General features: G+C 75.5%; 41 protein-coding genes. 21 read left to right on the top strand and 20 right to left on the bottom strand.

Annotated elements, in window-relative coordinates; translation table 11 throughout:
* The first annotated feature begins 499 nt into the window (after nt 1-499).
* Together ACF1AK_RS33505 and ptsP are read left to right on the top strand one after the other, a co-directional pair.
* Nucleotides 500-949, top strand: a complete 450-nt coding sequence (locus ACF1AK_RS33505) for a PTS glucose transporter subunit IIA (RefSeq protein WP_391502590.1) — start codon at nt 500-502, stop codon at nt 947-949.
* A 100-nt stretch (nt 950-1,049) separates the two neighbouring features.
* Nucleotides 1,050-2,720 (top strand): phosphoenolpyruvate--protein phosphotransferase, encoded by a 1,671-nt coding sequence (gene ptsP / locus ACF1AK_RS33500; protein WP_391502589.1) that lies wholly within the window; start codon nt 1,050-1,052, stop codon nt 2,718-2,720.
* 87 nt (nt 2,721-2,807) lie between these two features.
* Here the strand turns inward: ptsP and ACF1AK_RS33495 are convergent, their stop codons facing one another.
* From ACF1AK_RS33495 to ACF1AK_RS33485, 3 genes are read right to left on the bottom strand one after another with little or no spacing between them, the layout of a single operon-like run.
* Nucleotides 2,808-4,931 (bottom strand): acetoacetate--CoA ligase, encoded by a 2,124-nt coding sequence (locus tag ACF1AK_RS33495; RefSeq protein WP_391502588.1) that lies wholly within the window; start codon nt 4,929-4,931, stop codon nt 2,808-2,810.
* 58 nt (nt 4,932-4,989) lie between these two features.
* Entirely contained in the window at nt 4,990-5,541 is a 552-nt protein-coding gene (locus ACF1AK_RS33490) for an NUDIX domain-containing protein (protein WP_391502587.1), read from the bottom strand.
* Nucleotides 5,538-6,512, bottom strand: a complete 975-nt coding sequence (locus ACF1AK_RS33485; RefSeq protein WP_391502586.1) for an NUDIX domain-containing protein — start codon at nt 6,510-6,512, stop codon at nt 5,538-5,540. The genes ACF1AK_RS33490 and ACF1AK_RS33485 overlap by 4 nt, the downstream gene beginning before the upstream one ends.
* A gap of 159 nt (nt 6,513-6,671) precedes the next feature.
* On the opposite strand from ACF1AK_RS33485, the gene mmuM reads away from it, so the two are divergent.
* The 5 genes from mmuM to ACF1AK_RS33460 all read left to right on the top strand — a co-directional run bounded on the left by mmuM (nt 6,672) and on the right by ACF1AK_RS33460 (nt 12,992).
* Nucleotides 6,672-7,658, top strand: coding sequence for a homocysteine S-methyltransferase (gene mmuM, locus ACF1AK_RS33480; protein WP_391502585.1), 987 nt, complete (start codon nt 6,672-6,674; stop codon nt 7,656-7,658).
* A 170-nt stretch (nt 7,659-7,828) separates the two neighbouring features.
* Nucleotides 7,829-8,593 (top strand): IclR family transcriptional regulator, encoded by a 765-nt coding sequence (locus tag ACF1AK_RS33475; protein WP_387682364.1) that lies wholly within the window; start codon nt 7,829-7,831, stop codon nt 8,591-8,593.
* 307 nt (nt 8,594-8,900) lie between these two features.
* The gene (locus ACF1AK_RS33470; protein WP_391502584.1) at nt 8,901-9,638 is read left to right on the top strand and encodes an MIP/aquaporin family protein; all 738 of its coding nucleotides are present in this window, start codon (nt 8,901-8,903) and stop codon (nt 9,636-9,638) included.
* A 92-nt stretch (nt 9,639-9,730) separates the two neighbouring features.
* Nucleotides 9,731-11,251 (top strand): glycerol kinase GlpK, encoded by a 1,521-nt coding sequence (gene glpK / locus ACF1AK_RS33465; protein WP_391502583.1) that lies wholly within the window; start codon nt 9,731-9,733, stop codon nt 11,249-11,251.
* Nucleotides 11,252-11,396: 145 nt separating this feature from the next.
* Nucleotides 11,397-12,992 carry a glycerol-3-phosphate dehydrogenase/oxidase gene (locus ACF1AK_RS33460; protein ID WP_355369745.1) on the top strand — a complete coding sequence of 532 codons (1,596 nt, stop codon included), beginning with the start codon at nt 11,397-11,399 and terminating at the stop codon, nt 12,990-12,992.
* A gap of 233 nt (nt 12,993-13,225) precedes the next feature.
* On the opposite strand, the gene ACF1AK_RS33455 is transcribed toward ACF1AK_RS33460, so the two are convergent.
* Nucleotides 13,226-14,626 carry a GntP family permease gene (locus tag ACF1AK_RS33455; RefSeq protein ID WP_391502582.1) on the bottom strand — a complete coding sequence of 467 codons (1,401 nt, stop codon included), beginning with the start codon at nt 14,624-14,626 and terminating at the stop codon, nt 13,226-13,228.
* Nucleotides 14,623-15,177, bottom strand: a complete 555-nt coding sequence (locus tag ACF1AK_RS33450; RefSeq protein WP_391502581.1) for a gluconokinase — start codon at nt 15,175-15,177, stop codon at nt 14,623-14,625. The genes ACF1AK_RS33455 and ACF1AK_RS33450 overlap by 4 nt, the downstream gene beginning before the upstream one ends.
* A gap of 199 nt (nt 15,178-15,376) precedes the next feature.
* On the opposite strand from ACF1AK_RS33450, the gene ACF1AK_RS33445 reads away from it, so the two are divergent.
* Both ACF1AK_RS33445 and ACF1AK_RS33440 read left to right on the top strand, forming a co-directional pair.
* Nucleotides 15,377-16,072, top strand: coding sequence for a FadR/GntR family transcriptional regulator (locus ACF1AK_RS33445; protein WP_380292207.1), 696 nt, complete (start codon nt 15,377-15,379; stop codon nt 16,070-16,072).
* A 245-nt stretch (nt 16,073-16,317) separates the two neighbouring features.
* On the top strand, nt 16,318-16,767 hold the full coding sequence (locus tag ACF1AK_RS33440) for a hypothetical protein (RefSeq protein WP_391502580.1): 450 nt from the start codon (nt 16,318-16,320) through the stop codon (nt 16,765-16,767).
* Here ACF1AK_RS33440 and ACF1AK_RS33435 read toward each other — a convergent pair.
* From ACF1AK_RS33435 to ACF1AK_RS33420, 4 genes are all read right to left on the bottom strand, one after another.
* Complete coding sequence (locus ACF1AK_RS33435) at nt 16,743-17,507, bottom strand: metallophosphoesterase (RefSeq protein WP_391502579.1); 765 nt, start codon at nt 17,505-17,507, stop codon at nt 16,743-16,745. The genes ACF1AK_RS33440 and ACF1AK_RS33435 overlap by 25 nt on opposite strands.
* A 19-nt stretch (nt 17,508-17,526) precedes the next feature.
* Complete coding sequence (locus ACF1AK_RS33430; protein WP_391502578.1) at nt 17,527-22,089, bottom strand: hypothetical protein; 4,563 nt, start codon at nt 22,087-22,089, stop codon at nt 17,527-17,529.
* Nucleotides 22,090-22,176: 87 nt separating this feature from the next.
* The gene (locus ACF1AK_RS33425) at nt 22,177-23,052 is read right to left on the bottom strand and encodes a hypothetical protein (RefSeq protein ID WP_391502577.1); all 876 of its coding nucleotides are present in this window, start codon (nt 23,050-23,052) and stop codon (nt 22,177-22,179) included.
* 67 nt (nt 23,053-23,119) lie between these two features.
* Nucleotides 23,120-24,655 carry a hypothetical protein gene (locus ACF1AK_RS33420; RefSeq protein WP_391502595.1) on the bottom strand — a complete coding sequence of 512 codons (1,536 nt, stop codon included), beginning with the start codon at nt 24,653-24,655 and terminating at the stop codon, nt 23,120-23,122.
* Between the two features lie 360 nt (nt 24,656-25,015).
* Between ACF1AK_RS33420 and ACF1AK_RS33415 the strand changes: the two genes are divergently transcribed.
* From ACF1AK_RS33415 to ACF1AK_RS33405, 3 genes are all read left to right on the top strand, one after another.
* Entirely contained in the window at nt 25,016-25,792 is a 777-nt protein-coding gene (locus ACF1AK_RS33415; RefSeq protein ID WP_391502576.1) for a LamB/YcsF family protein, read from the top strand.
* Nucleotides 25,789-26,430: a 5-oxoprolinase subunit PxpB gene (pxpB, locus tag ACF1AK_RS33410; RefSeq protein WP_391502575.1), complete on the top strand. Its 642-nt coding sequence runs from the start codon at nt 25,789-25,791 to the stop codon at nt 26,428-26,430. Before ACF1AK_RS33415 ends, pxpB begins: the two co-directional genes overlap by 4 nt.
* A gap of 433 nt (nt 26,431-26,863) precedes the next feature.
* On the top strand, nt 26,864-27,757 hold the full coding sequence (locus tag ACF1AK_RS33405) for a biotin-dependent carboxyltransferase family protein (RefSeq protein ID WP_391502574.1): 894 nt from the start codon (nt 26,864-26,866) through the stop codon (nt 27,755-27,757).
* Here the strand turns inward: ACF1AK_RS33405 and ACF1AK_RS33400 are convergent.
* Both ACF1AK_RS33400 and ACF1AK_RS33395 read right to left on the bottom strand, forming a co-directional pair.
* The gene (locus ACF1AK_RS33400) at nt 27,754-28,686 is read right to left on the bottom strand and encodes an aminoglycoside phosphotransferase family protein (RefSeq protein ID WP_391502573.1); all 933 of its coding nucleotides are present in this window, start codon (nt 28,684-28,686) and stop codon (nt 27,754-27,756) included. The genes ACF1AK_RS33405 and ACF1AK_RS33400 overlap by 4 nt on opposite strands.
* Before the next feature lie 9 nt (nt 28,687-28,695).
* Nucleotides 28,696-29,457: an alpha/beta fold hydrolase gene (locus ACF1AK_RS33395; RefSeq protein WP_391502572.1), complete on the bottom strand. Its 762-nt coding sequence runs from the start codon at nt 29,455-29,457 to the stop codon at nt 28,696-28,698.
* A 128-nt stretch (nt 29,458-29,585) separates the two neighbouring features.
* Here ACF1AK_RS33395 and ACF1AK_RS33390 point away from each other — a divergent pair, with 128 nt between their 5' ends.
* Nucleotides 29,586-30,119: a PadR family transcriptional regulator gene (locus ACF1AK_RS33390; protein WP_391502571.1), complete on the top strand. Its 534-nt coding sequence runs from the start codon at nt 29,586-29,588 to the stop codon at nt 30,117-30,119.
* A gap of 124 nt (nt 30,120-30,243) precedes the next feature.
* On the opposite strand, the gene ACF1AK_RS33385 is transcribed toward ACF1AK_RS33390, so the two are convergent.
* Nucleotides 30,244-30,879 (bottom strand): DUF4396 domain-containing protein, encoded by a 636-nt coding sequence (locus ACF1AK_RS33385; RefSeq protein WP_391502570.1) that lies wholly within the window; start codon nt 30,877-30,879, stop codon nt 30,244-30,246.
* Nucleotides 30,880-31,015: 136 nt separating this feature from the next.
* Here ACF1AK_RS33385 and ACF1AK_RS33380 point away from each other — a divergent pair, with 136 nt between their 5' ends.
* Entirely contained in the window at nt 31,016-31,723 is a 708-nt protein-coding gene (locus ACF1AK_RS33380) for a class I SAM-dependent methyltransferase (protein ID WP_391502569.1), read from the top strand.
* Between the two features lie 264 nt (nt 31,724-31,987).
* Nucleotides 31,988-32,833, top strand: a complete 846-nt coding sequence (locus ACF1AK_RS33375; RefSeq protein WP_391502594.1) for an undecaprenyl-diphosphate phosphatase — start codon at nt 31,988-31,990, stop codon at nt 32,831-32,833.
* A gap of 112 nt (nt 32,834-32,945) precedes the next feature.
* Here the strand turns inward: ACF1AK_RS33375 and ACF1AK_RS33370 are convergent, their stop codons facing one another.
* Entirely contained in the window at nt 32,946-34,460 is a 1,515-nt protein-coding gene (locus ACF1AK_RS33370; RefSeq protein WP_391502568.1) for a HEAT repeat domain-containing protein, read from the bottom strand.
* Between the two features lie 279 nt (nt 34,461-34,739).
* On the opposite strand from ACF1AK_RS33370, the gene ACF1AK_RS33365 reads away from it, so the two are divergent.
* Nucleotides 34,740-35,093, top strand: coding sequence for a PAS domain-containing protein (locus ACF1AK_RS33365; RefSeq protein ID WP_380292182.1), 354 nt, complete (start codon nt 34,740-34,742; stop codon nt 35,091-35,093).
* 90 nt (nt 35,094-35,183) lie between these two features.
* Here the strand turns inward: ACF1AK_RS33365 and ACF1AK_RS33360 are convergent, their stop codons facing one another.
* Entirely contained in the window at nt 35,184-36,668 is a 1,485-nt protein-coding gene (locus ACF1AK_RS33360; RefSeq protein ID WP_391502567.1) for a hypothetical protein, read from the bottom strand.
* Nucleotides 36,669-37,141: 473 nt separating this feature from the next.
* Between ACF1AK_RS33360 and ACF1AK_RS33355 the strand changes: the two genes are divergently transcribed.
* Nucleotides 37,142-38,374 (top strand): phosphotransferase, encoded by a 1,233-nt coding sequence (locus ACF1AK_RS33355; protein ID WP_391502566.1) that lies wholly within the window; start codon nt 37,142-37,144, stop codon nt 38,372-38,374.
* Between the two features lie 24 nt (nt 38,375-38,398).
* On the opposite strand, the gene ACF1AK_RS33350 is transcribed toward ACF1AK_RS33355, so the two are convergent.
* The 3 genes from ACF1AK_RS33350 to ACF1AK_RS33340 form a co-directional block, all read right to left on the bottom strand.
* On the bottom strand, nt 38,399-39,649 hold the full coding sequence (locus ACF1AK_RS33350) for an acyl-CoA dehydrogenase family protein (protein WP_391502565.1): 1,251 nt from the start codon (nt 39,647-39,649) through the stop codon (nt 38,399-38,401).
* Nucleotides 39,650-40,062: 413 nt separating this feature from the next.
* Nucleotides 40,063-40,557, bottom strand: a complete 495-nt coding sequence (locus ACF1AK_RS33345) for a hypothetical protein (RefSeq protein WP_391502564.1) — start codon at nt 40,555-40,557, stop codon at nt 40,063-40,065.
* A 701-nt stretch (nt 40,558-41,258) separates the two neighbouring features.
* Entirely contained in the window at nt 41,259-41,501 is a 243-nt protein-coding gene (locus ACF1AK_RS33340) for a DUF397 domain-containing protein (RefSeq protein WP_391502593.1), read from the bottom strand.
* 298 nt (nt 41,502-41,799) lie between these two features.
* On the opposite strand from ACF1AK_RS33340, the gene ACF1AK_RS33335 reads away from it, so the two are divergent.
* Entirely contained in the window at nt 41,800-42,339 is a 540-nt protein-coding gene (locus ACF1AK_RS33335) for a PTS-dependent dihydroxyacetone kinase phosphotransferase subunit DhaM (protein WP_391502563.1), read from the top strand.
* Nucleotides 42,340-42,791: 452 nt separating this feature from the next.
* Here the strand turns inward: ACF1AK_RS33335 and ACF1AK_RS33330 are convergent, their stop codons facing one another.
* The 3 genes from ACF1AK_RS33330 to ACF1AK_RS33320 all read right to left on the bottom strand — a co-directional run bounded on the left by ACF1AK_RS33330 (nt 42,792) and on the right by ACF1AK_RS33320 (nt 45,251).
* On the bottom strand, nt 42,792-43,280 hold the full coding sequence (locus tag ACF1AK_RS33330) for an NUDIX domain-containing protein (RefSeq protein WP_391502562.1): 489 nt from the start codon (nt 43,278-43,280) through the stop codon (nt 42,792-42,794).
* An 89-nt stretch (nt 43,281-43,369) separates the two neighbouring features.
* Nucleotides 43,370-44,572 carry a serine hydrolase domain-containing protein gene (locus tag ACF1AK_RS33325; protein WP_391502561.1) on the bottom strand — a complete coding sequence of 401 codons (1,203 nt, stop codon included), beginning with the start codon at nt 44,570-44,572 and terminating at the stop codon, nt 43,370-43,372.
* A gap of 409 nt (nt 44,573-44,981) precedes the next feature.
* Nucleotides 44,982-45,251, bottom strand: coding sequence for a hypothetical protein (locus tag ACF1AK_RS33320; protein WP_391502560.1), 270 nt, complete (start codon nt 45,249-45,251; stop codon nt 44,982-44,984).
* Between the two features lie 525 nt (nt 45,252-45,776).
* Between ACF1AK_RS33320 and ACF1AK_RS33315 the strand changes: the two genes are divergently transcribed.
* From ACF1AK_RS33315 to ACF1AK_RS33305, 3 genes are all read left to right on the top strand, one after another.
* Nucleotides 45,777-46,877, top strand: coding sequence for a polysaccharide deacetylase family protein (locus ACF1AK_RS33315; RefSeq protein ID WP_391502559.1), 1,101 nt, complete (start codon nt 45,777-45,779; stop codon nt 46,875-46,877).
* 281 nt (nt 46,878-47,158) lie between these two features.
* Complete coding sequence (locus tag ACF1AK_RS33310; RefSeq protein WP_391502558.1) at nt 47,159-49,048, top strand: CocE/NonD family hydrolase; 1,890 nt, start codon at nt 47,159-47,161, stop codon at nt 49,046-49,048.
* A 162-nt stretch (nt 49,049-49,210) separates the two neighbouring features.
* Nucleotides 49,211-49,465 (top strand): hypothetical protein, encoded by a 255-nt coding sequence (locus ACF1AK_RS33305; RefSeq protein ID WP_391502557.1) that lies wholly within the window; start codon nt 49,211-49,213, stop codon nt 49,463-49,465.
* The last annotated feature ends 497 nt before the right edge of the window (nt 49,466-49,962 follow it).

Raw genomic sequence — 49,962 nt, 5'->3', positions numbered from 1 at the left:
TGACTTTTGGCACGCTGTTGAGTTCTCAAGGAACGGACGCTTCCATCGGGCGGCTTTCACACCGGCCCTCCGGGCGCTTCGTTCTTTCGTGTTTCGAGCTTACCAGATCCGTTTCCCGGGCTTAACCGGTGCTTTTCGCATCCGAAATCTGGTGTTAACCGCCGACTCGCGGCGACCCGACCAACCATAGCGGGTCCCCGGCCGGAGCGCGAATCGAGCCACGCCGGGGGTCACCCGCCCGGACGCGTGATTTGTTGCTCTCGCGAGCATATACAGCAATGGTCCCGATTCGCCAAGATGCCTGTAGAGTGCGGCGCATCGGCCAAGAGGACTAGACCACCAGCAGTCGGCGAGATGACCGGCCGGTGAGGCCGGACGGTGCGGCCGATTGCCCGGGAATGTCAGCGGATGTCCGAAGTTGACATGATTTAGGCTTCAGTCGATCGCCCTGCCGCGTTCGCGGCCGCTCGCCTGTACTGCGCACTTGGGAGGCTCAACCATGACCACTGTGACGTCGCCGCTGACCGGCAAGGTCGTCGGGCTCGCCGGCGTGCCGGACCCCGTGTTCTCGGGTGCGATGGTCGGCCCGGGCACCGCGATCGACCCGGTGCGCGAGCAGACCGAGGCCGTTGCCCCGGTGGACGGCGTGGTCGTGTCCATGCACCCGCACGCGTTCGTCGTCGTCGACGCGGACGGGCACGGTGTTCTGACCCACCTGGGCATCGACACCGTCCAGCTGAACGGCGAGGGCTTCGAACTGCTCGTCAGCAAGGGTGACACCGTCACCCGCGGCCAGGCCGTCATCAAGTGGGACCCGGCCGCCGTCGAGGCCGCCGGCAAGTCGCCGATCTCGCCGATCGTCGCGCTGGAGGCCTCGGCCGAAGCGCTGGGCTCGGTTCTGGAGACCGGGGAGGTCGCCGTCGGCGACGCCCTGTTCAACTGGAGCTGACCGCTCCCCTCTCACCCGACACATCCGGCCCACCGCTCCGGTCGGGGCGGCCCGGCACACAGCGGTACCCGGCGGGGCCGCCTCTCTCACGGAGACAGACATGGAGAAGACGCTGCGCGGCGTGGGTGTCAGCCACGGGGTCGCGATCGGCCAGGTGCGGCACATGGGGACGGCGGTGCTGGAGCCCCCGGCCACCCAGATCCCGGCCGAGGACGCTCCGCGCGAGCAGGCCCGCGCCCAGGCGGCCGTCGAGGCGGTGGCCGCGGACCTGATCGCCCGGGGCAACCTGGCCGGCGGTGAGGCCCAGGCCGTGCTGGAGGCCCAGGCGCTGATGGCGCAGGACCCCGAGCTGATGGCCGACGTCTCCCGCCGGATCGCGGTCGGCAGCACCGCCGAGCGCGGTGTCTACGACGCCTTCGCCGCCTACCGGGCGCTGCTGGCCTCCGCCGGGGAGTACCTGGCGGGCCGGGTGGCCGACCTCGACGACGTCCGGAACCGCATCGTGGCGCGGCTGCTGGGTGTGCCGATGCCGGGCGTGCCGGACAGCGACGAGCCGTACGTGCTGTTCGCCCGGGACCTCGCGCCGGCCGACACCGCGCTGCTGGACCCGACGCTGGTGCTCGGCTTCGTGACCGAGGAGGGCGGGCCGACCAGCCACAGCGCCATCCTGGCGCGGGCCATGGGCGTGCCGGCCGTGGTCGCCCTGCCGGCGGCGACCGAGGTCGCTGAGGGCACGGTCGTCGCCGTGGACGGCAGCTCGGGTGAGGTGCTGGTCGAGCCGGGCGAGGAGAAGCAGGAGGAGCTGCGCCGGATCGCCGCCGATCGCAGGGCGGCGCTCGCCGCCTCCTCCGGCCCCGGCGCGACCTCGGACGGGCACCGGGTGCCGCTGCTGGCCAACATCGGCGGCCCGGGCGACCTGCCGGCCGCGCTGGAGGCGGGCGCCGAGGGCGTCGGGCTGTTCCGCACCGAGTTCCTCTTCCTGGACGACTCCGCGAAGGCGCCCAGCGAGGAGAAGCAGGTCGAGGCGTACCGCAAGGTGCTGGAGGCGTTCCCGGAGAACCGGGTCGTCGTGCGGGTGCTCGACGCGGGCGCGGACAAGCCGCTGGACTTCCTGACCCCGGCCGACGAGCCGAACCCGGCGCTGGGCGTGCGCGGTCTGCGCACCCTGCTGGAGCACCCGGAGGTGCTGCGCACCCAGCTGCGGGCGCTGGCGCGGGCTGCCGAGGGTCTGCCGGTGCACCTTGAGGTGATGGCCCCGATGGTGGCCGACCGCAAGGACGCCCGGGAGTTCGCCGAGGCGTGTCGCCAGGCCGGGCTGAGCGCCAAGTTCGGTGCGATGGTGGAGATCCCGTCGGCCGCGCTGCGGGCGCGCTCGATCCTCCAGGAGGTCGAGTTCCTGTCGCTGGGCACCAATGACCTCGCCCAGTACGCCTTCGCGGCCGACCGTCAGGTCGGTGCGCTGGCCCGGCTGCAGGACCCGTGGCAGCCGGCGCTGCTCGACCTGATCTCCGCCGCCGCCGAGGCCGCGCAGACCGAGGGCAAGAGCTGCGGCGTCTGCGGCGAGGCCGCTTCGGACCCGCTGCTGGCCGTGGTGCTGACCGGTCTCGGTGTCACCAGCCTGTCGATGGGCGCGGCGTCGATCCCCTATGTGCGGACGGCGCTGGCCACGTACACGCTGGCGCAGTGCCGCCGGGCCGCCGAGGCGGCGCGGGCGGCGGACAGCGCCGAGGAGGCGCGGGCCGCCGCGCAGCAGGTGCTGTCGGGCGAGTAGCCGCCGGACGACCGTCGGAGTACGCCGGAGGGGCCCTTCCACTGTGGCTGTGGAAGGGCCCCTCCGGCGTTCCTCCGGGCAGGCGGCCTACGCCTGCCGGCCGGCCTCGCGGTCGCGGCGCAGCTGCTCGAACCAGCGGAGGTGGTCGAGGTTGTCGACGGAGCCGGGGTTGACGGCCTGGTCGAGCGGGGTGCCGGAGAGCAGGCGCTTGACCGGGACCTCGATGCGCTTGCCGGTCAGGGTGTGCGGCAGTCCGCGCACGGCGATGACCTCGTCGGGGACGTGCCGCGGGGAGAGTTCGGTGCGCAGCGAGGTGCGGATGCGGCCGATCAGGTCGTCGTCGAGTTCGGCGCCGGGGGTGAGGACGACGAACAGCGGCATCCAGTAGCCGCCGTCGGGCTCCTCCAGGCCGATGACCAGGGACTCGGCGATCTCGGGGAGGCGTTCGACGACCTCGTAGATGTCCGAGGAGCCCATCCGGACGCCCTGGCGGTTGAGGGTGGAGTCGGAGCGGCCGTGGATGACGACGGTGCCCCGGGAGGTGACGGTGATCCAGTCGCCGTGGCGCCAGGTGCCGGGGTAGGTGTCGAAGTAGCTGTCGTGGTAGCGGGTGCCCTCGGGGTCGTTCCAGAAACCGGTGGGCATCGAGGGGATCGGCTTGGTGACGACGAGTTCGCCGACCCGGTCGGTGTGCGGTCGGCCGTCGACGTCCCAGGACTCGACGGCGGCGCCCAGGCAGGGGGCCTGGATCTCGCCGAGGTGGACGGGGAGGGTGGGGACGCCGCCGACGAAGCAGGAGCAGACGTCGGTGCCGCCGCTGACGGAGGCGAGCCAGACGTCCTCCTTCACCTCCTCGTAGATCCAGCGGAAGCCGTCGGGCGGCAGCGGGGAGCCGGTGGTGCCGATGCAGCGGACGGCGGAGAGGTCGAGGTCGCGGCCGGGGTGGAGTTCGGCCTTGCGGCTGGCGATCACGTAGGCGGCGGAGGTGCCGAGGACGGTGGCGCCGGTGCGGGCGGCCGCGGACCACAGGGCGCCGGTGTCGGGGTGGCCGGGGCTGCCGTCGTAGGTGACGACCGTGGACCCGGTGAGGAGGCCGGCGAGGAGGAAGTTCCACATCATCCAGCCGGTGGAGGTGTACCAGAGGAAGCGGTCGCCGGGGCCGAGGTCGAGGTGGAGGCCGGCCTGCTTGAGGTGCTCGACGAGGATGCCGCCCTGGCTCTGCACGATGGCCTTGGGCAGGCCGGTGGTGCCGGAGGAGTAGAGGACCCAGAGCGGGTGGTCGAAGGGGACCGGCTCGAAGACCGGCGCGGTGTCGGCGGCGACCAGGTCGTCCCAGGCCAGCGCGCCCTCGGGGGCGGGGGCGCCGAGCAGGGGGACGTGCACGACGGTGTGCAGCGAGGGGAGTTCGCGGCGGAGCTCGGCGACGACCTCGGTGCGGTCGTGGTCCTTGCCGCCGTAGTGGTAGCCGTCGACGGCGAAGAGGACGACGGGCTCGATCTGCTGGAGGCGGTCGAGCACGCTGCGGGCGCCGAAGTCGGGAGCGCAGCTGGTCCAGACGGCGCCGACGGCGGCGGCGGCGAGGAGGGCGACGGCGGCCTGCGGGATGTTGGGCAGGTAGGCGCTGACCCGGTCGCCGGGGCGCACGCCCCGGGCCCGGAGGGCGGCGGCGAGGGAGCCGACCTGGCGGCGGAGCTCGGCCCAGGTGAGGACGGCGGGCTCGTCGGTGGTCTCGTCGAGGTGGAGGATCGCGGGGCGGCCGGCGTTCGCCTCGTCCTCGGCGGCGCGAAGGGCGTGCTCGGCGTAGTTGAGGCGGGCGCCGGGGAACCAGCGGGCGCCGGGCATCGCGGGGTCGGCGAGGACGGCGTCGGGGGCCTCGGTGAAGCGGACGTCGAACCACTGGGTGACGGCGGTCCAGAAGCGGTCGAGGTCCTCGACCGACCAGGCGTGCAGGGCGGCGTAGCGGGCGGCGGCCTGGTCGTCGTCGGCGGCGGGGGCGAGCGGGGCGGCCGGGGCGCCGTGGTGCTCGGCGGCCCAGGCCTGGAAGGCCACGATCCCGGTGCCGGCGGCACGAGCGGGATCGGGGCGCCAGAGTGGCTGGTCCTGGGATGGGGTGCTCACGGTGGTGGTCTCCCGGCCGGTGATGAGGGCGGACGGGGATGCTTGTGGCAGGGCCCGCGTCCGGTTGGGGGCTGTCGGTGCAGACCCTGCCATGGGATCGGCCGGGGCGCCAGGGTCTGCCCGGCCGTCGGGCCGTGACCGGGTTGCCTGGTCAGAGGCGGGAGAACTCGCCGTTGAACCAGGAGCGGGAGACCCGGGTGTGGAAGGGGAAGGCGAGCGGGGTCTCGGGGGTGGCGACCTGCCAGCCGTCGGTCTCGTCGGTGGGGACGGAGGGCGGGAGGGTGGCGAGCGGACGGGCGGGGAGCAGGCCGAAGAGGCAGAGGAAGCCGCCGTGGGTGTCGGAGTCGGTGGCGACCAGGGTGATGTCCGCGGCGTCGGCGAGGATGCCGGTCTCCTCGCGCAGTTCGCGCACGCAGGCCTGCTGCCAGCTCTCGCCGTAGTCGATGTAGCCGCCGGGGAGGGCGAGTTCGCCGTAGCCGGGTTCGATGGTGCGGCGGATCACCACCAGGCCGGAGGCGTGGCCGGCGCCGGTGGTGACCGGGAGGAGGGTGACGACGACGGGCAGGGGGTTGCGGTAGCTGATCTCGGTGCAGCCGGGGCAGGTGCGGGGCCAGGCGGAGGTGCCGGCCGGGTAGGGGGTGCCGCAGAAGTGGCAGTGGGAGTTGGCGTGGTGGCGCACCGTGCCGGCCTCGTGAGTCGTCATGGCCGGATGGTAGTGCGGTCGGGCGCGGCCGGGGCGGGGGTCGCCGGATCCGGCGGCGGTTCGCTGCGGGTGGGGCGGAGCAGCGCGGGGTGGAGGAGCGTGGCGTCGCCGGCGTGGTAGGTGCGGGCCCGGGGGCCGCCGCGGGCGCCGCCGCGGTCGGTGGTGGTGCCGGTGCCCTCGACGAAGCCGGGGACGGAGAGCACCTTGCGGTGGAAGTTGCCGGGGTGGAGCTTCTCGTCCCAGACGGCCTCGTAGACGGCGCGCAGTTCGGGGATGGTGAAGTCGTGGTGGAGGAAGGCGGTGGCCAGCGGGCTGTACTCGATCTTGGCCCGGGCGCGGTCGAGGCCGTCGGCGAGGATCCGGGCGTGGTCGAAGGCGAGCTCGATGGGGGTGGGGTCGCCGGGATCGGCGGGTCCGGTGGTCCCGGTCGGTCCGGTGGTCCCGGTCGGCCCGGTGGAGCCGGTGCGCCCGTCGACGCCACCCCCGTGGGTGTCGGCGGGCGCACCGGCGGTCTCGGACCGGCCGGCGGGCCGGAGGTCGAGGGCGGTGACGGGGTGCCAGGCGGCGTGCGCCGCGTCGGTGCCGGCCCGCGGGTCGGGCAGGTCCGGGGCGAAGGCGAGGTAGGCGACGGAGACCACGTGCATCCGCGGGTCGCGCTCGGGGGTGCCGTAGCTGCCGAGCTGTTCGAGGTGGATGCGGCTGAGCGCGGCCTCGGCCCCGACGGTGCCGTGCAGGCCGGTCTCCTCGGCGAACTCGCGGGCGGCTGCCTCGTCGAGGCTCTCCTCCCCGGCCCGCAGGAAGCCGCCGGGCAGCGCCCAGCGGCCCTGGTAGGGCGGGAGGGCGCGCTCGACGAGCAGCACGTGCAGGCGGCCCTGGCGCAGGGTGAGGGCGACGACGTCGACCGTGACGGCGACCGGGGTGTAGGCGCGCGGGTCGTAGGAGGCGAGCCACTCCTGCTCGGTGGTGTCCACGGTGCGCGCTCCTCTCCTCCCGGTGGCGCCGGGCTGTCGTCCTTCTCGGACTGAGCACAACGTAGCGACCCGTTGACTCTGCGGCAAATGATTTTCCCGCCGCTCCCCCGCCCACCGGATCCTAGGCTGTGACCAGGACGTTCACCCGAGGAGGCGGTCATGGGCGCACCCGGCGCGCCGGACTTCGCCGCCGCGCTGGCGGCCGGTCCGCTGGTGCTGGACGGCGGGCTGTCGAACCAGCTGGCGGCGGGCGGCCACGACCTGGCGGACGCGCTGTGGTCGGCGCGGCTGCTGCAGGACGCGCCGGAGGCGGTGCTGGCGGCGCACCGGGCGTACTTCGCGGCGGGCGCGCAGGTCGCGATCACCGCGAGCTACCAGGCGAGCTTCGCCGGCTTCGCGCGGCGCGGGACCGGCCGGGACGCGGCGGCGCGGCTGCTGGCCCGCAGTGTGGAGCTGGCGCGGGAGGCGGCGCGCGGGATGCCGGGGCCGCGCCGCTGGGTGGCGGCGTCGGTCGGGCCGTACGGGGCGGTGCTGGCGGACGGTTCGGAGTACCGGGGCCGCTACGGGCTGTCGGCGGCCGAGCTGGAGGCCTTCCACCGGCCGCGGCTGGAGGTGCTGGCGGCGGCGGGGCCGGACGTGCTGGCGCTGGAGACGGTGCCGGACGCCGACGAGGCGCGGGTGCTGCTGCGGGCGGTGCGCGGGCTGGGGGTGCCGGCCTGGCTGTCGTTCGGTGCCGCGGGCGGGCTGACCCGGGCCGGCCAGCCGCTGGCGGAGGCGTTCGCGGCGGCCGGGGAGGCGGACGAGGTGGTGGCGGTGGGGGTGAACTGTTGCACGCCCGGGGAGGCGGACCGGGCGGTGGGCCTGGCGGCCCGGGTGTCGGGCAAGCCGGTGGTGGTGTACCCGAACAGCGGCGAGGGCTGGGACGCGGCGGCCGGGGCGTGGTGCGGCGATCCGACCTTCTCGGCGGGCCGGGTGGCCGGGTGGCTGGCGGACGGGGCGCGGCTGGTGGGCGGCTGCTGCCGGGTCGGGCCGGACGCGATCCGGGCGGTGGCCGCGGAGGTGGGCGCGTGGGCGGCGGCGAGGACGGCGGATCCCGCGGGCGCGGCGGACGCGCCGTCGAGCAGGGCCGCCGGGCGCCCGGACTGACCGCCCGGCCGGGCGCGCGGGCGGCACGGAGGCGGTGCGGGGGCGCACGACCGCCCGGCTGGAGCGGGGTTACCCAGGGGGAAGGTGCACGGACCGGCGACGGCCTGGCAGACTCGTGCCGTCACCACTGCGGTCGACATTGTCGACCGCCTGTCAGCGCGGAGGTTCCCATGCCCGGCCCGATCCAGTCGCTCTCCCGGGCCGCCGCGATCATGCGCCTGCTGGCCGGCGGCGAGCGCCGCCTCGGCCTTTCGGAGGTCGCGACGGCGCTGGACCTGGCCAAGGGCACCGCGCACGGCATCCTGCGCACCCTCCAGCAGGAGGGGTTCGTGGAACAGGACCCGGAGAGCGGGAAGTACCAGCTGGGCGCCGAACTGCTGCGGCTCGGCCAGAGCTACCTGGACGTGCACGAGCTGCGGGCGCGTGCCCTGGTGTGGGCCGACGACCTGGCCAGGGCGGCCGGGGAGACCGTCTACCTGGGCGTGCTGCACCAGCGCGGGGTGCTGATCGTGCACCACGTGTTCCGCCCGGACGACACCCGCCAGGTGCTGGAGGTCGGCTCGATGCAGCCGCTGCACTCGACCGCGCTCGGAAAGGTGCTGCTGGCCTACGACCCGGTGGCGCGCGGCGAGCTGGGCGAGGGCCCGTTCGAGTCGTACACCGCGCGGACGCTGACCGAGGCGGCGGACGTGGACGCGGAGGCGGCGCTGACCCGCGAGCGCGGCTGGGCGGACTCGGTGGAGGAGACCTGGGAGGGCGTGGCCTCGATCGGCGCGCTGATCCAGGACCGCCGGCGCAACCCGGTGGGCGCGGTCTGCATCAGCGGTGCGGTCGAGCGGGTCTGCGAGGACGGCTTCGTGAAGCCCTCGCTGGTCGCGTCGGTGCGCAGCGCGGCGCGCGCGATCTCCCGGGACCTGGGCGCCGGGCGGTTCTGAGCGGCGGGCCGCGGGCCCGCCGGGAGCCCGGCGAAACGTTCACGCACAGGCGCGGACGGGCGAAAAGCCTGTCCGCGCCTTACCGTTTTGTCCGAAATTCCGATGATCCACCCGATGACATCGAGTAGCGCGACGAGCCGAGGGTCACAGCTGCGTAACCCGGCCTTGACGAGAGGGCGACCCGGGGAGGAAGCTTCCGCATGACGGTCGACATTGTCGAACGATGGCCGTGCGAATCACACCCACAGAGCGCTCACCCGCCCGACGGTCCGCCCGGCCCCTGCCCCCACCCTCATCTCCGGGCCATATGGACAAGGGAGTCTTTGTGTCCGCGTTCTCCAACGGCGACGTTTTCGTCGGCGAAACCCTCGGCACCGCCGCGCTGATACTCCTCGGCGGCGGCGTCTGCGCCGCCGTGACGCTCAAGAAGTCGAAGGCCCTCAACGCCGGCTGGCTGGCGATCACCTTCGGCTGGGGCTTCGCGGTCCTGATCGCCGCCTACATGTCGGCTCCGAAGTCCGGCGCCCACCTCAACCCCGCCGTCACCGTCGCGCTCGCCGTGAAGAGCGGCGAGTGGGGCCAGGTGCCGCTCTACCTCGGCTCCCAGATGCTCGGCGCGATCATCGGCGCCGTGCTCGTCTGGGCCACCTACCTCGGCCAGTTCCAGGCCAACCAGGAGCCGACCCTCGGCATCTTCTCGACCGGGCCCGAGGTCCGGAACCCGGCCCAGAACGTCCTCACCGAGGTCATCGGCACCTTCGTGCTCTGCTTCGCGATCCTCACCATCGGCACCAACAACGGGCTCTCGCAGTCCGGCACGGGCACGCTGATGGTCGCCTTCACCGTGGTCGGCATCGGCCTCTCGCTGGGCGGCCCGACCGGCTACGCGATCAACCCGGCCCGCGACCTCGGCCCGCGCATCGCGCACGCGCTGCTGCCGATCCCGAACAAGGGCGGCTCCGACTGGTCCTACGCCTGGGTCCCGGTCGCCGGCCCGATCATCGGCGGCCTGCTGGCCGGCGGCCTCTACAACGCCATCTTCTGAGGCCGGGTTCGAACCCGCCGCGCACGGGGACTGACCACGGAGTCAGGCCCACCCACCCCGCCAACCCCCAGAGACCCGAGCCGAGGACCCTCATGACCTCCACTGGCAGCTACATCGCCGCGATCGACCAGGGCACCACCTCCAGCCGCTGCATCATCTTCGGCGCCGACGGCCGCATCGTCGCCGTCGACCAGCAGGAGCATCGGCAGATCTTCCCCCAGCCCGGCTACGTCGAGCACGACGCCACCGAGATCTGGACCCGGGTGCAGTCGGTCGTCCGCGGTGCGCTGGAGAAGGCCGGCCTGACCAGGGACGACATCCGCGCCATCGGCATCACCAACCAGCGCGAGACCACCGTCCTGTGGGACCGGCACACCGGTGAGCCGGTGCACAACGCGCTGGTGTGGCAGGACACCCGCACCGAGGGCCTCTGCCGCGAGCTGGGCCGCAACGTCGGCCAGGACCGCTTCCGCCGCGAGACCGGCCTCCCGCTGGCCAGCTACTTCGCCGGCCCGAAGATCCGCTGGCTGCTGGACAACGTCGAGGGCCTGCGCGAGCGCGCCGAGGCCGGGGACATCCTCTTCGGCACCATGGACACCTGGGTCATCTGGAACCTCACCGGCGGTGTCGACGGCGGCAAGCACGTCACGGACGTGACCAACGCCAGCCGCACCATGCTGATGAACCTGCACACCCTGCAGTGGGACGAGAAGATCGCCGAGTCGATGGGCGTGCCGATGGCCGTCCTGCCGGAGATCCGCTCCTCCGCCGAGGTGTACGGCGAGGCCGTCGGCGACCTCGCGGGCGTGCCGGTCGCCTCCGCGCTCGGCGACCAGCAGGCCGCGCTGTTCGGCCAGACCTGCTTCGACGAGGGCGAGGCCAAGTCCACCTACGGGACCGGCACCTTCCTGCTGCTCAACACCGGCGAGAAGGTCGTCAACTCCTACCACGGGCTGCTGACCACGGTCGGCTACCGGATCGGCGAGCAGAAGCCGGTCTACGCCCTGGAGGGCTCGATCGCCGTCACCGGCTCGCTCGTCCAGTGGCTGCGCGACCAGCTCGGCATCATCTCCACCGCCGCCGAGATCGAGACCCTGGCCAACACGGTCGAGGACAACGGCGGCGCCTACTTCGTCCCGGCCTTCTCCGGCCTGTTCGCCCCGTACTGGCGCTCCGACGCCCGCGGCGTGATCGCCGGCCTCACCCGGTACGTCACCAAGGGCCACCTCGCCCGGGCCGTCCTGGAGGCCACCGCCTGGCAGACCCGCGAGGTCGTCGACGCCATGCAGAAGGACTCCGGGGTCGAGCTCACCGCCCTCAAGGTCGACGGCGGCATGACCAGCAACAACCTGCTCATGCAGAACATCGCCGACGTCCTGGACGCCCCGGTCGAACGCCCGTACGTGGCCGAGACCACCGCGCTCGGCGCCGCCTACGCGGCCGGTCTGGCGGTCGGCTTCTGGCCCGACCTGGACACCCTGCGGGCCAACTGGCACCGCGCCGCCGAGTGGACGCCGCGGATGGACGAGGCCACCCGGGAGCGCGAGTACAAGAAGTGGCTCAAGGCCGTCGAGCGCACCATGGGCTGGGTGGAGGAGGAAGAGACCGACTGACCGCGACGCCGGCCGGGGCCCCGCCCCGGCCGGCCCGTCCCGTTCCACCGGCCCGCCGCACCGGGCCGACCGGCCACGTTGCAGGGGCCGTACGCACACCGAGAGGAGTAACGGCGCCGCCCGACCCGCGCGCCGTACACACACCATGGCAACCATCCCGACCCTGGGCGCCGAGCTGACCGCCGGCCGCACCGCCTCCCGCGCCGAGACCCGCGAACTGCTCGGCAAGGCCACCTACGACCTGCTGGTGATCGGGGGCGGCATCCTCGGCACCGCCGTCGCCTGGACCGCGTCCCAGGCCGGCCTGAAGGTCGCCATGGTCGACGCCGGCGACTTCGCCGGCGCCACCTCCAGCGCCTCCTCGAAGCTGGTCCACGGCGGTCTGCGCTACCTGCAGACCGGCGCGGTCAAGCTGGTCGCCGAGAACCACAAGGAGCGCCGCGCGCTCTCCACCGACGTCGCCCCGCACCTGGTCAACCCGCTGACCTTCTTCGTGCCGGTCTACAAGGGCGGCCCGCACAGCGCGCCCAAGCTCGGCGCCGGCGTGTTCCTCTACTCGGCGCTCTCCGCCTTCCGCGACGGCATGGGCCGGGTCTCCACCGCCGCGCACGCCGCCCAGCAGGTGCCCGCGCTGCGCACCGAGGGCCTGCGCTCGGTGGCCGTCTACGGCGACCACCAGATGAACGACTCGCGCGTCGCCGTGATGACGGTGCGCGCCGCCGTCGAGGCCGGCGCGGTCGTGCTCAACCACGCCGAGGTCACCGGCCTGCGCTTCACCGGCGGCCGGGTCACCGGCGCCGAGCTGAAGGACCGCATGGACGGCACCGAGTTCGGCGTCGACGCCCGTCTGGTGCTGAACGCCACCGGCCCGTGGGTGGACCACCTGCGCCGGATGGAGGACGCCGGCGCCGCGCCGTCGATCCGGCTGTCCAAGGGCGCCCACGTGGTGGTCAAGCGCCGCTCGCCGTGGCGCGCCGCGCTGACCATCCCGATCGACAAGTACCGCGTCTCCTTCGCCATCCCGTGGGAGGACCACGTCCTGCTCGGCACCACCGACGAGGAGTACACCGGCGACCCGAAGGACGTCCGCGCCACCGAGGCGGACGTCGACCAGATCCTCGGCGAGGCCGGGCACGCGATCCGCGACGAGCACCTCGACCGCGACCTGATCACCTACACCTTCGCCGGCCTGCGGGTGCTGCCCGGCGGCCCGGGCGACACCGCCGCCGCCAAGCGCGAGACGGTCGTCACCGAGGGCAAGGGCGGCATGCTGTCGGTCGCCGGCGGCAAGTGGACCACCTACCGCCACATCGGGCGCACCGTGCTGGAGAAGCTGGCCCACGTGCCCGGCACCTCGCTCGGCGAGGACATCTCCCCGATCGCCCCGACCGTCCCGCTGCCGGGCGTCGGCGCGCCCAACGCGGTGGCGCACCGCCTGCTGATCGACCGCGAGCCGGGCTCGCGGATGGAGCCGCTGGTCGCCAAGCACCTGGCCGGCCACTACGGCACGCTGTCCTTCGACATCGCCCGGATGATCGACGAGAACCCGGAGCTCGGCCGGCCGATCCACGAGGACGGCCCGGACGTCTGGGCGCAGGTCGCCTACGCGGCCGACCACGAGTGGGCGTACACCGCGGACGACGTGCTGCGCCGCCGCACCACGATGACCGTGCGCGGCCTGGACACCCCGGAGGTCCGCGCCGAGGTCGAGGCCTTCCTCGCGAAGCGCGGAGCCAAGTAGGCGGGCACACCGGTACGCGACGGGCGGGCACCCCGGGGCCGGGGTGCCCGCCCGTCGGCCTGCCCGCCCGGGGCGCGTCCGGTGGATCGGCGCGGGGCCGCGAGGGCCCCCGGACGGTCCGCCCCGGGAGCGTCCGGTGGCGCGGGTCCCGCTCCCCCGGTGCCGCCCCGGGAACGGCGGACGGGCGGGCGCTCCCCGAGGGAGCGCCCGCCCGCCTGCGCGTGCCGCGGAGGCTAGATCACCAGGCTGAGCGGCATGATCAGGGCGATCGCGACCACCGAGATCACCGTCTCCATCACCGACCAGGACTTGAGCGTCTGGCCGACGCTCATCCCGAAGTACTCCTTCACCAGCCAGAAGCCGGCGTCGTTGACGTGCGACAGGAACAGCGAGCCGGCGCCGATGGCCAGCACCAGCAGGGCCGCGTGGGTGGAGGACATGTCCGCCGCCAGCGGGCCGACGATGCCGGCCGCGGTGATGGTGGCGACCGTCGCCGAGCCGGTGGCGAGCCGGATCAGCACCGCGATCAGCCAGCCGAGCAGCAGCGCCGAGATGTGCCACTTGGACGACCACTCGCTGACCGCGGTGCCGACGCCCACGTCGATCAGGGTCTGCTTGAAGCCGCCGCCGGCGCCGACGATGAAGACGATGCCGGCGATCGGGCCGAGCGACTTGCCGACGGTGTCGGAGATCCGGGCCTTGTCGAACCCGGCGGCCCGGCCCAGGGTGACCATGCCGAGCAGGGTCGCGGCGAGCAGGGCGATCAGCGGCGAGCCGACGAAGTCGAGGACCCGCTGCGGCATCGCCTTCGGGTCGTCGATCACGACGTCCGCCAGCGCCTTGCCGAGCATCAGGATGACCGGCAGCAGGATGGTCACCAGGACGGCGCCGAAGGACGGGGTGTGCTTGCGCTCGGCGGTCTCCACCGGGGCGGCCGGCTTCGGGACCTCCAGCGGGCCGACCCAGCGCTCGGCGAAGCGGGCGAACACCGGACCGGCGACGATCAGCGTGGGGACGGCGATCAGCAGGCCGAGCGCCAGGGTGATGCCGAGGTCCGCCTTGAGCGCGTCGACGGCGACCAGCGGACCGGGGTGCGGGGGCACCAGGCCGTGCAGCACGGACAGGCCGGCCAGCGCCGGAATGCCGATGCGCATCAGCGGGACGTTGCCGCGGCGGGCGACCAGCAGCACGATCGGGATCAGCAGCACCACGCCGACCTCGAAGAACAGCGGCAGGCCGAGCACGGCGGCGATCAGCGCCATCGCCCAGGGCAGCGCCCTCGGGCCGGTGCGGGACAGCACGGTGTCCGCGATGATGTTGGCGCCGCCCGAGTCGGCGAGCAGCTTGCCGAGCATCGCGCCGAGGCCGATCAGCAGGCCGACGCCCGCGACGGTGGAGCCGAAGCCGGTGGAGAAGCTGGTGAGCAGCTTGTCGAACGGCGCGCCCGCGACGGCGGCCAGCAGGCCCGAGCCGAGGGTCAGGGCCAGGAACGGGTGCAGCTTGAGCTTGGTGATCAGCAGCACGATGGCGCCGATGCTGAGCAGCACCGCGATCAGCAGCTGGGTGTCGCTGCCGGTGTGCGGGAGGGCCGGTGGGGCGGCCGCGAGCACGGTGAGGGTGGGGGACGGGGTCACGCGAGGTCTCCATTGACGGGCCGCAGCAGGGCGACGGCCTTCTCGACGAGTTCTTCGGGGGTCGGCCCGACATCCAGGACGGCGCCGCGCTCGTCCGGACCGAGGGGTTCCAGGGCGGCGTACTGGGAGCCGAGCAACGACGGCGGCATGAAGTGGCCGGTGCGGTGGGCGAGCCGGTCCTCGACCAGCTCGGTCCGGCCGCTGAGGTGCAGGAACCAGGCGTCCGGGCAGGACTCGCGCAGCAGGTCGCGGTAGCCGTGCTTGAGCGCCGAGCAGGTGACCACGCCTCCGGTGCCGGCCTCGCCGTGCTCCTTCAGCCAGGCGCCGATGGCGCGCAGCCAGGGCTCGCGGTCGCGGTCGTCCAGCGGGACGCCGGCCGACATCTTGGCGATGTTGGCCGGCGGATGGAAGTCGTCCGCCTCCGCGAAGGGGAGTCCGAGGCGGTCGGCCAGCAGACGGGCCAGGGTGGTCTTGCCGACACCCGAGACGCCCATCACCACGATGGTGAGGGGCGCGTGGGGGGTGTCGTGGTTCTCGACGCTGAGAGCCATGGGTGGTGCTCCTTCGTTGCCTGGCGCCACTATCGCCTCAAAGATATGACGTATTCAAGTGGCGGAAACCAAATCGTCATACTTTTATTCCGATCGCCCGGGGTCGGGACGGACCCCCGGATACCCGGCGGATCCGGGCGCAAGCGGGGGCCGCCGGGGCGGCGGCACCGGGCGGACCGGCGAGGTCTAGGCTGGCGGGATGGAGATCCAGGGGCTGCCCGGCCGACTGCTCGCGGAACTGGGGCCGGCCATCGCGTCCGGGGAGGTCCCCGAGGGCACGGTGCTGCGCGCCGAGGAGCTGGAGGAGCGGTTCGGGGTCTCCCGGACGGTGGTCCGCGAGGCGGTCCGGATCCTGGAGGGGATGCGCCTGGTGGCCTCCCGCCGCCGGGTCGGCATCACCGTGCAGCCCCGGGCCGACTGGGACGTCTTCGACCCGATGGTGATCCGCTGGCGGCTGGCCGGCGCCGACCGGCCCGCCCAGCTGCGCTCGCTCGGCTCGCTGCGGGTCGCCGTGGAACCGGCCGCCGCCGCGCTCGCGGCCCGGCACGCCACCGACGACGAGCGGCGCCGGCTCAGCGCGCTGGCGGTCGAGTTGACGATGACCGCGCGCGCCGCCGACCTGGACACCTTCCTCCGGCACGACATCGAGTTCCACGCCACCGTGCTGCGGGCCTCGCGCAACGAGATGTTCGCCCACCTCAGGGAGACCGTCGGCGCGGTGCTGACCGGCCGGACCGAGTACCATCTGATGCCCCATCAGCCGGAGCCGTACGCGATCCGGCTGCACCGCGAGGTCGCCGAGGCGGTCTGCGCGGGGGACCCGGAGCGGGCCGAGCAGGCGATGCGGACCATCGTCGAGGGCGCCCTCGCCGAGCTGGACGAGCAACTCGGCTGAGCAACTCGGCTGAGGAGCTCGGCCGGGCACAACGGCCGAGCACGACGGCTGAGCAACTCGGCCGACGGCAACCGGGATCCGCCGGGCCGTTCGGCACGGTCCGGGCCGGATCACACGATTTGGTGTCGGTTCGGGGGATTCGCGCGCATGGTCCGGGTACGAGGGGGCAGAGTGGGTCACGGGGGCGTAGACTCGGCGCCCGCCCCGCCCGTGTCCGCCGCCCGTCCGCGCCTGGGGGTCGCCCGATGCCAACCGCCCGCCGTCGCCGCCGTCTTCCCGACGAGGTCCGCAGGGCCGTCGTCCGCGCGGTGCTCTGCCTCGCCTTCACCATGGTGGGCATCGTGGTGGCGACGCTGTCCTCCTACGCCGACAGCTGGCTGATGACGCCGGCCCTGATGGCGATGGGGGTGGGGGTGTTCGGAACGATGTGGTGCCTGCTGGAGATCCTGATCTCCCGCCAGGTCGCCGCGCAGCGGATGCGCGCGCCCAACTCGGCCTCGCCGATGGCGGGCAGCCGCGTGCCGGCGGCCCGCCCGCAGCCGTACCCGCAGCGGCCCCAGCAGCCGCGCCCTCCCCACCCCCAGCAGCAGTACCCGCCGCGCCCGCGCCCGCCGCAGCAGCCCTACCAGCCGCCGGCCGCCCCGCCCCACCCCGGCGGCCCGGCGCCGCGTCAGGCGGGGCTCACCACCCGGTAGTGGGTGGTCAGCCGGCCGTCGTCGTCCAGCAGGTGGAAGGCGATCAGCGGCGGCTGCTCGAAGGTGATCTCCGGCGAGCCCTCGAACGGCAGCATGACCGTGGAGACCACGCCCGGCGCCACCAGCAGCGGCCGCCCGGCGAAGCGGGTGGCCGCCCCGGTGTGCGCATGGCCGCAGAGCAGCGCCCGCACCCGCGGATGGCGGTCCAGCACCTCGGCCAGCCGGTCCTCGCCGAACTGCCGGATCGGGTCCACATAGGCCAGGTGCAGGATCACCGGCGGGTGGTGGAAGGCCACCACCGCCGGGCGGTCCGCCGGGCCCTCGGCGAGCGTGCGGTCCAGCCAGCCGAGGGTCTCCTCGTCCAGCAGGCCGTCGTGCCGGCCGGGGACCGAGGAGTCCAGCATCAGCACGTCCGCACCGGGCAGCGCGTGCAGCCGGTTGACCGGGCCGCCGGACGGCGCCTCGCCGAGCAGCACCTCCCGGTACGGCGCGCGCACATCGTGGTTGCCGGGGCAGAGCAGCACCGGGTGCCGGGAGGCCAGCACCTTGGCGACCTCCCGGTACTCGGCCGGCAGCCCGTGGTCGGCGAGGTCCCCGGTGACCAGCACCGCGTCCAGCGGGCCCGGCAGGGCGTCGAGGTACGCCACCACCTGCTCGGCCCGCCGACGGGCGCGCTCCCCCGCGTCACCGTGGTGGTCCTGGCCCAGGTGGATGTCACTGAAGTGAGCGATCGTCAGCATGGACCCCACGCTACGGCGGTCACTGCGGGGCGGGAACCTCCGCCGGGCGCTTGAACATCCGGGTGGCGGTGATCTCGCCGTGGACGGCCGGGCCGTCCGGGTCCTGCGGGGCGGGCAGGCCCGGCCGCAGGTGCTCCTCCACCGAGATGTACTTGAGGCCGGCCCGCAGGTCGGCGTCGTTGCGCAGCCGGATGACCAGGGGGAACTCGGCGAGCGCGGTGGTGTCGAACAGGCCGGTGGTGTAGATCAGCTGGACGCCGAGGGCGTCCGCCACCGCGCGCTGGAGCTCCAGCAGGTAGGTGGCGTTGGCACGGCCGATCGGGTTGTCCAGGAACAGCGTGCCCGCGTGCCGCAGCTGGGACTGGCCCCGGTCGTTGGCGCGCAGCGCGGCCATCGTGCAGTAGAGCGCGATGGCGGCGGTGAGCAGCTGGCCGCCGGAGAACACGTCGGACATCTGGCCGACGCTCACCCGCTCGGCGCGCAGCACCGCGTCCGGCTTGAGGATCTCGACCGTCACGCCCTTCGGGCCGATCGCGGCGGCGACCCCGCGCAGCAGCAGCGACATGCCGTCGCGGCGCAGGTCGCTGTTCTTGCGGACGGCGGCGCGGGTGGCCTCGTCGATGACCTCGCCGAGGCGCTCGACCAGGCCGGCGTGGTCCGGGTCCTCGAAGCGGATCCGCAGGAACTCCTGGCCGGACCACTCCCCCAGGCCCTCGGGCAGCCGGGAGAGCCGCTGCGCCGCGCGCAGGGTGGCCAGCGAGGACTCGACCAGTCCGCGCAGCCGGTCGACGATCGAGCCGCGGTTGCGCTCCAGCTGGGTGAGTTCGTCGGTGAGCACCCGCAGCCGGGGTGCGAAGGCGGCGGCCCAGTTGGCGGCGTGGTCGGGGAGCGCGGAGGCGGGCAGCTCGCGGATCTGCTGGCGGGCCGGGGTGCGGACGGCCTCGTAGCGGGCCGCGTTGGCGTGCCGGACCAGCGCGTCCGAGGCGTCCCGGACGGCGAGTTCGGCGGAGGACAGCTCGCCGGCGGCGGTGCGCAGGGCGCGCCGGGCCTCGGCGGCGGCGGTGCGGGCCTCGGCCAGCGAGCCGAGGTACGGCTCGACCGGGGTCTCGGCGTCGTCCTGCTGCTCGCGCAGGCCGTCGCGGAGCTGGCCGGCGTGCTCGTCGAAGTCGGCGGCGGCGGCCTGGGCGGTGTCGAAGGTGCGCTGGAGGTCGGCGTGCGCGGTACGGGCGGCGTCGACGGCCTCGCGGCGCTCGGCGAGCCGGCTGGTGGCGCTGCGCAGCAGGGTCTGCGCGTGCTCGGGGTCGGTGGGGACGAGCTCCTCGGGCAGCTCGGTGTGCGCCTCGCCGTCGGCGGGGGCGGAGCGTTCGGCCTCGCCGCGCAGCCGGCCGAGCTGCTCGCTGGCGGCCGCGGCGCGGGCCTCGATGGTGGCGACGAGTTCCTCGGCGCGGGCGGCGGCGGCCTGGCGGGCCGGGCCGTCGGCGCCGTCGGGGCTGTCGAGCAGTTCCTCGGCGCGGGTGCGGACCTTGTTGGTGAGCCGGTCGAGTTCGGCCGCGGCGGCGGCCTCGTCGCCCTCGGCGCGGGCCTGTTCGGCGCGCAGGTCGGCGCCGACGCCGACCTTCTCGTAGAGCTGGGAGGCGGCGCGGTAGGCCTCGCGCAGGGCGGGCAGCGCCGCGGGGGCGGCCTCGGCGGGCTCGTCGGACTGCTCGGCGGCGGAGATCTCGGCGCGCTCGGCGCGCAGGGTGCGGGCGGTCCGGCGGGCGTCGTCGGCGGCGCGCTGGGCGGCGCGGCGGTCCTCGTCGCAGGTCCGGGCGCGTTCGGCGCAGACGGCCCGGCGGCGGTCGCACTCGGCGGCGTCCTCGGCGAGTTCGCGCTGGCGCCGGCTCCAGTTGGCACGCTCGCGCAGCCGGAAGGCGAGGCCGGAGAGGGCGTCGGCGCGGCGGCGGGCGCGCTGGGCGGCCTCCCGGTGCTCCTCGTGGGCCGAGGCGGCGGCGGCGTGGTCGGTCTCGGCCTCGTCGTGCTCGGCGCGCAGGGTGGCCAGGGCGGCGGCGGCCTGCTCGGCGTGTTCGCGGGCGGCCTCGGCGGCGTCGGCGAGTTCGGCGAGGGTGCCGGGCGGGCAGCTGGCGTGCCAGGAGGCGAGGCGGGCGGCGAGCGCGCGGTCGCCGCCGAGGCGGGCGGCGAGTTCGCGGATGTGCTCCTCGCGGGCGGTGGCGCGGGCGCGCAGTTCGCGGCGCTCGTCGTCGGCGGCGGACTCGTCGTGCATGGCCGGGTTCGGCGGCACCAGGAAGAACGCGGGTTCGCCGGTGATCGGGGCGATCAGCGAGGCGGCGGCGCCGACGGCGACGGTGGAGCGGGGCAGCAGGGCGGCGGCGCGCAGCGCCTCGCGGGCCCGGTCGAGGGACTGCGGGTCGGTGACGACGACGCCGTCGACGAGTTCGGGGCGGGCGGCGAGGATCGCCTCGTGGTCGGCCGGGTCGACGGACTGGGCGAGGTAGCGCCAGCCGGGCAGGGCGGGGATGCCGTGCTCGGCGAGGTACTCGACGGTGGCGAGGACGTCCGGGCCGGGCGGCAGCAGGCCGCCGTCGCCGAGCGCGGCGAGGATCCGGGAGTCGTCGGCGGCGGCGGTGCGCAGGTCGAACAGGGTGCGTTCGGCGGTGGCGATGGCCTCGTCGAGGAGTTCGCGCAGGTACTCGGCGTTGCGGTCGAGGACGGCGGGGGTGAGGAAGCCGGCGTCCTCCTCCGCGGACTCCTGGTACGGGGTGAGCGAGAGCAGGTCGGCGAGCCGGGGTTCGGTGGCGAGCAGGGCGGCGGTGCGCTGCTCGGTGGCGAGCGCCCGGGCGGCGGACGTGCGGGCGTCGGTGGCGCGGGCGGCGGCGAGTTCGGCGCGGCCGGTGGCGGCGGCGGCCTCGCGCAGCCGGGCGGCAGCGGCCTCGGCGGCGGTGCGGGCCTGGCCCAGGGCGGCCGCGGCGGCCTTCTCGACGTCGGCGGCGTGCAGGGCGGCGCGCGCCGGGTCGACGTCGCCGTCGGTGTCGATGAACCCGGCCTCGACGGCGGCGGCGGTCTCCTGCTCGACCTCGGCGAGGCGCTGGCGCAGGTGCTCGGCCTCGCTGCGGGCCTTCTGGCCGGCGGTGGCGGCCTCGGTGGCGTCGCTCTGGGCCTTGGCGCCGTCGGCCTGGAGTTCGGCGGCGCGCTGCTCCTCGGTGTCGGCGCGGTCCTCGGCGGCCGCGGCGGCGGCCTCCAGGGCGCGGGCGAGGGCGGTGGCGGCGCGGGCGCGGGCGGCGAGCGCGGGGGCGGCGTCCAGCTCGGCCTCGCGGATCGCGGCGGCGACCCGGCTGACCCGGTCGGCGGCGGCGCGGTGGCGCAGCACGGCCTCGGCGGCCTGCCAGGCGGAGTGCAGGGTGCGGGCGTCGGTGAGTTCGCGGCGCAGGGCGGCGGCCTCGGTGGTGGCGGCGGCCAGGGCCAGCGAGGCGTGCCGGTGGGTGAGTTCGGCGGCGATCAGGGTGTGGCGGGTGCGGTCGGTCTCGGCGGCGGTGACGGCGCTCGCGGCGGCGGCGACCTCGACGGCGAGGTCCTCGGCGCGGTCGCGTTCGGCGGCGGCGCGGGAGGCGAGGGCGTGGGCGAGCCGGCGGGTGCGGCGTTCGGCGGTGCGGTGGGCCTCGCGGACGCTCTCGCGGGCGGTGGTGGCCTCGGCGATCCGTTCCAGCAGCTCCAGGGAGCCGGCGGTGAAGTCGCGTTCGGCGGTGAGTTCGGAGCGCAGGCCGAGCTTCGCGGCGAAGCCGTGGACGAGGTCGGCGAGGCCGTCGGTGTCCCGGGTGTCGGTGACGGCGCGCAGCAGCAGGTCGGTGAAGTCCTTGTCCTGCTTGACCGCGAAGAGACCGGCCGCCTCGCCCTCGTCGGCGTTCATCTCGCGCTGGTAGCGGAAGAGTTCGGGGTCGAGGCCGAGCTCGCCGAGGTGTTCGGTCCAGCGGTCGTGGCCGTCCTCGAAGACCAGGTCGAGGTGCGGGTGGGCCTTGCCGGCCTCGGTGAGGGCGTCGCGGAAGCCCTTCATGGTGCGGCGGCGGCCGCGGGCCTTCTGGTCGCCGGCCAGGCTGACCCGTTCGGCGACCGGGAGGGAGTCGAGGGTGAGGCCGGGGCCGGGGCGGAAGGAGTACCAGGTCTCGGCGAACTTGCGCGGGTCGGAGGAGACCTGACGGCCGCGCCACTCGCTGACCTTGCCGACCACGATCAGCTCGCCGGTGACGGTGTGCTGCCACTCCAGGGCGACGTGACCGCAGTCGTCGGCGAGCAGGAACTTGCGCAGCACGCCGGAGCTGGCGCCGCCGAGGGTGTTGCGGTGGCCGGGGAGCATGACCGAGAAGATCAGCTTGAGCAGGACGGACTTGCCGCCGCCGTTCTCCAGGAAGAGCACGCCGGCCGGGGCCGGGCGGCGGACCGGGCCGTCGCCCTCCTCGCCGAACAGGCCGATCTGCTGGGGCGCCGGGTCGGCGACGGGCTCGCCGACGCCGCGCAGGTCGAGCACCGTGTCGGCGTAGCGGGCGCCGGCCGGTCCGATCGAGTACAGGCGGACCCGGTTGAGCTCGTACATGTGCGGCGGTTCTCCAGGAGGCGGGTGGGTCGGAGTCGGAGGGGGCGGGGGCCCCGGCGGGGCGCGGGTGCGGCGGGCGCGTTCCGGTCAGAGGGAGTGGAACGGCAGGCCGGCGTCGGCGACCAGGTCGTCCCCGGTGTCCGGGGGCAGCAGGGAGGCGGTGCCGTCGGAGACCGGGACGACGCCGAGGTCGAGCAGTTCGGCCATGGCGGCGGTGCCGGCCAGGTCGCGGACCTGGAGCTGGTAGCGGGCGGTGGTGCGGTAGGTGCCGCCGGCGTCGTCCGAGACCTTCTGCAGGAAGCCGGAGTCGACCAGGAACAGCACCGCCTTCGCGACGATGCCGATGGTGGAGCCGGAGAGCCGGCGGGCGTCCTTGGTGGCGCCGGTGGCGGTGCGCCGGGCCCAGACCCGCCAGGCGGCCTCCAGGCCGGGGGCGTCGCTCTGCGGGTCGGTGTTGTCGCCGTCGGCGGCGGCCTGCTCCTCCAGGCGGCGGCAGGCCTGGCGGACGAAGGAGTCGACGCCGTTGACGGTGATCCGGCCGAGGTAGCCGTCGTCGGCGAGGTCCTCGGGGCGGGGGAAGGCCATCGCGGCGACGGCCAGGTGGGCGAGGCCGTGCAGGAAGCGGTCGGTGGACTCGGAGGCGGCGCGGCGCGAGTAGTCGCCCATCCGGACGGCGAAGACGGAGTCCTCGGCGGCGGCGACGGCCATGCCGGCGCGCGGGGAGACCTCCAGGACGACCAGGCCCATGCCGGTGGCGACGGCGTCGGCGAGGCGGGCGAAGGGCGGGTCCTCGCGGTGGCGGCGGACCAGTTCGGCGTATTCGGCGTCGCGGGCGGGGAGCAGCTTGGCCTGGAGGCCGAAGGAGACCAGCCGGGCGGCGTCGGCGACGTCGGCCGGGGTGATCGGCGCGGGGGCGGCCGGTTCGGTCTCGGGTGCCCAGGACGTGTCGGTGTGGGTCGTCACGGGCGGTGCTCCTCGGGGGCGTTGCGGGGGGTGCGGGTGGGGGTGATCGGGCCGGGGCGGACGGGGGTCAGCCGGCGTCCTTGCGGTCGGCGGCCATGCCGGCGGCGTCGAGCAGGGCGCTGCCGACGATGAGGTCGGCGCCGCCGAACTCCGGGTCGCGCAGCGGGGTTCCGTCGTCGACGGCGAACAGCAGCCGCTCCTCGCCCTGCCGGTAGGCGGTGCCGACCGGCGGGCTGGCCGCGTGCACGGCCAGCAGGGCGACCAGGTACGGGAGTTCCGGGTCCTGCCCGCGGGCCTCGGCGAGCAGGCCGGAGAGCCGGCGGGGCGCGTCGGCGGGCAGGTCGAGCAGGTCGAGGGCCGCTTCCAGCTGGGCCTCGGAGAACCGGCTGTCGTCGGGGGTGGCGACGAGGTCGGGGTCGGGCAGCTCGGCGCCGAGGTGCTCGCGCTCGACCGGCGGGGTGAGCAGCAGGTCGACCAGGTCGCAGACGCGGACCGAGACGGGGGTGCGCAGGCCGGTGCCGCGGGCGAAGAACGCGCCGGTGGGGTGGACGGCCTGCGCTATCGGCAGCCGCAGCACCGGGGCGAGCAGCTGGCCGTAGAGGTCGATGCCGCTGCTCGCGCCGGGGGTGGCGAAGGCCTGCCGGTCCTGTTCGGCGCGGAACAGCGGGCCGGCCTCCAGGAGGCGGGTCTGCAGCTGGGTGTGACGGCGGATGCAGTCCTTGACGATGTCGACCAGTTCGGCGGCGCGGCGCTTGTGCTCCGGCTCCTCGGCCTCGTCGCGGGCCTTGCGGATGTTGGTGAGGATCGCGTTCTCGTGCCGGTAGCGGTCGGCGATGTGGTCGAGCGCCTCGTCGATGAGGTCCGGGACGGCCCGCATCCAGTCGACGGCGCGCACATTGCGGCGGGTGGCCTCCAGGGCGCGGCGCAGCGTCTCGGCGTACTGGACGGTGCGGTAGCGGGCCTGCTCGGCGGCGAGCTGGGCGTCGGCCAGGCGGCCGCGCCGGATCAGCACCTCCAGCTTGACCTCGGCGGCGATCTGGGCGGAGGTGACGTCGGTGTCCAGGGCGCCGACCAGGACGTTGACCGCCTCGTCGGTGGTGCGCAGGTAGACGCCGCCGTCGGGGCCCGGGACCTCCTCGATCAGCTTGAAGTCGTAGTCGCGGCGGACGTACTCGCCCTCGGCGCTGAAGGTGCCGTAGACGGCGCGGAAGCCGCGGTCGACGCTGCCGACGTTGATCAGCGACTCCAGCACCCAGCGGCCGACCCGCTGGTGCTCGGCGGCGGAGCGGCCGGGCGCCTGCGCGGCGACCCGGGGCAGCAGCCGGGCGAGCACCAGCTCGCGGTCGGCCCCGGTGTCGAAGTCCATGTTGAGGGTGACCAGGTCGATCGCGGCGAGCCCGACCTCGGCCATCGCGTAGCCGCCGTACTCGCCGGCCAGCATCACCTTGCGGCTGTCCAGGTCGTGCAGCGGGGCGGTGCAGGCCAGCGCCTTGAGCCGGCGGGCCAGGCCCTCGTCGGCGGCGGGGCCCGCCGCGGGCCGCGCGGCGGCGACGGCGGAGCCGGCGGGCGGCCGGGGGCCGTGCTCGGTGGGCTGGTCGGCGATGAGGGTCACGGGGGACAAGACTAGAGGCAGGGGCCGACATCGACCGAAACGGACCTTTCGGACAGCCGCCCGGGCGGGACCGGGCGCAGGGCGCAGGCGGGACTGGGGGCCGGACCCGGGCGGGGCCGGGCGCGGGGCCGGCAGGGGCGCGGCGACCGCGGAGGGCGGGTGGAACGCGTCCGCCCTACTGGCGGTTTGTCGACATGTCGCTCGGGATCACGGGCGTCGTCCCGTTGCTCCCCGTGCTGCGCGCGCTGCGGCCGCCGGTCGGCCCGCGCAGCCGGACGGACCAGCGGCGCGAGGCGGGCCCCGGGACAGGCCCTACCATCTGGCTCAACAGCTGCTGGAAGGCGGACCGGCGTGGCCGATGCGGTGATCGATCTCAATGCGGACCTCGGCGAGGGGTTCGGACGCTGGACCCTGACCGACGACGAGGCCCTGCTCTCCGTCGTCACCAGCGCCAACGTCGCCTGCGGCTTCCACGCCGGCGACCCCTCCACCATGCGCCGGGTCTGCGCGCTGGCCGCCGAGCGCGGCGTGCGGATCGGCGCCCAGGTCTCCTACCGGGACCTCGCGGGCTTCGGCCGCCGGGCGATGGACGTGCCGCCCGACGAACTGGCCGACGAGATCGCCTACCAGATCGGCGCCCTCCAGGTCTTCGCCCGCGCCGCCGGCTCCCGGGTCTCCTACGTCAAGCCGCACGGCGCCCTCTACAACCGGGTCGTCGCCGACGCCGAGCAGGCGGAGGCGGTGGTCGCCGGGATCCTGCGCTCCGGTGCGGTCAGCGACGGCCCGCTGCCGGTGCTCGGCCTGCCGGGCTCCCGGCTGCTGACCGTCGCCGAGGACGCCGGACTGCCGGTGGTCACCGAGGCCTTCGCCGACCGCGCCTACACCTGGGCCGGCACCCTCGTCCCGCGCCGCGAGCCCGACGCCGTCGTCCACGACCCCGGGAAGGTCATCACCCGCGCCGTGGGCATCGCCCGCGACGGCTCGGTGGAGGCCGTCGGCGGCGAGCCGGTCGCCGTCGCGGCGCGCTCGCTCTGCGTGCACGGGGACACCCCCGGCGCCGCCCAGCTCGCCTGGCGCATCCGCGGCGCGCTCGCCTCGGCCGGCGTCCGGGTGGAGGCGTTCACATGACCGGGCCGGCGGCGGTCGTCCGGCCGGTGGGGGAGCACGCGCTGCTGGTGGAGCTCGCGGACACCGCCGAGGTCACCGCCCTCTACGGCTGGCTGCGCGCACGGCAGGCGTCCGGCGGGCTGCCGCCCGTCGGGGAGATCGTGCCCGCCGCCCGGACCGTCCTGCTGGACGGCGTGGCGGACGTCGACGCGCTGGCCCGGGTGCTGCGGGCGGCCCGCCCGGGCCCGGCGTCCGCCGCCTCCGGCCCGCTCGTCGAGGTGCCGACCGTCTACGACGGCGCGGACCTCCCCGAGGTCGCCCGCCTCTGGGGCGTCTCCCCCGAGGCGGCCGTCCGGATCCACGCGGAACCCGAGTACGTCGTGGCGTTCTGCGGCTTCGCGCCCGGCTTCGGGTACCTCACCGGCCTGCCCGCGCGGTACGGGGTGCCGCGCCGCGCCACCCCGCGCAGCAGCGTCCCGGCGGGCTCGGTGGCCCTGGCCGGCCCCTACACCGGCATCTACCCGCACCCCTCCCCCGGCGGCTGGCAACTCCTCGGCCGCACCGCCCTCCCCCTCTGGGACGCCGCCCGCACCCCGCCCGCCCTCCTCGCCCCGGGCACCCGCGTCCGCTTCACCCCGCTCCGGGGGGACACCCCGTGACGGGCGCGGCGGGCCGCCGCGGCCTGCGCCCGGAGGCATCACGGCCGCCGGACGGCAGCCGCCAGCTCCAGCACCCCGAAGGGCACGTCAGGCCGACGACCCCGGCGGCCGGCGTGGCACTGCGGAGCCAGCCCGGGAGCCAGGCCGTGACCGACACGACACGAGCGGCGGGGGCCCGCCGGCCACCCGCGCAAGGGACCGGCCCGGAGGGGCGGGGCGGTCACGGAAGCCCCCGGGGCAGCCGGCCGGCGGCCGGCGGCGCCAGGCGGCGCCCGTCCCCCGGCGCCGAGGGCCGGAGGAACGACCTGACCGACGCCACGACACGGACCGGGCCGCACAACGCGCCGACGCCACCGGCGGGCGACGCGCCCACGACGGCCCCCCTCGGCACCGCCCGACGCCCACCCCACCCGACCGGGGCCGGAGGAACGACATGACCGACGCGATGATCGTGGTGCGGTCCGGGCCCTTGAGCACGGTGCAGGATCTGGGGCGGCGCGGGGTCGCGCACCTCGGGGTGCCGCGCGCGGGGGCCTTGGACGAACCGGCGCTGCGGGCGGGCAACCGGCTGGTGGGCAATGAGCCCGGGGCCGCCGCCGTCGAGGCCACGCTGGGCGGGATCGCGGTGCGCGCGCTGCGGCCGCTGCTGGTCGCGGTGACCGGTGCGCCGTCGCCGGTGCGGGTGGACGGCCGGCCCGCCGCCTGGGGTGCACCGGTGCTGGTGCCCGCCGGCGCGGTGCTGGACGTCGGCGCCGCGGCCACCGGGGTGCGCGCCTATCTGGCGGTGGCGGGCGGGATCGCCGTGCCGCCGGTGCTCGGCAGCCGCTCGGCCGACCTGCTCTCCGGGCTCGGCCCGGCCCCGCTGGCCGACGGCGACCTCCTGCCGGTCGGCCCGCGCCCGCCGCTCGGGCCCACGCCCGAACTGGTGCCGCTGCCCGCGCCCCCGGCCGAGCTGGTGCTGCGGCTGCGGCTCGGCCCGCGCGCCGACTGGTTCGCCCCGGACACGGCGGACCGGCTCGCGCGCACCCGCTTGCGGGTCGCCGCCGCGAGCAACCGGATCGCCCTGCGCACCGAGGGCCCGCCGCTCGACCGCGCCCGGGAGGACGAACTGCCCAGCGAGGGCATGGTGCTGGGCGCCGTGCAGGTCCCGCCGGACGGCCTGCCGGTGGTCTTCCTCGCCGACCATCCGACCACCGGCGGCTACCCGGTGGTCGGGGTCGTGCCGCCCGCCGACCTGCCCGCCGCCGCGCAGGCCCGCCCGGGCACGCCGGTGCGCTTCGTCGTGCTTCCGGATCGCTCCCCGGCCCTTCCCGGGCCGCGGACCTAGCGCCACGACAGGGCCGAGGCGATGGCCCGTTGGCCCTCGTCGATGGCGCGTCCGCCGTCCTCGACGGCCCAGAGGACGTTCTGCAGGACCCGGGCGAGGGTCCAGCGGACGGCGCGGGCGCGGTCCAGGGCGAGGCGGTCGGTCATCAGGTCGAAGCGGCGGCGCAGGGCGCGCGGGAGGTCGCCGGTGGCGATGAGGTCCGGCCGGCGGTTCTGCAGGGCGGGCAGGAGCTCGAACCCCGGGTCGCCGGCCAGGGGTTTGGGGTCGATGGCGAGCCAGGGGGCGCGGGCACCGGGGGCGGGCGGGGCGAGCACGTTGCCGTAGTGCAGGTCCCAGTGGAGCAGCCGGTCGCCGGGTTCGGGCCGGACCTCGCGCAGGGCGGCCGCGAGGTCGGCGAGCAGCCGGCGGTCCCCCTCCCCGGCCAGCCGGTCGCGCGCCCGCGGGACCTGCGCCAGCATGGCGTCCGCGACCGCCGCCAAGGTCCTCACTCCTCGCGGTGCCCGATGCTGCGTCAACTCCGCCAGCAGATCGGCGAGGATGCCGGTGGCGGCCAGGTCGTCGGGAACGGCGTGCAGGGAGCGCGCGGGGTCGAGGCGCTCCAGCAGCAGGGTGCCGGTGGCCGGGTCGTGGTCGAGCAGCCGGACGGCGCCCCGGCCGCCCCAGGCGCGCAGCGCGAGCGGTTCGCCGGCCGTCTCCTCGTCCACGGGCTGGAGCTTGAGCACGGCGCCGGTGCCGTCGGCCCGCCGGACGGGCAGCACCAGGCCGGCCACGCCGTGCGCGGGCGCGCCGTCGATCCGCAGCTCCCACCGGTCGGCCGACTCCGAGGCCAGCGCGGGCAACCGGCGGACCCAGGCCCGCCCCTCCTCCCCGAAGAGGTCGACCAGGGAGGCGGCCAGCGCCTCGGGGACCGGGATCGGCACGACGGACACGGGAGGACCCTACGCCAGCGCGGCGGCGACGGCCCGCGCGAAGCCCTCCGGATTGTCGATCATGATGTTGTGCCCGCAGTCCGGCACCGCCTCCAGCACCACGCCCGCCGCCCGGAGCCGGTCCGCGCCGGGCAGTTCGCCGTCGGCCGCGGGGTGGAGGAAGGTGCGCGGCAGGTCCAGGGCGTGGAGCTGCTCGCGCAGGGACGGCACGGTCGCCCGGCAGCGGTGGACGGCGCTGCGGTGGAGCGCCTCGGGGCCGGCGAGCCGCATGGTGGCCCACCAGAACGGGCCCGCCCACTGCTCGGCCTGCTCCCGGCCGCCGGCCAGGAACTCCTCCTCGGTGAAGGTGGCGATGCCGCTGCTGCCCGGGCCCCGGCTCGGGGTGAGCGGGTCGATGACGGCGTCGACCAGCACCAGCCGGGCGACCAGCCCGGGGTGCCGGTGGGCCAGCGCGATCGCGACCGCGCCGCCCAGGCTGTGGCCGATCACCTCCACCCGCTCCGTGCCCGCCGCGCGGACGGCGGCGGCGACGGCGTCGGCGTGCGCCTCCAGGGTGTAGGGGAAGTCGGCGGGCCGGTCGCTGATGCCGAAGCCGAGCAGGTCCAGCAGGAGCGAGCGGTGACCGGTGAGCAGCGGGTGGGCGGCGGCCGGGGCGTAGTAGACCGGCGAGCTGGCGCCGAGGCCGTGCAGGTAGAGGCGGACGGGCTCGCGGCCGGGGATCTCCACCCAGCGGATCCGGTCGCCGTTCGGGGTGACGGTGGCGTCGCGCACGGTCGTGCTCCTCCTGCGGTCGTCGGGGCGGCGCCGGGGCCGTTCCCCGGGCGCCGGGAAGACCATACCTCGAATCCGAGGTATCTCAAGAGCGAGATATCGGCGCCCGGATCTGAGAGAGTGGCCCCATGCTGAAGCTCGCGATCCTCGGGTTCCTCCACGACCGGCCCCTGCACGGCTACGAACTGCGGCGCCACCTCGCCGCGCTCACCGGCCACGTGCGGCCGATCAGCGACGGCACGCTCTACCCGGCGATCAAGCGACTGGAGGCCGACGGCCTGCTGGTGCGCGCCACCGAGCCCGGCGCGGCGGCCGCGCCCCGGCACACCCTGCGGCTCACCGACACCGGGCGGGCCGCCCTGCTCGACCGGCTGCGCACCCCGGACGAGCTGGACATCAGCGACGAGAACCGCTGGTTCACCGTGCTCGCCTTCCTGCGCCACCTCGACGGGGAACCGGCCGCGCAGGCCGCGGTGCTCCGCCGCCGCCTCGCCTTCCTGGACGAGCCGGCCAGCTTCTTCTACGACGGCGACCGGCCGGTGGGCGCCGAGCAGGCGGCCGATCCGTTCCGCCGCGGGATGCTGTTGATCGCCCGCGCGACCACCACCGCCGAACGGGACTGGCTGCACGCCACCCTCGCGGAGCTCGACCGCGCGGCCTGAGCGCGCACCGGCCGGGCGCACGCCCGCCGAGCGCGCCCCGGGAACGCCGCGGCCCGCGCCGGCCCCCTGCGGAGGGGGCGGGCGCGGGCCACGGCGTTCGGTGCGGGCAGCGCGGGCCGACCGGTCAGTGCTGGTGGTAGGCGTGGACCACGGCGTGACCGCGGCCCTTGCCGATCATCCACTTGTTGACCGGGACGGTCAGGACGAAGGCCAGGGCGAGCGAGCCGGCCAGCGCCAGCCAGAACAGGACGTCGGCGAGGCCCGCGTCCATCGCTCCGGGCACGGTCATCATCACGGTGTTGTCGATGATCTCCATGACGATGATCGAGACGGTGTCGGCGGCCAGCGCGACCTTGACGGCGGTGCGGACGTCGAGGCCGGCCCTGAGCACGCCGCGCATGGTCAGCGCGTAGCCGAAGACGAAGGCCAGCAGGATCGAGAGCACCACGGTGGCGCCGTTGCCCAGCCCGAAGGCGGTGCCGAGCACCATGCCGAGGATCTCGCCGATGGCGCAGCCGGTGAGGCAGTGCAGGGTCGCCTGCGCCGCAGCCGCCCAGGTCACGGCACCGCCGCCGTGTCCGTGGTGCGCGTGTTGCTCGTGGTGCCCCGCGTGACCGGCGTGACCGGCATGGTCCGCGTGACCGGCGTGGCCGGCGTGGTCCCGGTGCTCGCCGTGGTGCTCGTGCGACTGGTGCGCGTGGGGGCCCTGGTGCTCGTGGCCGGCGTGCTGCTGGTGGTCGTGCTGGGCGGGGTGTGCCATGTCGTCCTCCACGTGCTCGTTGCCTCGGTCGTGCTGCCCGGTTCGTCGATGACTATATACCCCCCTGGGGTATCTGCCAAGCATGGATCCCCGCACCCCCTTCCCACCCCGCCCCCGCCGTGCTCGGATGGTTCGCATGGCTGACGAAGGACACGACGGATTCCGCGAGGGCTACCGGGGCACCGGCCCCGGAGCGATCACCCCGGACGGCTGCGCGGTCGACATGTACGCGCGGCTGCCGGTCAACGACGAGCCCGAGGTGATCGCCGGCGCCGTCCCGGCCGGTGCGAGCCTGCTCGAACTCGGCTGCGGCGCCGGCCGGTTGACCCGCCCGCTGGTGGACCTGGGCTTCCGGGTGACGGCGGTGGACGAGTCCGCCGAGATGCTGGCACGGGTGCACGGGACGCGCACCGTGCGCAGCCCGATCGAGCGCCTCGACCTCGGCGAGCGCTTCGACGTCGTCCTGCTCGCCTCCTTCCTGGTGCACGCCGGCAGCCTGGACGTCCGCCGGGGCCTGCTGGACGCCTGCCGCCGGCACGTCGCCGAGGACGGCTGGGTGCTGATCCAGCGCGAGGGCGAGGACTGGCAGACCAACGTGCCGCGCGAGCGCCCGCTCGGGACGGACGGGCTGGTGCGGGTGGCCTCGGCCACCCCGGTGGCCGAGGGCGTCAACCGGGTGCACGTCGAGTACGAGTTCCCGGACGCGCGGTGGACCCAGACCTTCCTGTCCCGCCCGATGGGCCGGGCGGAGTTCGAACAGGCGCTGGCCGAGGCCGGTCTTGCGGTCGACGCCTATCTGACCGGGGACCGGGTCTGGGTGCGGGCCCGGCCGGTGGCCGCCTGACCGGTCCGCAGCCGCCGCGGCCGGCGGTGGCGGGAACGGCCCCCGGGGGTGGGGGCGCGCGACAGGCCGTCACCTGAACGGCGTAGCATCAGGCGGACGCCGGGCCCGCGCGCGGCCCGAGCGCCGGGCGGGACCGGTGGTTCGCCTGCCATCGGACCGCGCCACTGGACCGCGCCGGCCGGTTCGCAGGGCCGTTCCCGCACCGACCAACAAGGAACGCTTCATGCGCATCGAGCGACGGATACCCCGGGCGGGTGTCCGGTGATCGAATGGTTCCACGGGGCCGTCCTCGGCCTGATCCAGGGACTCACCGAGTTCCTGCCGATCTCCTCCAGCGCCCACCTCCGGGTCTTCCCCGCCCTGCTGGGCTGGAAGGACCCGGGCGCGGCGTTCACGGCGGTGACCCAGCTCGGCACCGAGACCGCGGTGCTGATCTACTTCCGCCGCGACATCGCCTCGATCGTGAAGACCTGGACGCTCTCGCTGTTCCGGCCCGCGCTCCGCTCGCACCAGGACGCCCGGATGGGCTGGTTCGTGATCATGGGGACCCTGCCGATCGGCATCCTGGGCAAGCTGTTCCAGGACACCATCGAGCAGGACCTGCGCGACCTGCGGATCATCGGCACCACGCTGATCCTGTTCGGCGTGATCCTGGCGGTCGCCGACCGCACCCGGGCCGTCCGCTACGCCAAGCCGATCACCGAGCTGACCCTGCCGCACGCGGCCGGCTACGGCATGGCCCAGGCGCTCGCGCTCATCCCGGGCGTGTCGCGCTCCGGCGGCACGATCAGCGCGGGCCTGCTGCTCGGCTACAGCCGCGAGGCGGCGGCCCGGTACTCGTTCCTGCTGGCGATCCCGGCGGTGCTGGCCTCCGGCGTGCTGGAGCTGTTCAAGATCGGCGAGGGGCCCGCGCCGGCCTGGGGGCCGACCCTCCTGGCCACCGCGATCGCCTTCGTGGTCGGGTACGCGGCGATCTCCTGGTTCCTGAAGTACATCTCGCACAACAGCTTCATGCCGTTCGTGATCTACCGCATCGCGCTCGGCATCCTGATCATCGTCCTGGTCTCGGTCGGCACCCTGGCCCCGGACGCCGGCGTGGTCGCCAAGTAGCGGCGAACGAGAACGGCGTTCCACCGCGGAGCGGGCCGGTCCACCCCCGAAGGTGGACCGGCCCGCTCCGTCGTCCTCGAAGGCGGCCGCGGACTCCGCGGGCCGCCGGCCCTCAGCGGCGGCGCTCCCGGGCGGCGGTCAGCCGGCCCCGGACGGCGGCGTGGACCTCGGCCTCCTCGGCCGGATCGGCGGCGAGGCGGCGCAGGCGCTCCAGCACCCGGGCGTCACCGGTGGTGGCGACGTGTCGCGCGGCGAGCTCCCGGGTCGACTCCTCGCAGTCCCAGAGGCACTCGACGGCGGGCCCCTCGGGGAAGTGCACGTCGGTCGCGGCGAGCGCCCGGGCGGCGCGGCCGCGCAGTTCGGAGGAGACGGCCTCCCCGTAGATGTGGCGCAGGACCGGGACGGCCCCGGCGGCGGCCAGCCGCCCCGCGCCGTCGACCAGCGTCCCGAGCCCGGCGTCGGCCCCGGACACCCCGTGCAGCGAGACCCAGCGGCGCAGCCCGGCCACCACCAGCGGGCCGTCGGCGGGCTCCCCGGCGTCGGCCAGCAGCCGGACGGCGGCCTCGCCGAGGGCGCTGTCGGCGCCGCCGGTGGCCGGGTCGGCCCAGCGGCGGGCCTGGGCCAGCGCCTCCGGGCCGCGCATCCGGCCGAGCAGTTCCAGGGCGAACCGGACCATCCGGTCGTCCACGTCGGCGGCGGCCAGCTCGATCAGGCCGGCCGCGGCCGGGTCGCGCTGGTCGACGAGGTAGCGCAGGGCGGCCCGGCGGGCGCCCGGCAGGCCGGTGCGGGCCGCCTCCAGGACGGCGGGGCGGTCCTCGGGGCGCACCACGGCGGCCAGGCAGCGGGCGGCCGCGGCGGCGCGGCGGTCCACGCCGTCGGGGCGGGCCGGTGAGCCGGCGTCGCGGGACGCCTCGGGGCGGACCGGGCCGCCGGCGAAGGCCGCGGCGCCGAGGCCGCCGAGGTCGCCCTGATCGGCCCAGGCCAGCACGTCGGCGGTGGACCAGCCGGGGGTGACGCCGTTGCGGTTCAGCTGGCGCTGCCACAGGTCGAAGGGGGACTGCTCGCTCGCCGCCGCGACTCTCGGGTGGTAGGCGGCCCACAGCCGCCAGGGCCGGGGCTCGTAGGCGCCCCGGATGGTCTCGCGCAGCTCGGCGTCGCCCTCGGGGCCCGGCGGGAAGCGGTCCAGTACGGCCGTGCCGAGCAGCAGCAGGCCGCGGTCGTCGTCGCGCAGCGCGAGCTCGTCCAGGGCCCAGGCCCAGTTGGTGCCGGTGGCGGCGTACTCGCGGAGCATGAGGAGGGCGTCCCGGCGGCCGTACGCGGCGAGGTGGCCGAGGACGGAGAGCGCGAGGCCGGTCCGGGCCTCGTCCTCGTCGAGGAGGTCCTCCGGGGAGTGGAGGTGGTCCTCGATGCCGTCCAGCGACGCCTCCAGCTCCATGTAGAGGCGCGCGTAGTAGAGGGAGCGGTTCTCGACCTGCCAGTCGGCTCGCGGATCCCTGGTGACGCACTCCTCCAACGCGGCGATGGCCTCGGTGCGGTCGGCGGCCAGCGCATGGAGCTGCCCGTCACCGCGACCTCGCTGCAGGAGGCCGAGGAGGCTGGCACTGGGTGCTATCACTGGCTCGAACATGAGGTCAGCATCCGTTGCGGCGGTCGTAGTGGCAACGGGATTTCCGTCGCCGGGGTCTCTGGTCGGTACTGCGCGGGCGCCCGGGCGCCGGAATCACCGAAGGTTACCGCCTCGGACAGCCCGTCGCACACAGGGCGACGGACCCTTTGTGCGCACTGGCATATGCCGGGGGCCCTTTGTCGGCGTTCTGTCCAAATCGCCGACGGGTGTCGGACCGCTGTGCGACAGTCGTTCCCACACCCGCCGGCCGACCCCCGCGAACGGACGAGTGGACCTGCCATGCCCATGACACCGACGCCCGGCCGCGACACGGTCGCCGCGGCCGAATGGGATCTGCGCACCGACGACGTGCGCTGGTCCGCCGAGGCCTACCCGCTGCTCGGCTGCGACCCCGGCCACGGCCCGCTCAGCCTCGACCGGCTGCCCGACCGGCTGGCCGAGGCGGACCGGCCGCAGCTGCGCCGGATGATGACCGACGCGCTGGTGCACGGCCGGTACGCCGTCGGCACCCTCCGCGTCCGCCACCCCGGCGGCGGACACGGCACCGTGGAATGCGCCGGCGAACCCGTCCTGGGCACCGACGGCACCGTCACCGCCCTGCGCATGCTGCTGCGCCCGGCGGACCCCGACTAGCGGCCGGCGGACGACCACCCGGCGGCCCGCGGACGGCTGCCCCGCGGACGGCGCCCCGGCCCGCGGACGGCTGCCGCGGGCGCCGACGCCTCAGACGGGCTGCGGCCGGTACTTCGCCCCCGCCGACCTCAGCTCCCGGCCCAGCTCGTCCCGCAGCTCGTCCACCACCGGCACCCCCCGGTAGCGCGCGGTCAGCCGGTACATCTCCCGCAGCCGGTCCCACGTGCGGTGCGAGGAGTTCTGGCCGATCAGGTTCAGCACCAGCTTGACCTGGGTGTCCGCCGCGTCCGGCTCCCCGGTGAGCCAGTGCACCGAGGCCAGCGTGATCCGGTCGAACAGCGCCGAGCGCAGCCGGCCCGTCCCCTCCCGCAGCTCGATCACCCGCTCGGCGTGCCGGCGGGCCTGCCCGGCGGCCGACAGGTCGTGCTCGGCGAGCGTGCGCAGCACCAGCGCCTGCATCCCGCGCAGCTCCGCCTCGTCGAAGACCTGCATCCAGGACGGCGACGGCCCGTCCGGGTCCTCCGCGAAGAGGTCCTCCGCCTCCCCCAGCAGCCGCCAGGTCGTCTGCGACTGCCCGATCGACGCGAAGGCCCACGCCTCGACGGTGTTCAGCATCGCCCGCGTCCTCGGCAGCATCCGGCCGCCGCTCGCCCGCGCGGCGGCCATCAGGTCGATCGCGTCGTCGGCCCGCCCGAGGTGCACCATCTGGCGCGCCGCCCGCGAGATCGCCTCCCCGGCGCGCGGCCGGTCACCGGCCTCCTTCGCCGACTCGGCCGCCAGCATGAAGTACTTCTGCGCGGTCGGCTCCAGCCCCACGTCGTGCGACATCCAGCCCGCCAGCACCGCGAGGTTGGCCGCGACCAGCCACAACCGCTGCTCCACGGTGCCGCCGTGGCGGTGCGTCAGCAGGCCGCCCACCTCGTTGAGCTGGCCGACCACCGCCTTGCGCTGCAGGCCGCCGCCGCGCGCCGCGTCCCAGGCCCGGAACACCTGCACCGAGTGCTCCAGCGCCGCCACCTCGTCGGGCCCCACCGGGCCCGCGTCGTACAGGTCCACCACCGGCCGGACACCGCCCTGGGTGACCACCCGGCGCGGGCCGGGCGCCGAGGCCGCGTACGCGACCGCGTCCCCGCCCAGCCAGCCCTTCAGCGAGTCGGCGATGACCGCTCCGGCCGTGAGCGCGGCACCCGCGCCCACCAATCCACGTCGGTTCAGCATGAGGTCCATTCCCGTGAACTCGGTGAGGACCGCGGCCGTCCGATCCGGTTCCCACGGCGACGAGGTGGCGGACTGCGCCGCTCCGGTCCGGGTGGGCCGGTGTCGTTCCAGACCGAGGTCCTCAGTGGTGACGACACGGCCGAGCCGCTCCGTGAACACGGCTGCCAGTACCCTCGGCACCGGATCGCGCGGGATCTCCCCCTGCTCGATCCACCGCCGCACCCGCGAGGTGTCGGTGGACAGCTGCTGCTGCCCCATCGCGGCACCACGCCTGTTGACCAGCCGCGCGAGCTCGCCCTTGGACCATCCGGTCAGGACGAACAGATCGGCGAGTCGGGTGTTGGGTCCCCTGCTCACGTGAAGCCCCCAGGTTCCTCGGCTGATCCGAGGCTAGGGCTTCCGTCATGTGCCGGGCGAGCATTCGCCAGGCTTCGCCAGGGTCCGCCACATTACCAACCACCGTCCTGCGGGTGTCATGTAGAGGTGCGCCACCTCGCCCCCGGGTCGGGCGGCGTCCCAGACCGGTCCGGGGGTTCCCCCGGGCGGGTCGCGGGGCGCTCCCGGTCCTCACCCGAGGGGGTGGCGCGGCCGGGTGGCGCGGGGGCGCCGGGCACGGCCACGGCAGAACCGGCCATCCGCATTCCCCAGGGTGCGGAAGGCCGGTCCACCGCCGCAGCACGGGGTTCCGGCCCCGGCGTCCGTGCCCGGCGCCCGCGCACCACCCACCGGACCGCAACCGGGCCGGCCACCGGACCAGGAACCCGGCGGCACCGGCCCCACCCGCCCCCGCGGGCCTCCGAGACGGACCAGGAAGGGACTTCCCTCACCCCATGTACTCCTCAGCGACCTCCCCGACGCCGACCGCGCCCCGGACCGCGCTGCGCCCGCCCACCGCAGCCGCCGGCCGTCCCGGCCCGAAGCAGGTCCCGCCGCCGTCCCGGCCGGCCGCCCCCCGCGGTGCCGTCGACGGCCGGCCCGTGGACCCCCGGGGCCAGGCCGCGCGGACGGCACTGGGGCTCCGCCCGCCCGAGACCGCCGCCCCGGCCGGCCCCCGCCTCCCCGGGGCCCGGATCCCCGCCGCCCGCCCCGGCGACGGCCGGCTGCTGCGCCCGCCGACGCGGCCGGGCCAGCCCGCGGTGCAGGAGCGGATCGACCCCTCGGCGCTGCAGACGCCGTCCGTGCGGGCCGCGCTCGCCGGCGTCTCGCGGATATGTCCCGCGTTCACCCCGCGCCAGGTGCTGCGCGAGGGGAGCCGCCACATCCTGGTGGCGGGCACCATCGGCCGGGCCCCGGTGGTCGCCAAGTGCCTGGCCCCGCAGGCGGTGCGCAGCGAGTACTTCGACCAGCTGGTGGCCGACTTCCACCACGAGGTCGCGGTCTACCGGGCCTTCGTCCGGCACCGCCCGCCGGTGCGGCTGCCCCGGCTGGTGGCGGCCGACCACGACCGCTGCGTGCTGGTCATGGAGCGCGTGCCCGGGCGGCCGGCCGCCCGGGAGCGCCACCCGGCCAACGCGCCCACCCCGGGCGAGGTGCGGGCGCTGCTGACCGCAGTGCGCACGCTCAACCTGTGGCGGCCGCCGACCGACGTGTTCCAGCCCCGGCTGGACTACCCGTTGGAGATCGCCCGCTACCACTCGGTGGGCCAGCTCACCGACCGGGACGCCGGGGACCTGCGCGGCCTGCTGCACGGCCTCGGGCCCGCCCCGCTCCAGCTCTGCCACGGCGACGCGCTGCTCAGCAACATGCTGCTGGCGCCGTCCGGCCCGGTGCTGGTCGACTGGGAGCAGGCCGGCTGGTACCTGCCCGGCTACGACCTGGCGGTGCTCTGGAGCGTGCTGTCCGGGGACACCGCGGCCCGCCGCCAGATCAGCCAACTCGCCCAGAGCGGCGGCACCCTGGCCCGGGACGCGTTCCTGGTGAACCTGGTGCTGGTGCTGATGCGGGAGATCCGGCTGTACGACGTGCCGGGCGCCGGCGAGGAGCAGCGGATCATGATCCGCCGGCTCTACGACGACGCCGCGCTGGCCCGCCGCGCGGTCCGGGCCGCCGTCGGGACGCGATGAGGCCGCCCGGCCGCCGGCACCCGGTCAGGGCCGGGTGCCCCGCTCCAGGGCGGCCCGGCCCGCGGCCTCCAGGACGGCCTCGTCGGGGGCCAGGTGGACCCGGCTGCTGAGCACGTCCCGCAGGTAGCGCTCCAGCGGGTGACGGCGGCTCAGCCCCGGGTTGCCGGTGAGCGACACGGCCTGCTGGACGGCGGCGATCGCGGCCCGGGTGGCCAGCAGGTGGGCCGGTCCGGTGCGGGCGACCGCGTCCGGCTCGGCCCGGTCCACCCGGGGGGCCAGGCCGTGGACGAGTTCCTCGGCGCCGATCAGCTGGGCCTCGATCTCGCCCAGCGCGCCGCGGTAGCGGGGCAGGCTGCCGAGCGGCTCGGTGAGATTGGCCGGAGTTCGCTGGTGCAGGAACCGGACCAGCCAGTCCTGGGCCGAGCGGGCCACCCCGACGGCCACCGCGGAGAGCGCCAGATCGTGCCAGGCCCGGGCCAGTTCGGCCGCCGGGACGGCCCCGGCGGCGGCCGGCGCGGTGGCGGAACCGGGGCGCGCGGCCGCACCGGACGCGCCCTTTCCGGTGCCGCCCTTCGGCGGGTTCAGGCCGAGCGCGAGCTCGGCGGGCACCCGCACTCCGTCCAGCACCACGTCGTGGCTGGCGCTGGCCCGCAGGCCGAGCTGGTCCCAGGTCGGGTCGACCTCCAGGCCCTCGCTCTCCCCGCGCACCAGGAACGTCCCGCTCCGGGGCTCCGGTTCGTCGGTGCGGGCGGTCACCGCCATCCAGGCGAGCGCCTCGGCGCCGGTGCAGTAGGTCTTGCGGCCGGTGAGCCGCCAGCCGGTGCCGTCCCAGCGGGCCAGCGTGGCCGGCGGCTCGCCGCTGCGTCCGCCGGGCTCCGCGTGCAGGGTGTTGACCAGGGCCGGCCCGCGCCGGGACTCGTTGAGCAGCCGCCGGTAGCCGGCGGTCGGCCAGTTCGCCGTCCGCGCCTGTTCGGCGTGCTGGAGCAGGGTGAACGCGGTGACCACGGCCACCGAGGCGTCCCCGCGCCCGAGTTGGGCCAGGACCTGGACGGTGTCGGCGAGCGTTCCGCCGGGGCCGCCGTAACGCCGGTCGACGGTCAGGGTGAGCAGTCCGGCGTCGTGGACGGCCTCGATGCCCTGGTAGGGGAAGGTCGCGTCGCGGTCGTGCTCCTCGGCCCGGGCGGCCAGCAGGTCGACGACCCGGGGCAGCCCGGCGAGGGCGGCCTCGACCAGGGACGGGGCGGCGGGCGAATGGTCGGCAGCGGTGATGCTCATGGGGCAGGTGCCTCCGGGCGGCAGCGTGGGCTCGGGCTCCTCGGCACGCCGGGACGGGCGCGCGGGACGGGCAGGCGACCCCGGAGGTCGGTGGAACACCCGCCCCCGGAACCCGGGCTCGGCGGAACACCCGCCCCCGGACCGGCGCCGGCCGCTCGGCCGGCCGCCCGCCGCCTCGGGGACGAATCCCCCTCAGTGACCCGGACACACCGCGCTGGCGGTGCGCCGCAGGTCGAGGTAGCTGCGGCGGGTCAGCAGCGGGAGACGGCACGGCATGTCCGCGACTGTACGAAGCCGTGATCGAGGCCGTCAAGCAGTGCCCGAGGCCCGGAACGAACGGGGTGACGGGAGCGCCGCGAGTACCGGAACGGGAAACGGAACCCTGCCCTCCGGGGCACGGTCGCGGCGCCCGTTCAGCCCTGTTGGAACATGTCCGCGGGCAACGGCTTGAGCAACTGGTAGAGGTCGTCCGAAATCGGTCGGTCCCAGGAGGCGATGGTGACCTGCACGCCGTCACTCCGGCCGAACTGGGCACAGAAGACCCGGCCCTCGCTGACCTTGACCTTCTTCACGATCAGCAGGTCGTCCCCGAGCATGACCGGGAAGTCCTCCGCCGAGACGAACTCGACCGGTTCCTCGTCCCCCAGGGCGGCGAGCAGCTGGCGCACCTCGAAGGGCACGCTGTCGCCGGTCTCCCGGGCCGGCGAACCCTCGGGGAGGTTGCCGATGAACATCGCCGGGCCTCTGCCGCCGAACAGGTCGTAGCGCAGGAAAATCCCCTGGCAGGAGCCGTCCGGGCCGGTCATCATGGCCGCGCCGAAGTCGCCGGGCCAGTCGCTCGGGTCCATGGCGAGCACGTCGAAGTCCGGGCCGGTGGGCTGACCGGAGCGACGGCGGAGAAAAGACATGGGAACATCGTACGTGCCCGGCAGACCCCGCTCGCGGGGTGGGTGGGGCGCCGGACGGAGATCCACGCTCAGAGACCAATGTTGACTCTGAGCAACCGTCCGGGCTACGTTCGGTTCAGCACGACAGCCGTTCTGGGTTTCACCCTTCGGGGGGACGGCATGTCGCGAACGCGGCCCTACACGCGTTTCCCTCACTGTGCACACCGTCGTGCCGATCCGCCGAGCACCCAGCTCCGACGTCGCACACCGCACAGCACACAAGCCAACAGTTCCATGCACCACAAGCAAGGTCCGCGGGGCCCCGGCCCGTCGCTCCCGCGGATCTGCTCGGGACGCCGCCGCGTGGGGGCGTGCGGGTCCCGGGCAACGGCGCCACCTCCCGAGTCGCTCTCGGGTCCGGCGCCATCCTCCCGGCGACTGCCGGCCCCTCCGTGGGGCCGGGACCGGCCGACGCACCCCCGGTGCGCAGGGGATGACTGGGAGGAGACTCGGCAGCGCTGCCGGGTTGCACAGCAGGCGCCGTGTCTGGCCGCGTGGGGGCGGTGGGCACGGCGTCTGCCTGTGCTCATACTCTGAGCTGCGTTTGTCCAGCAGTCAACAGAAATTATGACGGGGCACGTTCAAATGTGATCGGAACGATGGCCCCCGGAGACCTTCGGGCCCGACCGGGCGCCCCGCGCGGGACGTCCGGCCGGATCCGGTCAGGTGAGGTCGAACTCGCCGTCCCGCGCGCCGAGCACGAAGGCCCGCCACTCCCCGGGCGTGAACACCAGCACCGGGCCGTCCTCCTGACGGCCGTCCCGCATGCCGATGTAGCCGTCGACGAACGCGATCTGCACGTCGCCGACGCCCTGGCTGCTGCACAGCCAGGTCGCCCCGGTGAAGTCCACCTTCGGCTTGCCGTTCGCGCCGAGCTGCGCCGGCCCCGCCTCGACCGGCTCCACCCCGGTCCCGCTGTTGGCTGTCACTGCTGGTCTCTCCTCCCGACGGCCTGAACGGCCCCAGCCTAGTCACCCGCACGGCCCCGGTCAGCGGGATCGGGCGGACTCCCCCGGCTGCGTCCGACGACCCGTCCGACGACCGTCCGACGGCCCGTCAGCCGCCCCGGCCCGCCCCGCCGGGCGCGTGTCCCGCGCGGCGGGCGGCCGGCGAACTGCCAGAGTGTGGGGAGCCCCCACCGGGCCCCGCCGAGTCCCACCCACCCCTGTCCCGCCCCCCACCGAGCGCCCCGAGGAGCAGCCGATGAGCCGCCGGGACGGCACCCGCGCCGATGTCATCCCCATCTCCGAGGCTCCCTCGGCCCACCCTCCGGCGCCCCGCACCCCGCCCGCCCCGGCCCCGCTGCCCCGGCCCGTCCCGGGCCGCCCGCCCGGGCACGGCCGGGTCGGCGTCGTCCTGGTCTCGCACAGCCAGGAACTCGCCACCGCCGTACGCACCCTGGCCCTCGCGCTGACCGGTGAGGACTCCGCCGCACCGGTGGCCGCGACCGGCGGGGACCTGGTGTCCGGCCCCGGCATCAGCGCCGTCCTGGTCGCCGCCGCCACCCGGCGGGTCGACCAGGGCCACGGGGTGGTCGTGCTGGCCGACCTCGGCGGCGCGGTGACCACCGTCCGGGCCCTGCTCGCCGACGCCGACGAGCACGGCCTGCCATTCCCGGTCCGGTTCGCCAACGCACCGTTCGTCGAGGGCGCGGTGGCCGCCGTCGCGACCGCCACGGCCGGCGGCGACCTCGCGGCGGTGCTGGACGCCGCCGAGGAGGCCTACCGCCAGCCCAAGGGCTGACCACCGGTCCGGGGGCCGCCGCGGTCCGCCGGTGGCCGCTTCCGGCCGTTCTGCGGGTTCGGGTCCACGGCGGGTGACCGCGCGGCTACCATCGGCACAGGGCCGGCCGCGGGGCCGTCCGGTCAGGAGAGGGGAGCCTCGGCCGTGCGCGTGGTCGTCACCGGCGGAGCCGGACGCATCGGGGCCGACCCGCCGACCGGTCACCACGTCGGTGCCGCCGGCCCCCCGGAAGTGTTGAAAGGGACCGCCGTGCGGGCGGCCCGGACGGGGCCGCGGCGTACGCGTCCTCGTTCGCGGTCCACGGCGCCGGCCGCGTACGCCGACCGGGTGAGCCCGGCCCTCGGCCCCCGCACCCGCCGGTCCCGGACGTCCGTCCGGCCGGCCGGCCGGCCGCGGGAGGGTCCGGTGGGGGCCACGGAGCGGTTCCACGGCCCCGGGGCCGGGAGCCGCCGTCAGGGGCGCGGCGCGCCGTTCCACTCGAAGCCGGCCTCGGCCTGGCCGGCCACCGCCCGGTGGATCCAGGCGAGTTCCTTCTCTGCCATCGGCGGCAGCGCGTCCAGCGCGTACCAGCCGACCGCGAGCGTCTCGTCCTCGTCCACCCGCGCCTCGCCGCCCACCGGGCGGCAGCGGAAGATCAGCTCCAGGTACTGCGTCATGTCGCCGTTGGGGTAGGTGACCTCCGGCGAGACGGTGACCGCCACCAGCCGCTCCGGGACGGCCACGACTCCGCTCTCCTCCAGGCACTCGCGCACCGCGCCGTCGGCGGGCTGCTCGCCCGGGTCGAGGATGCCGCCGGGCGGCGTCCAGCAGCCGTCGTCGGCGCGCTGCACGAGCAGCACCCGGCCGTCGTCGTCCAGGACGACCGCCACCACGGCGCTGAGCCAGAGCATGCGGGAGCCGACCACGGCGCGGAGGTCGGCGAGGAACTCGGGAATGGCCATGGCCCGCACCCTATCCGGGCGCGGGACCCGCCGGCCGGGGCCGGTCGGCCCCGTCCGGACGGGCCGTCACCCGCCCGGCGGTCCCGGCCCTACGGGCCGGTCCGGCCGGCGCAGGCCGCGGCCGTCACCAGGGCGGTGAAGGCCGCCTCGGAGGCCGGCCGCCCGGCGGAGTCGTACGGATTGCGGGAGAGCACGACCTGGCGCGTCCCGGTGTCGTCGCCGAGCATGATGCTGCTGTAGCCGATGCTGTCGCCGCGGTGGCCCCAGAAGGTCCCGCAGGGGGTGGGCGTGCGCTCCAGGCCGAGGCCGTAGTCGGCCCCGCGTCCGAGGCCCGTGGTGCGCTTCATCTCGGCGAGTTCGGCGGGCCCCAGGAGCCGTCCGCCGAGCAGGGCCGACACGAAGGCGGCGAGGTCGGCGGTGGTGGAGATGCCGGCGCCGGACGCGCCCGCGACGCTCGGGTTGAACAGCGTGACGTCCACCGGCCCGCCGGGCAGGCTGACGTAGCCATGGGTGTGGGGGCCGGGCACGGCGGGGTCGTTCTCCGGCATGGTGGTCTCGCGCAGGCCGAGGGGCCGGATGATCCGCCGTTCGACCTCCTGCTGCCACGTGCGGCCGGTGGTCTTCTCGATGAGCATGCCGAGCAGGATGTAGTCGGTGTTGGAGTAGTGCCAGTCCTGACCCGGCGGGAAGTACGCCGGGTGGCTCCCGGCGACGGCGACGAGTTCCGCCGGCGACCACGACTTCCAGCGGTCGGTGCTGAGCCAGGTCCGGAACGAGGCTTCGTCGTCGTACGCGAAGGCCGGGTCCGAGGTGTAGTTGTAGATGCCGCCCGTGTGGTTGAGCAACTGGCGCAGGCTGATCGCGGCGCCGTTGTGCACGACGCCGGGCAGGTGGGTCTCCACCGGATCGTCCAGGCCGATCCGGTGCTCCGCGACGAGTTGCAGGACGACCGTCGCCACGAAGGTCTTGGTGGCGCTGCCGATCCGGAAGCGGTCGCGGGCCGCGGCGGGCCCGCCGGTGGCGAGGTCGCCGGTTCCGGCCGCGCCCTTCCAGAGGGTGCGGCCGTTCTCGCTCACCCGGCCGAGCGCGGCGGTGGCGCCACCCGGCGCCACGACCGCTTGCAGACCGGCGTCCAGCGCCGCCCGGTCGACCCGCCGCACCGCGTCCGGCACCGCGCGTGCCCCGACGGCGCCGGCCGCGTCCTGCGCGTACGCCGCCGGGACCGCGCCGGCCACCAGGCCCGCCCCCGCCAGCGCCACCGCCGCCCGGCGGACGGCACTGCTCCTTGACATCCCCACCGTTCCGACCTCCGCTTGATCCGCCGGAAGTCCTGTTCAACTTCCGCCGTCCGTATGGTTGTTGGAACTCTCGCAGCGCCCGGGGGGCAGATCGTCACCCTGGGGTCCCGCCTCGTGTCCCCATCAGGTCGCACCCCGCTCGCCGGAGCACTACGACTCGGGGAGGGGGCAGCCCCTGACGACTCCCGGGGTTGCGACCCCCGGGCGGCCGGTCCGCACGGGAGAGGGGAATGCGGGGCCGCCGCCGTGGAATTGTGAAAGAAACGAGAAAGAAACGAAAAAGAAGCGGGAAGGAATGGGTGGACGGGCCGATAACCCGCCGATCCGATCGGATGAACGCGATCGGGCGACCGGTGATCGAGCCGTTTCCCGGTTCGCCGGGATCCGCCGCGGCGGCCCGCGCTCAGGCCGCCGCGCGGCGACGGCGGAACAGCGCGAATCCGATCCGGCCGAGCAGCAGCACACCGGCCGCCAGGCAGCCCGCCACCGCCATCGCCCAGGCCGGACCGTCACTGTCCGGAACCACGACCGCCACCACGATGCCCAGCGCGAGGCAGGCCAGGCCCACCAGCGCGAGCGGCACCTGGTGCGTGACCAGCGGACCGCCGTGACAGTACCGGGCCATCCGGGTCGCTCCGTGCGGGTGGAAGTGATCACGTTCCGCATCTGCCATGAGCCCAAGGTACCCCGGCGCCGCCGCGCGGGCAGCATGCGGGACGCGATCGGGCGGACACCCTCGGTGAGGGCCGCCGACGGTCGCCGACGCACGTCCGGGACAGTGTCGCCCTACCGTCCCGAAGCCGTTCCGGGCTCGTCCCGGAATTGTTCCCGATCTGCGAAAAAACCTTGTCGGTCCGGTACAACCATCAACGAGGCGTAGCTGTCTCCCTTACATTGAGCGATCCAGGAGCCGTCCGCGGTGCGGGTTGGGAGTCCCCGCCGCGGACCGGACATACCCAGGGGGCGGAGCCGCCGCGCCCTGGAGTCGGAGGCCGGGCTCCGTCCTCCGGCGGTACCGCCACGCCGCATCGGCGACCGAGGGGGAACCGTGCCGCAGTCCCGTTCCACGACATCGACCTCCAGCCCCACGGCCCGGACCAGGGCCGTGGTGACCGCCCTGTCGGACCTGCGGCCCCCGCCGACCACCGCCGCCCCGCCCGTGCCTCCCCGCCCGGCCGGACCACCGGGGCCGGGCACCGTGACGACCGACGGGCAGCCGGTCGTCACCCCGCCCGCCGGGCTCCAGCCCGCCGTACTCCCGCCCGGCGTGCACCCGGCCGGCGGCCGCGCGCTGCGCTCCGCCGCCCCCCTGACCTGCCCCCGGCCGGTCCGCCGGCCGGCCGAGCCCGAGCGGGCCGACCGCCACGCCGACCGCCACGCCGGCCACCGTGCCGACGCGCGCGGCGAGTGGCTGCGGTTCGCCCCCGTCCAGCCGCTCTTCCGCGCCCGGGCGGCGCAGCGCCTCGCCGTGCTCGCCTACCACGGGGTCACCGACCCGCGCTCCTTCGGCGCCCAGCTGGACCGGCTGCGAAGACTCGCGACCCCCGTCTCGCTGGCCGCCGTGCAGCAGGCCGTCGCCGAACGGCGCCCGCTGCCCGCCCGCAGCGTGCTGGTGACCTTCGACGACGCCGACCGCAGCGTGCTCACCCACGCGCTGCCCGCGCTGATCGAACGCGCCATCCCCGCGGCCGCCTTCGTCATCTCCGAGCTGATCGGCACCGAGAAGCCGTTCTGGTGGCACGAGGCCGACTTCCTCGCCCGGCACGGCGGCCGGGCCCGCTCGCTCGACTGCGGCCACCCCTCCCAGCTGCTCCGCCGGCTCAAGGCGATGCCCGACCCGGACCGCCGGCGCAGCCTCCAGGAGCTGCGGGTCAGCGCCGACCGGCGCCCGCCCGGCCAGGAACAGCTCACGCCCGCCGACCTGCTCGCGCTCCGCGAGGGCGGCGTCGCCGTCGGCAACCACACCCAGGGGCACCCGTGCCTGGGCCGCTGCGACGACGCCACCGTCCGGGCGGAGATCACCGGCGCCCACGAAGCCCTCACCCGCTGGCTCGGCGAGCCCCCGATCGCGTTCGCCTACCCCGACGGCGGCCACGACGTCCGGGCCGAAACCGTCCTACAGGAGCTGGGCTACCGGCTCGGCTTCCTCTCCGACCACCGCCTCGGCCCCCGGCTGCCCTCCCACCCCCTCCAGATCAGCCGGCTCCAGGTGGACTCCACGACCAGCACCCGGCGCTTCGACACCATCCTCTCCGGCCTCGAACCCGCCTACCGCCGCTGGCGCGGCCACGCCGCCTGACCCTCCCCCGCGCGGGAAGCCGCCCCACCGGCTTCCTGCGCGCACCACCCGGCCCCTCCCTCCGGGCCTCACCCGGCCGTGCCCCGCCGGGCACCGCCGGGCCCCCGGCCGGTGCCGGAACCCGGAGGAACGACTCGGGGAGAACCCCGAGGAACCCGGCACTCCCTCAGGGTTCTTCCGGGGTCGGTGACCATGGCGGCCCGCCGCCCGCCCGTGGTCCCATCGGGAACCGGGGGGCGAGCCAGGAGACTCCGTCGTATGAGGAGAGGCCAGGCCATCGGATGAACCCTCGCACCGCCCGCCGGACCAGTCGCACCGCCGCCGTGCTCGCGGCCACCGCCGCACTCACCCTCGCCGCCGTCCCCGGCCCGGCCACCGCGGCCACCGCCGGGGCCGCCGTGCCGCAGGACACCGCCGACCCCCAGCTCCGGTCGCGCTACATCACCATGCCCGACGGCGTCCGCATCGCCGTCGACGTCTACCTCCCCGCCGGTACCGCTCCCGGCGCCGGCCTGCCCGCCGTCCTGACCGTGCAGCGCTACTGGCGCGCCCGGGCGGAGGCGGGCCGCAGCGGCGGCATCACCGAAGCCGCCCGGCGCTGGACCGCCCGCGGCTACGCCTACGTCACCGCCGACCTCCGCGGCACCGGTGCCTCCTTCGGCACCCTGACCTCCGAGCCCAGCGACGAGGCCGCCGCCGACGCCGGCCCGCTCAGCGACTGGATCGCCGCCCAGCCCTGGTCCAACGGCCGGGTCGGCACCACCGGCGACTCCTACGGCGGCGACACCGCCATGCTCGCGGCCTCCCTCGGCAACCACCACATCGCCGCCGCCGCGCCGGTCTCCTACGACTTCGACGCCTACGAGGACCTCGCGCGCCCGGGCGGCGTGCTCATCGAACCCCGGCTCGGCCCGTACGCGATGCTGCTGCGCATCCTCGACGGGACCGGCGGCACCACGTGCGAGACCGACGAGGAGACCCGCAGGATCTGCGACCTCGCCGGACTGCACGGTGTCACCCCCCGCCCGGTGGACGGTCCGGACGGCCCCGCCCTGCTGGCCGCCGCCCGGGCCGAGCACGCCGGCAACGTCAACCAGACCGAGATGGCGCGCGCCGGCGTCCACCGCGACTACCGGGACGGGCTCAAGGCCTGGAGGACCGGCAGCATCGCCGAACGCACCGGGGCCATCGAGGCGGGCGGCGTCCCGGTGTTCACCATGGCGGGCTGGCTCGACGCGGGCACCGCCAACGGGGTGCTCTCCCAGTTCAGCGCCCTGTCCAACACCCAGGACGACTGGATCGGCCCCTGGAACCACAGCGCCACCTGGTTCGCCGACCCGTTCCGCCCGGCCCGTCCGTCCACCACCGCCGAACGCGAGGAGAACGACCGGCGCGTCGTCGCCTTCTTCGACCACTACGTGCGCGACGGAGCCCGCCCGGACGGCCGCCGCCGGGTGCACTACTACACCTTCAACGAGGGCACCTGGCGCACCACCGACCGCTGGCCGGTGGCCGGCACCCACACCCGCCGGCTCCACCTCGGCCAGGACCACACCCTCGACCGCCGCCGCCCGGACCGCGCCGGCACCGACCACCTGGTCCTCGACCCGACCGCCGGCACCGGGGAGTTCGACCGCTGGAACACCAACCTCAGCGGTGACCAGGTCAGTTACCCCGACCGCGCCGCCGTGGACGCCAAACTGCTCAGCTACACCACGGCCCCGCTGACCGAGGACACCCGGGTCACCGGCAACGGCAAGGTCACCCTCGACGTCACCGGCCTGGCCGGATCCGACCGGGGCGCACTGCACGTCTACCTGGAGCACGTCGCCCCGGACGGCCGCGTCACCTACCTCACCGAGGGCCAACTCGCCCTCACCGAACGCGCCGTGGCCGACCGTGGCGACAACCCCGACTGGCGCCGACTGCGCACGCCCCGGACCTACGCCGCCGCCGACTCCGCACCCTTCCCGCAGGGCCGCGCCCAGCGCGTGGTGATCGACCTCCAGCCGGTCTCCGCGCTGTTCCGCGCGGGTGACCGGATCCGGCTCAGCATCGCCGCCGCCAACCCCGACTCCTTCGAACTGCTCCCGGCCGACGGCCGCGCCGCCTACCTGATCGGCCACGGCGGCGGGCGGGGCTCGACGCTGGACCTGCCGGTGGTCGGCTGACCCCGCCGGTGGCGGGCGGGTTGCACTCGTAGAAGCCCGCCACCGCCGCGCGTCCCGGACCTCCTCCCCCAGGAGGCCCGGGACGAGATCCGCCGCCACCGCACCGGGCACTCACGCGCCCAGCCCCCACGCCGGCCAGGACCGGGGCGGCGGGGCGCCGCGGTGCGCGGCCCGGCCGCCCGGCCGGTACCCACTCCGCTCCCCCGTCGGAGCCGGCCGCCCGGCCCGCACCACCACCGGCACCGCCGACAGCTCGCCACCGTCCTCACCGACCACCACGCCTACGAGGCCCTCACCCCGCTGCGCCGCCGCCTCGGCCCGGCCCGCCGGACGGCCCCGACGCCGGCCCGCGACCAGCCGGGCCCCGCGAGCCCGCGCCGCCCCCGCCCGCAGGAGGTCAGGACGCCGCGGCGGTGAGCCGCAGGGCCTGGGGGTAGGCAAGCGCGACGGAGACCGTCACCGCGCTACGCGCCGGGACGCGGGGCCGTGAGAGCCGAGACCTGACGCCGGCCGGCGCAGCGAAACTCGCCGCCCTGCCGGGACGGACCCGCTCGGACAAGAAGCCGGGCCCCGCGAGCCCGCGCCGCCCCCGCCCGCAGGAGGTCAGGACGCCGCGGCGGTGAGCCGCAGGGCCTGGGGGTAGGCAAGCGCGGCGGAGACCGTCACCGCGCTACGCGCCGGGACGCGGGGCCGTGAGAGCCGAGACCTGACGCCGGCCGGCGCAGCGAAACTCGCCGCCCTGCCAGGACGGACCCGCTCGGACAAGAAGCCGGGCCCCGCGAGCCCGCGCCGCCACCCGCAGGAGATCAGGACGCCGCAGCGGTGAGCCGCAGGGCCTGGGGGTAGGCAAGCGCGACGGAGACCGTCACCGCGCTACGCGCCGGGACGCGGGGCCGTGAGAGCCGAGACCTGAC

This window comes from Kitasatospora sp. NPDC015120, from assembly GCF_043080305.1.
Lineage (GTDB): Bacteria > Actinomycetota > Actinomycetes > Streptomycetales > Streptomycetaceae > Kitasatospora.
This window is presented reverse-complemented; position numbering and strand designations above follow the sequence as displayed.

What these genes read in the sequence shown, in the direction of transcription:
- ACF1AK_RS33460 (WP_355369745.1), top strand. Translation starts at nt 11,397, where the DNA reads ATGGCAACCATCCCGACCCTGGGCGCCGAGCTGACCGCCGGCCGCACC.
- ACF1AK_RS33490 (WP_391502587.1), bottom strand. Translation starts at nt 5,541, where the DNA reads ATGACGACTCACGAGGCCGGCACGGTGCGCCACCACGCCAACTCCCAC.
- ACF1AK_RS33405 (WP_391502574.1), top strand. Translation starts at nt 26,864, where the DNA reads ATGACCGACGCGATGATCGTGGTGCGGTCCGGGCCCTTGAGCACGGTG.
- ACF1AK_RS33505 (WP_391502590.1), top strand. Translation starts at nt 500, where the DNA reads ATGACCACTGTGACGTCGCCGCTGACCGGCAAGGTCGTCGGGCTCGCC.
- ACF1AK_RS33450 (WP_391502581.1), bottom strand. Translation starts at nt 15,177, where the DNA reads ATGGCTCTCAGCGTCGAGAACCACGACACCCCCCACGCGCCCCTCACC.
- ACF1AK_RS33380 (WP_391502569.1), top strand. Translation starts at nt 31,016, where the DNA reads ATGGCTGACGAAGGACACGACGGATTCCGCGAGGGCTACCGGGGCACC.
- ACF1AK_RS33390 (WP_391502571.1), top strand. Translation starts at nt 29,586, where the DNA reads ATGCTGAAGCTCGCGATCCTCGGGTTCCTCCACGACCGGCCCCTGCAC.
- ACF1AK_RS33430 (WP_391502578.1), bottom strand. Translation starts at nt 22,089, where the DNA reads ATGTACGAGCTCAACCGGGTCCGCCTGTACTCGATCGGACCGGCCGGC.
- ACF1AK_RS33470 (WP_391502584.1), top strand. Translation starts at nt 8,901, where the DNA reads ATGGACAAGGGAGTCTTTGTGTCCGCGTTCTCCAACGGCGACGTTTTC.
- pxpB (WP_391502575.1), top strand. Translation starts at nt 25,789, where the DNA reads ATGACCGGGCCGGCGGCGGTCGTCCGGCCGGTGGGGGAGCACGCGCTG.
- mmuM (WP_391502585.1), top strand. Translation starts at nt 6,672, where the DNA reads ATGGGCGCACCCGGCGCGCCGGACTTCGCCGCCGCGCTGGCGGCCGGT.
- ptsP (WP_391502589.1), top strand. Translation starts at nt 1,050, where the DNA reads ATGGAGAAGACGCTGCGCGGCGTGGGTGTCAGCCACGGGGTCGCGATC.
- glpK (WP_391502583.1), top strand. Translation starts at nt 9,731, where the DNA reads ATGACCTCCACTGGCAGCTACATCGCCGCGATCGACCAGGGCACCACC.
- ACF1AK_RS33345 (WP_391502564.1), bottom strand. Translation starts at nt 40,557, where the DNA reads ATGTCTTTTCTCCGCCGTCGCTCCGGTCAGCCCACCGGCCCGGACTTC.
- ACF1AK_RS33495 (WP_391502588.1), bottom strand. Translation starts at nt 4,931, where the DNA reads ATGGCAGGGTCTGCACCGACAGCCCCCAACCGGACGCGGGCCCTGCCA.
- ACF1AK_RS33475 (WP_387682364.1), top strand. Translation starts at nt 7,829, where the DNA reads ATGCCCGGCCCGATCCAGTCGCTCTCCCGGGCCGCCGCGATCATGCGC.
- ACF1AK_RS33445 (WP_380292207.1), top strand. Translation starts at nt 15,377, where the DNA reads ATGGAGATCCAGGGGCTGCCCGGCCGACTGCTCGCGGAACTGGGGCCG.
- ACF1AK_RS33330 (WP_391502562.1), bottom strand. Translation starts at nt 43,280, where the DNA reads ATGGCCATTCCCGAGTTCCTCGCCGACCTCCGCGCCGTGGTCGGCTCC.
- ACF1AK_RS33355 (WP_391502566.1), top strand. Translation starts at nt 37,142, where the DNA reads ATGTACTCCTCAGCGACCTCCCCGACGCCGACCGCGCCCCGGACCGCG.
- ACF1AK_RS33370 (WP_391502568.1), bottom strand. Translation starts at nt 34,460, where the DNA reads ATGTTCGAGCCAGTGATAGCACCCAGTGCCAGCCTCCTCGGCCTCCTG.
- ACF1AK_RS33440 (WP_391502580.1), top strand. Translation starts at nt 16,318, where the DNA reads ATGCCAACCGCCCGCCGTCGCCGCCGTCTTCCCGACGAGGTCCGCAGG.
- ACF1AK_RS33350 (WP_391502565.1), bottom strand. Translation starts at nt 39,649, where the DNA reads ATGAGCATCACCGCTGCCGACCATTCGCCCGCCGCCCCGTCCCTGGTC.
- ACF1AK_RS33385 (WP_391502570.1), bottom strand. Translation starts at nt 30,879, where the DNA reads ATGGCACACCCCGCCCAGCACGACCACCAGCAGCACGCCGGCCACGAG.
- ACF1AK_RS33435 (WP_391502579.1), bottom strand. Translation starts at nt 17,507, where the DNA reads ATGCTGACGATCGCTCACTTCAGTGACATCCACCTGGGCCAGGACCAC.
- ACF1AK_RS33325 (WP_391502561.1), bottom strand. Translation starts at nt 44,572, where the DNA reads ATGTCAAGGAGCAGTGCCGTCCGCCGGGCGGCGGTGGCGCTGGCGGGG.
- ACF1AK_RS33320 (WP_391502560.1), bottom strand. Translation starts at nt 45,251, where the DNA reads ATGGCAGATGCGGAACGTGATCACTTCCACCCGCACGGAGCGACCCGG.
- ACF1AK_RS33365 (WP_380292182.1), top strand. Translation starts at nt 34,740, where the DNA reads ATGCCCATGACACCGACGCCCGGCCGCGACACGGTCGCCGCGGCCGAA.
- ACF1AK_RS33310 (WP_391502558.1), top strand. Translation starts at nt 47,159, where the DNA reads ATGAACCCTCGCACCGCCCGCCGGACCAGTCGCACCGCCGCCGTGCTC.
- ACF1AK_RS33335 (WP_391502563.1), top strand. Translation starts at nt 41,800, where the DNA reads ATGAGCCGCCGGGACGGCACCCGCGCCGATGTCATCCCCATCTCCGAG.